Genomic DNA, 57129 nt, shown 5'->3' on the forward strand with positions numbered 1-57129 from the left:
CAGCTTGTGTGGGCTCCGCCGCTGCACTAGCAGTTGGCCGGTGCCATCAAAGACTAAGATTGCCACGGTCAGGTGAAACAGGCCATGCGGCACCGGATCTTTGCGCAGCTGGGCGCCAACGATGTGAAAATGCCGGTCATAAAGATCCCAGGGTTCGTTCAACTTATCGGTTATCATTTGCCGCCTCCCATCACGGAACCCCAAGTATACTCTCCAGTGCCTGTGGGCGCAAAAAGCCCCTGCGCTGGCAGGGGCTGGTCATGCTTATTCGAGCGGTTTCTTGCAAACCTGGTAGGTCAACGTGACGACCTGGTCGTGCTGAATGGTTGTCTCCAACTTCAGTGGCACGTCCTTGAGGTTGGTCGACACGAGGCTGATACCATCGCCCAGCAGTACTGGCGCGATGGTGATGGTCAACTTATCGATCAAGTCGGCTTTGAGCAGCTCGGTGAAAATATCCGCGCCACCGACCAGCCAAATGTCGCCGCCTTTTTTTTGCCTTGAGCTGGCGGACAAATTCAGGGATGTTGCCGGCGACCACCGTGGTGGGGTCGTCTGTGTCGTGCAGCGTGGTCGAAAAGACGTAGGACTCCTTGTCCTGGTACGGATACGTGCCGGCCAGCTTCAGTGCGCGCTGGTAGGTTTTGCGGCCCATGAGCACGGTGTCCACATTTTGGTAGAAGCTTGGTAGGCATCATCGCCCGCGTTAGAGTTTAGCTTGCGGAGCCATTCGGTGCTGCCGTTGGGTTCGGCGATGAAGCCGTCCAAACTTTCGGTAAGGTACAAGATCACATTGCGAGACATCCAACCACCCTCTTCTGTTTGATTAGGTTAATTGTAGCACAAAAGAAAGCGGTTTCTCACTATTTCCAGAACTTACTGGCGGGACCACAGGTCGCAGCTGACTTGCGCCAGGATGTGGCCTTGCATCGCGTGCCGCAGGTCGGACAGCCAGTAGCCGTCCTTCAGGTCGAGCACGGTGTCCAAGGCGAAGACCGTCAGTGTGTAGGCGTGGTCGGCGTTGGGCGGCTGTGGGCCCACGTAGCCGGTGGCGGTGACGGGGTCGGTGCTGCCGATCAGGTGGCCGGACGTTGAGTTGTGGCCCTGAACCATTTTGAGCGTGCTTGGTGGCTGGCGTTGTCTGGAATCAGGGTGGTGCCTTTGGGGATGTTCGCTGCGGTCCAGTGGATCCAGGGAAAACCGGAAACCGGCACGGCATCGAAGTCGATCAATTGCAGGGCAAAAGTTTGAGTGCCGGCAGGGGCATCGCTGATTTCGATGGGGAAACTGCGCGTCGGCGTGCCCTTGTGCATGTCTGCTGGTTCGGCATACTTCCCGTACTGATCGGCGAGGTAACCCTTTATTGTTGGGACTGTGACTTTCATTGTTTTTCGCCTCCTGTTAGCGTTAACTTAAGAGTAACACGAACCGGGAGGACAGGCTTACAATGGAATATGACCAGCATGTTCACACCTACTTTTCGTTTGACTCACAGGCGCAGTTTGAAGATTACCTGCGAAAAACCTCGCAGCCGTTCATCACGACCGAGCACTTGGAACTGAGCAATCCAGATGATAACGGCGGCGATGATGCACCAGACCAAGCCGCCTACACGGCCAAGCTGCAGGAATTAAAACGCCGCTACCCAAACCGGTTGTTGCGGGGGATCGAGTGCGGGTACTTTGCGCCGCGCCAGGCAGACCTGCAGCGCTATCTGCAGGCGCAGGACTTTGACCTGGTGCTGCTGAGCTTTCATCACGACGGCCAGTATGACTATCAGGATCCGCACTTTAAGCAGGTCGACCTGAAACGGCATGTGCAGACTTACTACGACCGCATGCTCGCCGGGCTGAAGGCCGCACCGTTTGGCGATGTGCTGGCACATTTTGACTACGGCCTGCGGATCTTGGACGTGACGCCGGCGCAACTGGAAGCCTGGGCCAAGCCGCAGCTGCAGGCCATTTTGGCCTTGATCGTGAAGCGGCAGCTGGCCTTTGAGGTGAACACGAAGTCCATGTACCAGTGGGGCAACGCCGAGCTGTACGAGCTGGTCCTGCCCTGGTATCGCGAGGCCGGCGGCGCGCTGGTCACGCTGGGCTCTGACGCCCACACGGCGGATAAATTTCTCACTGGGTTCGCTGAGGCCAAAGCCCTTATTCGCTCGGCTGGGTTTTCGCAGTTAGCCATGTACCAGGGCCACCAGCCGCATCTGACCACTTTTTAGGTGGAAACGACATGAACGAACAGACACAGCTATTGCTAGACGACGTCAAAAAGCATTACACCATGCCGGTGGACGTGGTAATCGACGGGCCGACGTCCGGGGTGCTGACGCACACCCAGTCCGCCCAGAAGCTGCTGGCAAATGGGCACCTGGAGCTGAAAGTGAGCGACACCACTAATGTGGATTACACGCTGAGCCATGAACTGCTGCACATGAAGCTGGTCACGACCGGGTTTCCGCCGCTGCAGTACCGCCTGGCGACCGGTGATCCGGACGTCGACCAGCAGTTCTTTGCGGTCGGCACCTCGCTTTACGACTCCGTGATGCACGTGCAAATCCGCGCCGAGCAGGCCAAAATGGGCATTCTCACCGCGGAAATGATGAAGCAGCTGGGGGCCGGGGTCACGGCTTCGCTGCCGGAGGACCCGCGGCCGGATCAGTTGGTGTACTGCGTGATGACGCTGCTCGATGCACTGGTGATGTTTGAAGGCGGCAGCAAGGGCCAACTGAACTACTGGAAGGTCAACTATCCGGATGCGCTGCCGCTGGCGCAGGACCTGTACGCCACGCTGATGTCCAAAAGTGTTGCCACCCCGTTTGATTTTCGCCGGATGGTTGTACGAATCTGGCGCCAATTCGACCAGATCCTGCAAAAGCATGGCTTTCAGGAAACAGCCAACGGTGAGTTTGCCACCCTGCCGCCTATCCTGTCGGAGCGTCAGCTGCGGCTGACCTTGAGCCAAACATACGAGATCTTGCACAGCGAGATGACGGACCGCGCCACCAAGAAGCGGGCGTACGTGGCCATGGGCAAGGGCGATCAGCAGAATGCGTTTGTCCTGCCGCTGGCTGACCTGTCCTCAGAAGGCTTCCAGCAGCTGTACCAGACCCCGCTGAAAACGGTGCTGCTGCAGTATCAGGTGGACTACGCGATCCGCGACTAAAGGAGAGTCAGCATGTTTGATTTGAAACAAGCAATTGATGACGCCCAGTTTGTGACGTTCATGACTGGGGCGGGCGTTTCGACCGCGTCCGGCATTCCGGATTATCGCAGCAAGGGCGGGCTCTACTCGGATCTGGCGAGCCCGGAAGAGGCGCTCTCGGATGAGAACCTGCGAGATCACCATGAAGCCTTTCACGACTGGGTCGTCAAGAAAATGTATTATCCAGACGCCAAACCCAATGTGATCCACGAGAAAATGGCCGCGATCACTAACCGGAAAGGCGCCATCGTGACGCAAAACGTCGATGGCTTGCACCAAAAAGGTGGGGCCAAGCACGTCATCGAGTTTCACGGCAATCTGTACAACATTTTCTGTCAAAAGTGCGGTCAGCATTTTGATTATCAGACTTATTTGAAAGCGGATGTCCACGCGCAAGACGGGGGGATCCTGCGGCCTGGGATCGTGCTTTACGGCGAGCCAATCAATCCGGATGTGGTCGAACGGGCAATCGCGGCGATCAGTCGGGCCGATCTCTTGGTGGTAGTCGGCACCAGTTTTCAGGTCTATCCGTTCGCCGGCCTGATCGGCTATGCCAAACCCGGGGCAGTGCTGGCGGCGGTCAACCGCGAGCCCATTGCGCTGCCGGCTGGCGCCCACATGGTCGTCGGCGACGCGGTGGCGGTGTTCAGCAAATTATAGGAGTGATCGCATGACAAAGCAGTTAACCGTGGGCCTAGTGACCACCAAAACCGGCGTGGTCCTGATCAACCGCGCCAAGCCGCCGTACCGTGGCCTGTGGAACGGGCTGGGCGGCAAGGTGGAACCCGGCGAAACGCCGCGTGAGGGGATGGCTCGAGAGTTTCACGAAGAGTGTGGGCTGGTCCTGCCGGCGGACCTGTTTCAGGCGTGTGGTCTGGTGCACTGGTATGTCGATGGAAAGCTGTTAGGCGACCTGTTTCTGTTTAAGGCGCAAACCGGCCAGGAGTTGACGCTGCCGATGCAAACGCGCGAGGGAATCGTGGCCGCGATGGATCCGGCGTGGCTTAAAGCACCGGACAACCTGGGCTTGGTCCCAGACTTGGGCGCGATGCTGCCGTACTTTGAGGGCGGCGAAAACGTGACGCTGCGGTCGGATTTTGAAGGCGAGCGGTTCCTCGGGCTGAAGGCAGTCAGCGATGATTAGCGTCGGGCTGACGGCGGTGGCAGATCACCCGGATCTGGCTAGTGGCCGCGTCAGCAGTCTGGCCGACCTTTCGACAGCGTTTCCGGTGGTCGAGCTTGATACGACCTATTACCATGTGCCCAGCGAACAAGTCGTGCACCGCTGGCTCAGCCAGGTGCCGGCCACTTTTCGGTTCGTGGTGAAGGCCACCGCAGCGATGTCCGGGCATAAGGTCGATGCGCCGCGCGATGCCGGAGCCGAGTTCATGGCGCTGAAGCGGGCGCTGGCCCCAATGCAGGCTTCGGGCCAGCTGGCGGCGGTGCTGTTTCAATTGCCGCCGTATTTTGGTGTCAGTCCGACCAATATCCGGGTCCTGCACCGCATTCGCCAGCTTTACCCTGACCTGCCTGTTGCCGTTGAATTTCGCAATGCCGGCTGGTATCTGCCGGAGTATCAGGCTGAAACGCTGCTTTTACTGCGGGAATTAAACTTTGTACACGTTGTGGTGGATGAGCCCCAGACGCCTGCCGGCAGCGTGCCACTGGTGGCCGAGCCAACGAACCCGGTACTTACAATTATGCGCCTGCACGGGCGGAACGTCGCCGGTTGGCAGCGCGGCGGGGCGCAGTGGCGCAGCGAGCGTACCAACTACCGCTATTCCCAGGAAGAACTGCAGGCATTGGGCGCGGTCGCGCAGCAGCTGGCCGACCGCTCTAAGCAGGTGATCGTGATTTTCAATAATAATGGCCACCACGACGCTTCGGCCAACGCGCAGCAATTCATCCAACTTTTAGGGCTGCACTACCAGGGCCTGGGGCCGCGCCAGCTGGATTTGTTCTAACGGGATTTTCGCCTAAATGCTATACTGGATGGCATACGAGCATTCGGCGCCATTTCGCCGGGTGACTTTTTCAGGAGGCTCTTTCAATGTCAAAACCCACTTTTTATGTGACCACGCCGATTTACTATCCATCTGGTAAGCTTCACATCGGCAACGCGTACACGACGATCGCGGCCGATGTGCTGGCGCGTTACAAGCGTCTGACCGGCTACGACGTTTTCTTCCTGACCGGCACCGATGAACACGGTCTGAAAATCGAACAAAAGGCTGATGCGTTGGGCATTACCCCGCAGGCTTACGTCGACGGCATGGCGGCCCAAATCAAGCAGCTGTGGAAAATGCTTGAGATCACCAACGACAAATTCATTCGCACCACCGACAAGGAACACGTGGCGGCGGTCCAGAAAATCGTTGAGCGCTTGATCAAGCAGGGTGACGTTTACCTGGGTGAGTATACCGGCTGGTATTCCGTGGAAGACGAGGAGTACTTCACCGAGTCGCAGCTGGCCGAAGTCTACCGCGACAAAGACGGCAAGGTCATCGGCGGCAAGGCGCCATCCGGTCACGAAGTCAAGCTGGTCCACGAGCCCAGCTACTTCTTCAAGATGAGCAAGTACACGGATCGCCTGCTCAAGTACTACGACGAGCACCCTGACTTTATCCAGCCGGCCAGTCGTAAGACCGAAATGATCAACAACTTCATCAAGCCGGGTCTGGAAGACCTGGCGATGAGCCGCACCAGCTTCAACTGGGGCGTCCCGATCCCCAGCGACCCGAAGCACGTGGTATACGTGTGGTCGATGCGCTGCTCAACTACATTACCGCCTTGGGCTACGGCTCGGCGAACCACGACCTGTTTGACAAGTACTGGCCGGCCGATGTCCAGCTGATCGGTAAGGAAATTGTTCGCTTCCATACCATCTATTGGCCAATCATCTGTTTGCGCTTGACCTGCCGCTGCCGAAGAAGATATACGGCCACGGCTGGCTGGTCATGAAGGACGGCAAGATGAGCAAGTCGAAGGGGAATGCCATTTACCCGGAGATGATCGTCAAGCGCTACGGCCTGGACGCCTTGCGCTACTATCTGATGCGCGCCATTCCGTTCGGTAACGACGGGATCTTTACCCCGGAGGACTTTATCGACCGGATCAACTTTGATTTGGCCAACGACTTGGGCAACTTGCTCAACCGGACAGTCGCCATGATCAACAAGTATGAAGACGGGGTTTTGCCGGACCTGACGCAAACCGAGCCGACCAAGTTCGACGCCGATTTGGAAAAAGTGGCCAAGGATGCCATTGCCAAGTATGGAGACTTGATGGACAATCTGCAGTTCTCAGACGCGCTGGATGCGGCCTGGAAGCTGGTGGCCCGCGCCAACAAGTACATCGACGAAACCGAACCCTGGAACTTGGCGAAGACGCCGGCGACCAAGAAGCAGCTTGATTCCGTCATGGGTCACTTGGCCGAAAGCCTGCGGATCATTGCGCTGCTGATTCAGCCCGTTATGACACACGCACCAAAGCAAATGTTTGAGCAGCTGGGGCTGGACCCGGCAATCGATGAGCAGGAGACCCTTGAGTGGGGCCACCTGCCGGCTGGCAACAAGGTCGTTGAACAAGGCACGCCGATTTTCCCGCGGCTTGACGCAGAAAAAGAAGTCGCCTACATCAAGTCTCAGATGCAGCCGCCGAAGAAGGCGGCCACGGTCGACGAAAAGACGCGCAAGGGCGAAATCGAATGGAAGCAGTTCGATAAGTCTGAGATCCGCGTTGCCGAGATTTTGAACGTCGAAAAGGTCAAGAACGCCGATAAGCTCCTCAAGTTCACGCTGGATGCCGGGGATGAAGGCACGCAGCAGATCCTGTCTGGGATCGCCGAATACTACCCAGACTTTAAGCAGTTGGTGGGTAAGAAGGTGCTGGCCGTCGTCAACCTCAAGCCGCGCAAGCTGAAGGGCGAAATGAGCGAGGGCATGCTGCTGTCGTCGGAAGACAACAACGGCAAGGTGACGCTGCTTCAAGTTGACGCAGCCATTGAAAACGGGAGCTTGATCAGTTGAGTTGGTCATTTTGAAACGTCGCCGAATGGGTGGCGTTTTTTTACCTGGCAGCAAAAAAACCGGCACGCGAAGGCGTCCCGGTGATAGTTTTGCTAATCTTCAACTTCAACCTTGGCGGTCCAGGGCGTGGCAACTTTTGAAAGCGGCTTGGCGAGCGCGGTCAGCACGCTTGGTGAGGCAAGCAGGCCATTGACTTCTTCGCCGCTATCATGCGCAAAGTTCAGCACTGCCGCCGCGTCAGCCGCCCGCAGCCCGGTGGCGTCGACCACCAAGGGCAGGTCAGTCGCGGCACTTTGCTGCTTAAAAAGGGCTGCGGCTTGGGCGCGGTCGTAGGTCGCGTGGCCGGTGTTTTGGTGAAGCCGTCAACGTGGCTGAGCGGCACCGGTGTCGGTAGAGTGAGCACTGAGGCGTTGTAGCGGGGATCGCTGAACTCGCGCGTCATGGCGATGACCGCTTCCGGGGCGGGAACGGCAGTTTTGGGAATCGCCAGCGCCAGGACAAGCGGCAGGTGATTCGCCTTGGCCTCAGCACCCACGCGTTCCACCAAGGTCTTTTTGCGGTCGTTGATCACTTCATCGTCATTGGCCAAATAGGTGAGGTGCAGCAGCACCCCGTCGCCACCAGTTTCAGCGATGCGCAGCGCACTAAGATCTGCTTGCAAACTCGGCAGGCCGTCCGCATCGGTGTCGCCGTCGTAGGTGACCAGCCGGCCACTAGTGGCGGTCCGTTCGGTCGTAGCCGTCAGCACGAGCTGCTGGTTGGACAAGGCCTTCAGGTGGTTGAATTGACCCAGCGTAATTTTCACAGACATAATGATCCCCCCAGGGTTGAGTTTAAATTCAGTGTACGCCAGCTGCGCCGTGCCGTTACAAAAAGTTTTCTGGGGCGGTTTGTGGAAACCAGTCGGCCTGCGTATAATGAATTGCGACATCTAAGGAGAAACTATGCAAATTTTTGATACGCACACCCATCTGAACGATACGCCCTACGCGGGCAAAGAGGCCGAATACGTCGAGGCGGCCAAACGGCTTGGCGTCGAGAAAATGGCGATTGTTGGCTCGAATGCGGCGCTGAACGCAGGAACGATGCGACTTTCTGAGCAGTTTGAGCACCTTTACGCCATTGTCGGCTGGCACCCTGATGACAGCAAGGACTACGACCAAGCGGCGGAAAAGCTGCTTGAGGCGCAGCTGGCTGCGCCTAAAACCATTGCGCTTGGTGAAATTGGCCTGGACTATCACTGGGACAACAGCCCGCGCGAGATCCAGCGCCGCGTTTTTCGCCGCCAGCTGGCGATTGCGCGTGAGCTGCATCTACCGGTGTCGATCCACTCGCGCGATGCCTTTGAGGACAGTTATCCAATCTTGAAAGAGGCCCACGTTGGCGATTTCGGTGGCATCATGCACAGCTTCACCGGGGATGCCGAGTGGGCCCGGAGGTTTCTGGACCTTGGCATGTACATCTCGTACTCGGGCATTGTCAGCTTTAAAAATGCGCCGCTGGAGCACGCCAGCGTCCGGGTGGTCCCGGACGACCGGCTGCTGGCGGAAACTGACGCGCCTTACCTGACGCCAACGCCTTACCGCGGCCGTCAGAACCAGCCGGCGTACACCCGCTATGTGGTGGAAGCGAGGCCAAGTACCGCGACGACACGCCGGAACACATTGCCGCTTTGACCTGGGCCAACGCCCACCGAATCTTCGGCTTGAAGGAGACAGAATGACCGCTTTTAAACAAATCATCGTGGTCGAGGGCCGCGACGACACCAAGCGCCTGACTGAGACGTTCGGTCCAATCGATACCATTGAAACGCGCGGCAGTGCCATTGATCAGGCCACGTTAGCCCTCATTAAAAAGGCCCAGGCCACGCGCGGGGTGATCGTGCTGACCGACCCAGATTTTCCGGGCGAAAAAATTCGCAAGACCATCAGTGCTGCAGTGCCAGGCGTGACGCACGCGTTTCTGCCGGTCAAAGAGGCAGTGCCAGACCACAAGGGGTCACTCGGGGTCGAGCACGCCAGTCCTGCCGCACTGAAGGAAGCCCTTGCCCACTTGGTCACTGAAAAGCCCGATGCGACACCGGTGATCTCGCGGGAGATCCTGTTTGCGGCCGGCTTACTTGGCGGGCCCAACGCGCGGGCGCGGCGAGAGCGGCTGGGGGATTTGTTGCACATTGGGTACACCAACGGTAAGCAACTGCAAAAGCGCCTCGCGCTATTTGAAATCAGCGAGTCCGCGTTTGCGACGGCGCTGAAAGAGTTGAACAAGGAGGTACCGCATGCCTGAACACGAGTACATTGCAACGCCCAGCAGGACAAAAGAGATTCTGCAGCGCCACGGTTTTCGGTTTAAGAAGCGCCTTGGCCAGAATTTTCTGACCAACCCCAAGGTGCTGCAGCGGATCGTGGCGGCTGGGGGGACGAGTGCTGCCGATGACGTGATCGAGATCGGTCCCGGCATCGGGGCCTTGACGGAATTCTTGGCTGAAAGCGCGCACCAAGTGCTGGCGCTGGAAATCGACCCGCGGTTGTTGCCGGTGCTTGCCGAGACCATGGCGCCGTACCCGAACGTCAGCGTGGTCGAGGCGGATGTGCTGAAGGCGGACTTGCCAGGCTGATTGCCGAGCACTTTGATGGTCAGCACCAATTGAAGGTAATTGCAAACCTCCCGTACTACATCACGACCCCGATCCTGATGCACCTCATCGAGGCCCCAGTGACGTTTGATGACATTACCGTCATGATGCAAAAAGAGGTCGCGGACCGGTTGACCGCCGCTCCCAGCAGTAAGGACTATGGCAGCCTGACCATCGGCGTTCAGCAGCGCATGAACGTTGAAGTCGCCTTCACGGTCAGCCGGACGGCTTTTGTGCCGGCCCCTAACGTCGATTCTGCCATTGTCAATCTGACCAAGCGCACGACGCCTTTGGTTGAGATTAGCGACCAGGCGGCGTTCGATCGGCTAGTCAAAGGCAGCTTTGCGGCGCGCCGCAAAACGCTGTGGAATAATCTCACCAATTTATTTGGCAAGGATGACGCCACAAAGGCCAAGCTGACTTCTGCACTTGACGCCGTTCAGGTGACCCCCAGTGCACGCGCCGAGACGCTCAGCATCCCACAGTTTGCCGCCTTGGCGGAAGCGCTAAAGGCGAACGGGCTGTAAGCATGACCTAATCGGGAAAATTTGCACGTTTTTCAATATTTGCCGCTTGTCTACACCCTTTTGTAATGGTATAATTGCAAATTTCTTGCAAATCTGCTAAGATGTTCACTAAGGGGTGAAGTGCATGCCAATTACATTAGCAAGCATCAAGCAGCAACTCGACGCAAAAATCGGGGAGAATTTGACCGTTGTCGCACAAGCGGGCCGCAAAAAAGTGATCCGCCGCAAAGGCACGCTGAAGGAAACTTATCCAGTCGTTTTCGTGGTCGCCCTAGACCAGAAGGAAAACTCGTTTGAACGTGTTTCGTACAGTTATGCTGACCTCCTCACCAAATCGATTCAAATCACATTTGATGATGAAGAGCAAGCTTCATAAAAGCAAACCAGCCGCTGCCTGCGGCTTTTTTTTGTTACCGCGATTGATGAGGAATGATCACTGATCAGGAGGACCGTCATGTTCAAATTTCACGCTGTGCGCACGCCGCAAGACCGCCAAACCGCGCTTAAAATTTACCAGAGTAATCCCAGCTACTTTACGCTGACCGGGCAGAAAGCGCCCACGCTACAAATGGTCCGGGAAGATGCTGAGGCGTATCCGGCCGACGTGAGTGAGACCCAGAAACACTACGGGTTGCTGCTGATCAATAGCACGCCAGTTGGGGTGATGGACCGGCTGAACGGCTACCCCGAGCCGCAAACAGTGTACATTGGCCTTTTGATGATCGATGCCGCACACCAGCGCCAAGGGCTGGGCCGGCGAGCGGTTGACGGGTTTGCCAAACAGTTTCAGCGGCAGGGATACGGCCGCATGCGGGTCGCAGTACACACCGCCAACCCGGCGGCGCTGCAGTTCTGGCAGCAAGTCGGGTTTAAGCCGGTGGGTGAAGGGCGCGCGCAGCTCAGTGCCGATCAGTCTCAGCCGGTCGTGATTTTGGACCGCGACTTGGCGGACTAGCGTATGAATTCACGCGGTAAACCGGTATAATTAGGCAAAACATGTAGAGACTGGTGGTTGACCATGGAACTGATCCAGAAGGCCCCAGCCAAGATCAATCTCAGTTTAGACGCCCTTTTTCAGCACCGTGATGGGGCCCACGAGTGGGAAATGGTAATGACGTCGGTTGATCTTGCTGATTACGTGCGCATCAAGCCAAGCCGCACCATCACAGTGGCAACCGACAGCGGGTTTCTTCCTGAAGATCCGCGTAATTTGGCGTACCAGGCCGCCCTGGCGCTGCAGACCGCGGCCGGCATGCGCCAAGGCGCGGCCATTCAGCTGGAAAACATATTCCGGTGGCCGCGGGGCTGGGCGGCGGCTCATCTGATGCCGCCGCGGTGCTGCGCGGGTTGAATGAGCTGTGGGACCTTCACTGGCCGCTGGCGCGCTTGGCGCAGGTGGGGCTTGCGGTGGACTCGGACGTGCCCTACTGCGTTTACTCGCAAACCGCCTTGGTGCAGGGGCGCGGGGATCAGGTCACTCCGCTGAATCAGCGCCCTGACTGCTGGGTCATTTTGGCCAAGCCCAGTATTTCCGTGTCGACCGCCAGCATTTTGCGCGCCATCGATTACACCCGGCCGATGCCAAGGCCGGATACCGCCAAGGTGGTTGAAGGGGTCAAAAGTGGTGATTTTGAGCTGATGACCGCCGGCATGGCCAATTCCTTGGAGGCGGTCACTGCGGCCCGGCACCCGGAAATCTTGGCGCTTCAGCAGCGCCTGCTGCGCTACGGCGCGGCGGTGGCTCAGATGTCCGGCAGTGGGCCGACGGTGTTTGGCTTGTGCCGCAAGCGGAGTCGGGCCCACCGCATTTACAACAGCATGAAGGGCTTTTGCCGGGAGGTGTACCTGGTGCGGCCGCTGCAGTAGACGTCTTGAGACGTCTTTTTTTATCCGTAACGATTCCCGATAAACGCCGGTACGACGGGACTTTGGTTGACTTTGAAAATCCGGAAGCCGACAATGGAGCTAACCGGTTGCACTACTTGGGCCGCGCGCACGGGAGGAATTAGGATGACACAACCGAAACCAAATCACGCGTTTCGCTGGGGAATTTTCTTCAATTCGCTTTACATTATTGCCGAAGTCGGCTTTGGGCTGGCTATTGGGTCGATTGCGCTGGTCGCCGATGCGCTGCATAACTTAAGCGATGTGCTGGGGCTGTGCATCGCCTGGTTTGCCAGCTGGTTGACGCTGCTGAAGCCGACTTCGCAGCGGACATACGGCTACAAAAGCTCGTCGATCATGGCGGCCCTGCTCAACGCGGTGTTTCTTTTGATCGCAATGGGCGCCATCATTGTTGAAGCCCTGCAGCGCCTGGCCACCCCTGAGCCGACCAAAGGTGGCATCGTCATGCTGATTGCCGGCGTGGGAATCCTGGTCAACGGCGCCACGGCGATGTTGTTTCATGCCGGCCAGCAGCGCGATCTCAACATTCGCGGGGCGTTCATGCACATGGCAGCAGACGCCGGAGTTTCTTTAGGCGTCGTGATCGCCGGCGGCATGTACCTCTTGACCGGCTGGGAGTGGCTGGATCCGGTCGTCTCGATCCTCGTGGCGCTGGTGGTCCTGGTTGGGACATGGGGGCTGCTGAAAGACGCCGTCAACTTGGCGATGGCCGCTGTGCCCAAGGCCATCGACACTGAAAAAGTGCGCGCCTTGATCAACGCGTATCCCACAGTGGCCAGCTGTCACGACCTGCACATTTGGGCGCTGAGCACGACTGACGTGGCGCTGACGGTGCACATCACGCGGAAGACCGATGTCAACAACGACCAATTCTTGGAAGAACTCGGCCACAAGCTGCGCCACACGTTTGATATTGCCCACGTGACGATTCAGGTCGAATACGGGGATTATCTGCCGCTCCAGGCTGGGGATAACCCGTACTGAATGGCTAGTGGCAATCGACTGGGGTCAACTTGACGCAAATCAAGTTAAATGACTGGCTGAGCTGGTAGGCTTACCTCAGAGCACCAAAAAGGTACTCATGAGGCTGATCTACACCAGTAGGTCTGTCGGGGATGGCGTCAGGAAACTGAGCGAAGGGGGAAATCAATCATGCATCAGCACGAAGCAGAGGACTGTGTGCGGCTCGTTCCGATTTTTCAAACACTGGCCGAGGGTGACATTACGTCCATCGCCAAGCTGGTCCGTGATCAGACGCTGAAGGCCGGCGACTTTTTGTTCACGGAAGGGACAGCGGCTGACCGGCTGTACATCCTGGCGCACGGGCAGGCGAAGGTCACGCAAAGTACCGCGGCGGGCCGCGAGCAGCTGCTGCGGGTACTGGGCGCAGGAGATTTTGACGGGGAAGGCGTCCTGTTCACCAAGGGCGAGCACACCACCACTGCAACGGCCCTGACACCACTGTCCGTTTGCACCATCAGCCAGCGCGATTTTCAGGCGCTGCTTAAAAGCACCCCGGCCCTGGCGTTGAACGTGCTGAACGCGCTGGGCCGCCGGGTGGTCGCGCTGGAGGCCAAAACCACGGCCCAGGCGGTGGCCAGCGTTTCCGAGCGGTTGGCGAACTATCTGGTCGAAACGGCTGGGGCCATCGGCAAGCCAAGCTTTGACCTGCCGCTCAAGAAAAAGGACCTCGCGCAGTACTTAGGCACCACGCCTGAAACCATCAGTCGCAAGCTGGCGAGCTTTGAGGACGCCGGCCTGATTCGGCAAAGCGGGCGCCAGCACATTGAGGTGCTGGACGCGGACGGCCTAGCGCTGCAGGATTAATTTGGGCCAAAGTAAGCCGCAGTTGCACAATTGCGTGCAGCTGCCGGCTTTTGGCGTGGGCTAGAATTCCCGATAGTAGTAGATGTCCGTGTCCCCTTCTTGCGACGTGAACCGGTAGTCGTTGGTGTTGAGCCCGCCGATGCAAAAGCCAGCGGCCAGGTAAAACCGGTTCGCGCCTAGGTTGGACCTTGCGCGATGGTGCAAAGGCCACGCTTGCCGTGGGCTTTCGCAATGGGCTCAGCGGCTTGCAGCAGCTGCACGGCAATGCCTTGGCGCCGAAAGGCCTGATTCACTTTGAGGTCGGCTAGGTACAGGTACCGGTTAAAGTGAAAGTCGTACTCAAACGTCGCCAGTGCCACGCACTGCCCATCCGTGAACGCGCCCAGGGCGAACCCCACCGCGTCGATGTCTTGCAGCTGATAATTTTCCTCGGGAAAGGTCTGCTCGGCCACTTCGGCGCTGAGCTGCTCCTGGTGCTGCCAGCCGGCTTCCGTATAAGTGACCAGCAGCCTGCCAAAACGCTTGAACGGCTGGTTCGGAAGGCGCAGGGCCGCCTCATTGTCCTCAGTGATGCGCTTAATTTCGATTGCCAATTGTTCTCCTTCTCAAGTCGTGACTGATTGCAGAAAGCCTGGTTACCGCAGCTGCAGGTCCTCATTGAAGAACTGCGGATAGGCGCAGTAGCAGGCGATGACACTGGCCAGACTGGTCGCCGCCAGCAGCATGAAGGTGACCATGATCTGGTACATGATGGCCTTGCTGGGATCGATGCCGGCGAAAATCAGGCCGGACATCATGCCTGGCAGGCTGACCAGCCCCACCGTTTTCGCCGAGTCAATGGTCGGCGCCATGCCTGTTTTGATGGCGTTGCGCACGATGTCGAGCGTGGCCAGTTTGGCGTCGGCGCCTAGCGCCAGGCGCTCCAGCACGGCCTGGCGCTGGTCGTGAAACGACGCGTTCAGGTTGCGGTAGCACAGCCCAATGGCCACCATCGCGTTAGAGGCGATCATGCCGGAAATCGGCACGATCTGGCTCGGCGTGAACTTGACGGCATGGGCCACGACCAGCAGTGCGATTGTCGTAATGGTCGCCACGCTGATCGCCAAAAGGGAGATCCAAAATGCGTAGGGGATGCCGTTGGCCCGCCCGCGCGCGTTCCACGCCGCGTTCAGGATGATGATGGCCACCATGAGCAGCGTCAACGCCGGCCGGTCGACCTTGATGATGTACGTCAACACGTAGCCGACCACGGTAAGCTGGATCACGGCCCGGATCACCCCGACAATCATATCCTTTTCGAGGCCGATGTGCTCCTTGAAATTAACGAGCAAGGCGATGATGACAAGCACGACCGCAAAGGCCAGTGCTGTCGGACTGACAATGAGATTATTCATGTTCGGCCTCCATTCTGCCGGCGGTGATTGTGATCAGCCGGTGGGCAACGGCAATTTCGCTTTCGTCATGGGTCACCGCGAGCACGCTGAGCCCTTGATGCAGGTTCTTGTCTTCAATCAGCTGGTGGACGATGTCCTTGGTGGCGGTGTCCAGGCCTGTCGTCACCTCGTCAAGCAGGATCACCTCTGGGGTGAACAGCAGGTTGCGGATCAGGGCAACGCGCTGCTTTTCGCCGCCGGAGAGTTCCTTGATGGGCTTATCCAGCATGCTGGCCGGCAGGTCGACCTGCTTGAGGGCGGCGGTGGCCCTTGCCGCGTCAAACGGCAGGTCGCGCAGCGTAAACGGGAAGGCCAGATTGTCGCGGACCGAGTCGCCAAACAGGCTTGGCTGCTGGAAGCAGTACGAGACCTTGCGGCGGTACTCGACCTTGGGGGTGCTGCTCTGCGGCTGGTCGCGGTACAAAATGGTCCCACTGGTCGGGGTCAGCAGAGTGGCCAGCAGGCGCAGCAGCGTGCTTTTGCCGGAGCCTGAGGGACCGGAGAAGGTCACGTATTCGCCTTCGTTGACGGTGAAACTGATGTCCTTCAGGATGGCGCGGTTTTCAGTCTTGAACCCGACATGATCTAGTGAGAATAGCAAATGCTCACGTCCTTTCTATCTAATGATCATTCTAATCTAACCCGGAGAGAATTGCATCAAATTCCCGTTTCAACGCCTAATTATTGGAATTAGGCGAACGTTCGGAACTATTTTCTAATAAAGCTAGGAATTTAGGCCAAAATCCCATATAATGTTGAGGATTGGTACCAAATTCGGTGCGATAATCCAAATATTCGGAGTTCAAGGAGATTACTCATGACAAAAGTTCGGCGTAGTGACCGGTTGATCGACATGACCCGGTATCTGTTAGAGCGGCCGCATACTTTAGTGCCGCTCACCTATTTTTCCAAGCGGTACGATTCCGCTAAGTCCTCGATTTCTGAGGATCTGGCAATCGTGCGGCGCGTGTTTGCCAACCGGCAAACGGGGATTCTTGAAACTGTCCCCGGAGCGGCTGGCGGCGTCCGGTTCATTCCCACCATTGGCGAGGAAGAGGCAGAGGCGTTCATCACTGAAATGTCCCACCGGCTGTCCGAAACAGACCGGCTGCTGCCAGGCGGCTACGTTTACCTTTCCGACCTGCTGGGAACGCCGGACGTCCTGCGGCAGATTGGCCGGCTGATCGCGACCCAGTACCTGGACGCGAAGGTTGACGCCGTGATGACAGTGGCCACCAAGGCATTCCAATCGCGCAAAGCGTCAGTCAGTACCTCGACGTGCCGTTCGTGATTGTGCGGCGCGACAGCAAGATCACCGAAGGCTCGACCGTGTCGGTCAACTATGTGTCGGCCAGCTCGGCGCGGATCGAGAAGATGGAGCTGTCCAAGCGCAGCCTGCCTGCCGGCTCGCACGTTTTGATCGTCGACGACTTCATGAAGGGCGGCGGCACCGTCAACGGCATGCGGAGCCTGATCAAGGAGTTCGATGCGGAGCTGGTCGGCATCTCTGTCTTTGCTGAAGGCAACTTCTCCGGCGACCGGATGGTGACGGATTACACCAGCTTGATCCGGGTCGACGAGGTCGACACCAAGGCCAACACGCTGCACGCCATCGCGGGCAACTACCTCGCACAAAATCAAGACCGCCTGCACGCACTGAAAAAAATGAGTGCTTATCTGATTCCCATTAAAAGTGAGGTGATCGCGTTTCCGTTCATCGCACTTTTTGTGTCGTTGCCATTTATGGTCGGACAATATCGCAAGTACGGCAGTTTCCTGTTCTGGCGGGCAGTGGTGCTGTACAGTTTCGTGTTCTACCTGCTGGCGGCGTACTTCATGATCATGCTGCCCCTGCCGAGCCGGGCCAGTGTCGCGGCACTGACCACGCCGCGGTATAACTTGGTCCCTTTCAGCGCGCTGCGAACATTCTTGGCCACGACGGTATTTTCACCGTTTCACCCAGGGACGTGGCTGGTCGCGCTCAGGCAGCCCGGCTTCATTCAACCGGCGTTCAATCTCGTGTTGACGCTGCCGTTTGGGGTTTACCTGCGGTATTATTTCAAGCGCAGTCTGCCGCAGGTGATGGTGATGACGTTTGGCCTTAGCTTGTTCTTTGAGCTGACACAGCTGTCAGGGCTTTACGGGATTTACCCGCGACCGTACCGGTTGTTTGACGTGGACGATCTGATCATTAACACGACCGGCGGGGTGCTTGGTGGTTTGCTCGCCCCAGCGTTGATGCGCGCTTTTCCGACCCGCGAAGAAATGGACCGCAAAAGTTATGCGCAGGGCGCAAGAGTCACGTGGTTACGGCGGTTTGTGGCCTTTGTCATCGATAATGTGGTGGGGGTCGGCCTGACTGTTTTGGTCATGACCCTGCTGGCGAGGCTGTTTGACCTGACCAGTCCGCTGCTAACGTGGTTGATCAACGCGGTGTTCGCCCCACTTGTGGTGTTTGTCCTGAGCCGCTGCTGGCGGGTGGCGCAACGCTGGGCAAGCGCTTGGTCCGCATCCGCGTGGTGTGCGAAGATGGTCGCCCCGTGGGCTTTTGGCGGCTCCTGTACCGCGAGTTTCTACTCTACGGGTTCGCCAAGTATGTCGTGGTCGGCTGAACGCCGTGTTTGCTGAGCTGTTTTCCAAGTTTCATCGCACTGACCTGAACTGGGCGCTGTTTGCGCTGCTCCTTGCGGCCTTTCTTTTCTTGCTGGCCAATTTTATCTGGGAGGTCATCACCCGCGACAATCATTATTTCTACGACGTGTGGGCGAGGACCAAGCAAGTCAGCACTGCTTCGCGCAAGGCGCAGACTAAGGCCACCGATTGACGGCTGCAAGCCAGCGGCGCACCATAGTGTTGACGATGCCTGAATAAAGAAGGAGACCCATCATGGATTATTTCATCACCGACCGGCTGCGGGAGCCGCTTTCCGCCATTGAGCTGGTCATGATCAATCGCGTCAAGCTGTTTGCGCAGGCGGACCGCAAGGCGCGGATCGTCACGCGGGATTACGAACGGCATGTGAGCCGCGTCTTGAAAGGACGGGGGCTGACTGACCGCCAGTACCTCAACATGTACGATTTCTTTCAGCACGTTGCCGATGACGCCGCCCCGCAAAGCAATCCGCGGCTGCAGTTTCCCACGGCCACGCTGGTGCGGGCCGATAATGCCCGACAGGAAAACGTGTTTGTCGAGGAAAGCAGCACGGCCATCGCCACGATCACTTACTTGGACGACGCGTTGACCCAGGTGGACGCAGTGTCGCATTTCAACAGTCTTGGGGCGCTTTACCAGCGCGACCTTTACGACCATGGCAACTGGCTGTCTTTGCGACAGTTCTTTGACGCGGCCGGTCACATCACGACGCAGGAATTTTTGACCCGGCAAGGCACCGTGGTGCTGACGGAGGCGTATGGCCCGGATGCTGCCGGCACTTGGGCAAATCGCGGGATGAAGCTGGTCTCTAAAACTGGCAACACGCGCTTTTTCACCAGTCTTGACGTCCTGTTTGCCTATTTCCTAGACCAAATTGCGGCCCGTGACCACGCCGCGCTGTTCATTGCCGACCGCCACGAAATGGCTGTGTGGCCGCTCAGCCACATGACCGTGCCAGCGCGGCGGGTGCTGCAGATGCACAGCTCGCACACGGTCGACGCTGATGATCCGGAATACAGCCAGATCGCCTACTATGTTCAAATGGCAGTCGATCATGGCTTTGATGCGGTGCTCACGGCGACCAAGCGTCAGCGGGACCTGCTGGCCAAGCGGATCCTCTTGCCGATTTTTGCCGTTCCGATTCGGCCGCTGGCCAGCCTGCCGGCAACCACTAAGCTGGCAGAGCGGCCGGCAAATCATCTGATTGCCATTTCCCGCTTGTCTGCAGAGAAACGGTTGGGCGACACGATTGACGCAATCGACCAAGTGAAGAAGACCCATCCGGCGGTTCAGCTGGATATTTACGGGGCCTCCATGGCAGGGTATGAGGAGGACCACAAGTTGCGGCACCAGGTGGCGGCGCTGAAGCTTGAGGACACCGTGCACTTTCGCGGTTTCGTCAGGGACCTTGGCCCGGTGTATCGCAGCGCGCAAATGCTGATCGTCTCCAGCAAGTATGAGGGGTTCAACATTGGCTTGCAGGACGGACTGGCGTATGGCGTGCCGGCAGTCAGCTACGCGATCGAGTACGGGCCCAAAGAACTCGTGCACGATGGCATTAATGGCCGACTAGTACCCAATGGCGACGTCGCCGCGCTGGCCGCCGCCATCAGTGAGCTGCTGGACAATGATGCGTTGCGCCAGGAGCTCAGCACTGGCGCGCGCGCCAGTGTGGCCCCGTACCTTGAGTCCGCGGCGATCGCAGCATGGGCCCAAGTGTGGACGGCGCTGGGGTGAACGCGCCGCAAACGCCGGCCTTAAGCGGTCTATGCCATTGATATGATTTGCGATGGGTTGGCCGCTGGGCTATGCTTGAGTTATCTTAAAATGAGATAGGAGCATCAACATGACGAAGAAATTCACGCTCATTCTGGCGGCCGGAAAGGGCACCAGAATGAAGTCGAAGCTCTATAAAGTGTTGCACGAAGTCTGCGGCAAACCAATGGTCGACCATGTGCTGACCGAAGTGGAAAAGACGCACCCGGACAAGGTCGTGACCATTGTCGGCCACGGCGCTGAGGCGGTTGAAAAGGCCCTGGGGTCGCGCACTGAGTACGTGGTCCAGGAGCAGCAGCTCGGTACCGGACACGCGGTGTTGCAGGCTGAGCCGCTGATCGGCGATGAAGCCGGGATGACCTTGATTGTGTCCGGTGACACGCCGCTCTTCACGGCAGACACGTTCACCAAGCTTTTTGAGTACCACCAGGACAAGGGTGCCACCGCCACCATTTTGACGGCGCAGGCGCCTGATCCGTTCGGCTACGGCCGAATCATCCGCAGCGACATCGGCACGGTGCAGAAAATTGTCGAACAAAAGGACGCCACCCCGGAAGAGGCCCGGGTTGACGAAATCAACACCGGCGTTTACGTCTTCGACAACCGTGAGCTCTTTGCGGCGCTGCACCAGGTCAAAAACGACAACGCGCAGGGCGAGTACTACCTGCCGGACGTCATTCAGATCATGAAGGCAAAAGGGGACGTCATTGCGGCTTACCGCATGCCTGATTTTTCCGAATCGATGGGGGTCAACGACCGCGTGGCGCTGGCCGCTGCGACCAAGGTCATGCAGGCCCGGATCAACAAGCGGCACATGCAAAACGGCGTCACGCTGATCGACCCGGCCACGACGTACATCGACCGCGACGTCGAGATCGGCCCCGACACCATTGTCGAGCCTGGCGTCTATTTGAAAGGGCACACCAAAATCGGTGCTGGCTGCAAGATCGGCACGCACTCCGAGCTGATCGACGCAACGCTGGAAGACGACGTGACCGTCACCAGCTCAACAATCGAGGACTCGATCATGCGCAAAGGGTCGAACATCGGCCCGAACTCGCACCTGCGGCCGCAATCGGACATCGGCGAAGGCGTCCACCTCGGCAACTTTGTCGAGGTCAAAAAAGCGACGATTGGGCCGCGGACCAAGGTCGGTCACCTGACGTATGTCGGTGACGCGACGCTGGGGTCAGACATCAACGTCGGTTGCGGCGTGGTCTTCGTCAACTACGACGGGGTCAAGAAGTGGCACACCAACGTTGGGAGTCACGCCTTTATCGGTTCCAACTCCAACATTGTGGCACCGGTCGATGTTGCAGATCACAGCTTCATCGCGGCCGGCTCGACCATCACGGATGATGTGCCTTACCACGCGATGGGCATCGCGCGGGCGCGGCAGACCAATAAGGCGGACTTCTGGGACCGCTCGGCGCTCGCCAAAGACGGCGAGTGGAACGCCGACGATGCCCACGAAAAGTGAAAATAGCGGTGAAAACCAGCGGACTGATTCTGAAAGTCGGCTGGTTTTGTTTGGTTAAAATCTGATGACATGTGAGTCGTGCACGCCCTTAACGGGGATGTTCTGGTATAATCGGCTTGTAAAGAACGTATTCAGCTGACTGCGCTGTCGTCATTTTAGTCTGATGGAGGAAAACATGTCTTACTCTGATCCAAAATTGAAGATTTTTGCCCTGAACTCGAACAAACCCCTTGCGGAGAAAATTGCCGCTGAGGTGGGCGTCGAACTTGGGAAGTCCTCGGTGACCCGCTTTTCCGACGGGGAAATCCAGATCAACATCGAAGAAAGTATCCGGGGGGACGATATCTACCTGATCCAATCCACCTCGGCACCGGTCAACGACAACCTGATGGAGCTGCTTATCATGATCGATGCGCTGCGCCGGGCCTCGGCGCACACAATCAACGTCGTCATTCCGTATTACGGTTACGCACGCCAGGACCGGAAGGCGCGTTCTCGTGAGCCTATCACCGCCAAGCTCGTGGCCAACATGCTCGAGCGCGCCGGCGCCAACAGCGTCTTAGCCCTTGACCTGCACGCCGCCCAGATTCAAGGTTTCTTCGATATTCCCGTTGATCACCTGATGGGCGCACCGCTGCTGGCGGATTACTTCATTCGCAACGGCTACACCAACGCCGACACTGTCGTTGTTTCGCCGGATCACGGCGGCGTGACCCGGGCGCGCAAGCTGGCAGAATTTCTCAAGGCGCCGATCGCCATCATCGATAAGCGTCGGCCGCGGCCTAACGTCGCTGAGGTCATGAACATCGTCGGCCACGTGAAGGGCAAGCGCTGCATCATCATTGACGACATGATTGACACGGCCGGCACCATCACGCTGGCCGCCCAGGCGCTGAAAGATGCCGGGGCCATCGAGGTCCAGGTTGCCGCCACGCACGCGGTCTTCTCTGGCCCGGCCATTGAGCGCCTGCAAAACAGCGCCATCGAGCGCGTCGTTGTGACCGACTCGATCAACCTGCCGGAAGCCAAGAAAATTGACAAGTTGACCATCGTTTCGGTCGGCCCGCTCATCGGCCGCGCCATCACGCGGATTCAAGAAAACAAGCCGGTGTCACCACTGTTTGAGAACCGGTTCACCAAGTAAACTGATTGGTGCCTGCAAGTTAACGCCAAAAAGGACCCCACTTCATTTTGAAGTGAGGTCCTTTTTGGTGTACTCGGGCAATCAGTGGGTTTGCGCGCTTAGTCTTGCTTCTGCTTGGCCAGCAGGTCGCGGATCTGCGTTAACAGCTCCTCCTGACTTGGCCCGGCTGGCGCTGGCGCCTTTTTTGGCAGCAACTTGTTGGCCCCGCGGACTAGCAGGAACACAATAAAGGCGATGATCAGAAAGTTGAGGACGTCGTTGATAAACTGGCCGTAGCTGAAGGTGGCACCGGCGACGGTCACACTGAGTTTGGCCAGGCTGGAGCTCTTCAAAAACAGGCCGATCAGTGGGTTGATCAGGTTCTTCGTCAAGCTGGTGATGACTGCGGTGAAGGCACCGCCAATAATGACCCCGACGGCCATATCCAGTACGTTGCCGCGCATGATGAAGGCCTTGAATTCTTTGAGCACAAAGATTCCCCCTTAATGGTTTGTGGTTACCCTCATTGTAGCAAAAGGCCGCTTTGGAAGGCAGAAAAAATCTCCCTGGAAAAGCGCCAGACACGGGGAGGACCTGATCATCGGTTTAGTGAATGAGCCTGCGCTGGCCACCGCGGCCGCCAACAGTGTGATCAAAACGCCGGCGATGATGTGGCGCCGTTTGTGGAGCACCACAAACGCCAAGTACTCGCGAATGACCGCGTTGGGCAGGTAGTAAAACGAGGTGGCGGCACCGACCCCGTTGGCCTTCAGCCCGGCGGCGCGGGCGAAGACCCCGGCACGGAACAGGTGGTAATTGTTCGTGAAGAAGGCGACCTTGACGGCTTTGTTTCCTTCGCGCCGGTCGATCAGCGCCTTGGAAAACTTCATGTTCTGATAGGTGGTCTTGGACTGATCCTCGACCAGCGTGTCCGCCTGCGGCACGCCGTGGGCCACGGCCCATTGCTGCATGGCGCGGCCTTCGGGCAGGGTTTCATCGCTGCCCTGGCCCCCAGAAAAAATGATCTTCGGAGCCGGGCGCCCTTTTTGTTTTTGCTTTTGGTAGAAGTCAATGGCCACCTGAATGCGTGACGCCAGCAGTGGGCTGACGCGGTGTCCTTGCAACAGTCCCGCGCCCAGCACGATCAGGTAGTCGCGATCGTGCCGCGGGCGGTAAAGGTTATACAGCACCAGGATGGTGAGAAAATTGTACAAGGCAACAAGTTCGTAGCCGATCGCCAGGATGAAGAAGGTGCTCAGGCCGGCATACAGCCACGTCGGGACCCAGTTGCGGCCGAAAACAGCGGCCAGTTCTAGAAGTACTAGGCCCATGGCGATGCCCAAGGTCAGCATATTGGCCAGGCTGTGGCCTTCGCGGTGCCAGACCAGCCAGGCATTCCACAGCAGCCACACCAAGTGGAACGCGACAATCAAGGCAATCACCAGCACGAAGATGACAAATAAGGTCAAGGATACGGCAATCAGCAGCCGATTTTTCGAGCCTAAAATGGCCAGCGCAATGGTCAAGAGTGCTGCTAGCGCGAACAGGTTGAACAACATCCCGTTGTACAGGTGACGCGGTTCGTGGATGAAGCTGAAAAGAAAGATGGCGCCCATGATAATGGCCGGTAGGTAAAGCCAAAGGGGCAACGGGGACATTTGATCACATCCTTAGTGGCAGTGAGACAGGGATTCGAGTATAATGAGGAAAAAAATGAGAAAGAGGACGGCAGCGATTATGTCAGAGCCAGTATTTGGCCAGAAGGATCCTAAACTGGATTATCACAAGCGCGTTGGGGTGTACAGGGTGATCCCCGACAAGGACGGGAAGCGCCTGTTGATCCTGCAGGCCCCCAACCACGCGCTGTTTTTGCCAGGTGGTGAGGTGGAGCCCGGTGAAACCGATGAGGAGACCCTGAATCGGGAACTGCTGGAAGAGTTTGGCGTGAGGGTCACCATCGGCGAAAAGCTTGGGACCGCTGCGGAGTATTTTTACTCCCACCATCGCCAGACCGCGTACTATCACCCCGCGACGTTTTACGCCTGTACGGACATTGAGCAGGTCCAAAGCCCGCTGGAGGATTTCAACACACTTATGCTGATGCCGATTGCACTGGCGGCCGCCTCTTTGAAGCGGCCCACGCATCGTTACGGGGTGGCACAGTGGCTCAGGACGCGTTAGCGCGGCTCAATCAGGGAATCGTTGAGGATGTACTGTTGAAATTTAGTGTAGGTGCCGGCGAACAAATCGTCGGCATTTTTGCTCAGCATGACTTTGGGAAAGTAGAAGCGCTTGTCACCGATGGCCTTGCCGGAAATGGCGGCGACCAGCGGCGATAGGGTGGACAGCTCCTCCAAAGTCCCGTCACGCTGGATGATCTCGATCTGGGTCTTCGGGTCGGCAACGCTAGGGTCATACTGATCGTACGGCAAGTCGAAGCTGTCGTTTTCGGCGGTGTAGTACTCAGGATCAAAACCAGCCTCGGCCACGAGGGCTTTGAGCTTCGGCAGCAGGCGCGCCGTTTGGTTCGTAAACGCGACGGACTTCAGCGGGCGCCGGCTCAAAAAGCGGCTGGCGAGGTCCTGCAGCACCAGATCGGGGTAGTCGAGCCAGTAGGTGAAGTACGTGTTCAAGACGCCATCGTCCAGTCGCAGGTAGTCCTGCAGGTTGAACTGGTGCTCAAAAAAAGGGAATGAGCAGCCGGGGGTTGAACCGGGTGTCGAACTTGCCGGCCTCGTACAGCGTCTTGGCACGTTCAAGCAGGTGCGTCAGGATCATTTCCATGCTGCGCGACACTGGGTGGAAGTAGACCTGCTGGTACATCTGGAAGCGGCCGACAATGTAGTCCTCGACGGCGTGCATTCCGTTGGCGTCAAAGCCGATGCCGCCGCGGTACGGCCGTATGACCCGCAGGATGCGCGCCAGGTCGAATTCACCGTACTTGGTGCCGGTGAAGTAGGCGTCTCGCAGGAGGTAATCCATGCGGTCCGCGTCGATCTGGCTGGAAATCATCTGCACCACCTGCGGGTTGGGGTAGGTATGGGCGATGACGCTGGCCACTTTTCCGGAAATCAGGCGCGACGCCCCGCAGCACGGCGTTGACCTTGGTGCTGGGGTCCGTGAGAATACGTCGCGTGATGGCCTCGTGATCGGTGCCAAAAATGTGCTCAAACGTGTGTGAGTACGGGCCGTGGCCGATGTCGTGCAGCAGCGCCGCGCACAGCGCAACGAGCCGCTCGTTGTCATCCCACAGGCCGTCGCCTGGCGTTTGAGTTGGATAGTTGACGGCAAAGTTGTCGCAGATCTGCCGGGTGATCTCGTACACGCCCAGGCTGTGGGTGAAGCGGGTGTGTTCGGCGCCTTGAAACACGTAGTCCGCCACGCCCAGCTGCTTGATGCGGCGCAGGCGCTGGAACTCCGGTGTGTTGATCAGGTCCAAAATGACCTGGTGCTGCACGTGGATGTAATTGTGAACCGGATCGCGGAAGACTTTTTCGCGGGGAAGCAGTTTGATGTTCATCGTTTTCTCCTTCATGAATGGTGGCAAGGCCAAGATTAACGTTAGCCTAATCTTGCTCAATTCCTATTATATGCAAGTTGAAAGCCGGCTGCATCTTTAGTCCCAATTGTGCCCGCCAGTGGTCTTGTAAGTTATAATAGGCAAGAAAGGATGATGGATGCCCATGGATTTAGCACACGGCGTTGACGTAAAAGTGCATCTCGAGACGTTTGTGACCCAGGAAGGCGAAACCGAGCGTCACGTGTTTGACGAACCAGGAACGGTCGTGCAAATGGGGGATACGCTTTATGTGCGTTACCGCGAGATCAATGAAAAAGAACACACCAATTACCCGGTCACGCTGAAATTGCGCGGTGATGGCTCGGTGCAGTTGTCACGCGGTTCCAGCGATGATGACACCCACCTGCGCCTGCATTTTGCCAACAACCGGCGCATCTTGACCCGGTATCGGACCCCGTATGGCGACATTCCGGTGGAGACCATCACACCGCGGCTGGACGTGCGGCTGACGACTGAACCGTTGACCGGTGAAATCTACATCGAATACCAGTTGAACGCAAACGGCCAGCACCTGGGAAATTACCGGTTGCGATTGCTTTTTAGCGCTTGAGCGCGTATGATTCAGAATAGACTGTATTAACCAGAAAGGGCGTGTACCGGTTGAAACTTGATGTATTTGCCGATGCGAACAAGTCGGAATTGTCCATGATCGAGGTGGCGCGCGCCATTCTCGAAGAAAAAGGCGACACGATGGGTTTTGCTGACATTGTCAACGAGATTCAGACCTATCTTGGCAAGAGTGATTCTGAAATTCGCGGGCGCTTGTCGCAGTTCTACACGGATCTGAACGAAGATGGCAGCTTCATCTCGCTTGGGGACAACGTGTGGGGCCTGCGTGCTTGGTATCCGTACGAATCTGTTGACGAAGAGGTCAACCATCCAGAAGACGAAGAGGACGCACCACGCCGCAAGAAGCGTAAGAAGGTCAACGCCTTCCTCGCCGATGCCGGGGATGATGACGACGTGATTGACTACAACGATGACGATCCCGAAGACGATGACTTTGATGCCGATGACAACGAGACCGAAGACACCACAGACGACTTCGACGATACTGACGCTGATGACACCGACGACGAGGACGATTCCTTGCCCGATGGGATCGAGGGCCAGCTGGCCGAATTCTCTGATGATGACACGGATACGGACGATGAAGAGGACGCTGACACACCAGACTTTTCCGGTGACGACGCGGATGCTGACGATTCGGACGAGGATAATTAACGCAAGTGACTAACGCCGGCAGCGGCGTTTTTTTTGTCTCTGGCAAGTCCTTGACACGGACCCCACTTCCCGGTACTATATTGCTTGGGCGCCTGCAGAAATGTCAGGGCCAGACGCTTGCAAGCTCCCTGTTCATCTTGAATAGGGAGCTTGTTTTTGTTATTTCCCGATGTCGCACTCGGCTGCCGCGGTGCAGCCTGCCTCAAAAAAATCATAAAGGAGTCTTCTCATGACCAAGTATATTTTTGTTACCGGTGGGGTCGTTTCGTCGCTGGGTAAAGGGATCGTGGCCGCCAGTTTGGGCCGGCTGCTCAAGAATCGCGGCCTCAAGGTGACGATTCAGAAGTTCGATCCGTACATCAACGTCGATCCGGGAACCATGAACCCATACCAGCACGGGGAAGTGTTCGTCACCGATGACGGCACGGAAACCGACCTTGACCTTGGCCACTACGAACGCTTCATCGACATCAACCTGAACAAGTACAGCAACGTCACCACCGGCAAGATCTACTCGGAAGTGCTCAACCGCGAGCGCCACGGCGAGTACCTCGGGGCGACGGTGCAGGTGATCCCGCACATTACCAACATGATCAAGGAGAAGATCATGCGGGCGGCGACCCACACCGACTCCGACGTGATCATCACGGAAATCGGCGGCACGGTCGGCGACATCGAGTCCCAGCCGTTTCTGGAAGCCATTCGCCAGATGAAGAAGGACGTCGGCCCGGAGAACGTCTACTACATTCACGCAACCCTGGTGCCGTACCTGCGCGCGGCCGGTGAAATGAAGACCAAGCCGACCCAGCACAGTGTGCGGGAACTGCGCAACGTCGGCATTCAGCCCGACATGCTGGTCCTGCGCACCGAAAAGCCGGTCACAGATTCGATGAAGAAGAAGATCGCGCTGTTCACCGACGTGCCGGTTGAATCCATCATTGAATCACGCGACGCCAAGATCCTGTATCAGGTGCCGCTGGCGATGCAGGCCCAGGGCATGGACCAGCGTGTCGTGGACCACTTTGGCTTCGACACGCCGCAGGCCGATATGACCGAATGGCAGGGTCTGGTCAACCGCGTCGAGAACCTGCAGGACACGGTGCGCATCGCGCTGGTCGGCAAGTACGTCGAGCTCAAGGACGCTACATTTCCGTCAGCGAGGCCCTCAAATCGGCCGGCTACTTCTGGAACGCGAAGATCGATCTGGTCAAGTTCCAGGCCGACGACATCACCGAGGACAACGTCAAGGAGAAGCTGGAAGGCTTTGACGGGATCCTGGTCCCGGGCGGCTTCGGCGACCGCGGGCTGGAAGGCATGATCACCAGCATCAAGTATGCCCGTGAAAACGACGTGCCGTTCTTCGGCATCTGCCTGGGTATGCAAATGGCGTCGATCGAGTTTGCCCGTGACATGGCGGGAATCAAGGACGCCTTCACGACCGAGGTCGACAAGGACGTCAAGGATCCCGTGATCGACATCATGGCCGACAAGAAGAACCTCAAGAACCTCGGCGGCACCCTGCGGCTGGGTCTGTACCCGTGCGTCCTGAAGCCGGGTTCCGTGGCGGCCGCGGCCTATGACAACGTGCCGGAAATCCAGAAGCGGCACCGTCACCGCTATGAGTTCAACACCAAGTACCGCCCGGCGCTCGAAGCAAGGGTCTGGTGTTCTCCGGAACCAGCCCGGACGACCGCCTGATGGAGATCATCGAGTACCCGAAGAACAAATTCTTCGTGGCCCCGCAGTACCATCCGGAATTCCAATCCCGTCCGAACAAGCCGGAAGGTCTGTTCAAGGCGTTCATCAAGGCTGCCGGTAATTACTAAGCCGCAAGCCGCAAGTGCCAGCCTGAGCAGGGCTGGCACTTTTTTGCTTTGAGTGCCAGGTTAATTTTCGTGAAAGCCGCGTCAGACTAATGATTTCGGGTTGTGTTTTAGGCGTCAGTTCATTAGAATATAACGGTGAATGCGATTCTTATTTCGCATCATCCTACCAGAGTTCGTGACGTATTGAAGCAATTATTCGAGGCCAGCTTCAGCCTACCTGACCGCCTAAGGGCGCAGTGCTCGTATTAGTGAGGAAAAATCTAAATGAAAAATATGCTGATCCACGGAGGCAAGAAGCTCTCCGGTACCGTTGTGATCGGCGGGGCAAAGAATAGTACCGTGGCGCTTATTCCCGCTGCGATCTTGTCCCGCACCCCGGTCACCTTGGAATCCGTGCCGGTGATCCAAGATGTTTATAATTTAATGGCGATTCTCGACGAAATGAACGTGAAGTCCACCTTCAAGGATTGTGTGCTGCGGATCGACCCGTCGCGCATTCAAAACGTGCCGCTGCCCAGCGGTAAGATCAAAAGCCTGCGGGCGTCGTATTATTTTATGGGTGCGCTGCTTGGCCGCTTCGGCCGTGCCGTTGTCGGCCTGCCTGGCGGCGATGACATTGGACCGCGACCCATCGATCAGCACATCAAGGGCTTTGAGGCGTTAGGGGCGACGGTGACCAACGACCACGGCGCCATTTCCATCACCGCGCCCAAGGAAGGGCTGCACGGCGCACGGATTTTCTTCGACATTTCATCCGTTGGTGCGACCATTAACGTGATCTTGGCGGCGGTGACCGCCCACGGTCACACCGTGATCGAAAATGCGGCCAAGGAGCCGGAGATCATTGACCTGGCGACTTACCTCAACAACATGGGCGCGGTGATCCGTGGTGCCGGGACCGACACAATCCGAATCGAAGGCGTCGATCAACTGGCCGCGCATAATGCACACACCATCATTCCTGACCGCATCGAGGCGGGGACTTACCTCGCGATGGCCGCGGCGGTCGGCGACGGCGTCAACGTGAAGAACATCATTTCGGAACACTTGGACGCTTTTCTGGCGAAGCTGGAGGAAATGGGTGTCGTGATGGACGTCGGCGAGGACAGCATTTTTGTTTACCCGTCAGGCGATCTGAAAATGGTGCAGGTCAAGACCCTGCCTTACCCCGGCTTTGCGACTGATCTGCAGCAGCCCATCACGCCGCTGATGCTCAAGGCCCACGGTGAGGGCATCATCATCGACACGCTGTATCCGAAGCGGGTGCGGCACATTCCGGAACTCGTGCGCATGGGCGCGGACATCACGATCGAAAATGATGTGATCATCGTGCACCACGCCGATCACCTTGAGGCTGCGAAGTGGCGGCCGAGGAAATTCGCGCCGGGGCCTGTCTGATGATCGCCGGGCTCATGGCAGATGGTGAAACCACGATCACAAAGGCGGAAAACATTCTGCGCGGCTACGATCGGGTCATCATGAAGCTGCGCGGGCTCGGCGCAGACGTGCAGTTGGTGGACGCGGCCGCTCCTGAGGAGGAGCCGCTGCGGGCCGAAAACTGATTGCAAGTTTGCCCGCTGCATGATAAAATGCTAGAGTTGTGTATCACAAGTAATCTCTAGGTCAGGCAATGGCTTAGGGCAAAGGAGAAGATATTATGAAGCAAGGCATCCATCCAGATTATCATCCAGTCGTATTCCTGGACTCCTCGACCGGCTACAAGTTCCTGTCCGGCTCAACGAAGAAGTCTTCAGAAACCATCGAATGGGAAGACGGCAACACGTACCCACTGGTTCGCGTTGAAATTTCTTCTGATTCTCACCCGTTCTACACGGGCAAGCAGAAGTTCAGCAAGGCTGACGGCCGAGTTGATCGCTTCAACAAGAAGTACGGTTTCACAACTGAAAAGTAACGTTGATCAATCAAAAGCTTATCTGCGGATGAGCTTTTTTTGTTGCCGAGGTGGCACGTGCGGTTAAGGTCAATGAACACAAAATTTTTGCCGGGCGCGATTGGCGAATAATGGTGTTGTTAAAGGCATTCGGCCGTCTGGTTCAGGATTACAAATTTTATTTATGAAAGTTGAACAGATATCCTAAGTTGACGTTATATAATGAAATCATATTAAGGCGGTTGTGATTTTGCCTTAAGCTTACACATTAACTTACACTCCCAAAAAAGTTCCCCCAAACTTTTCCACCAGCGATGGTGGTTTTTTTTTGCCCACTGGCTGCCTTAGCAGTCGGTGCGCCGCGGGCCACCGCGTGAACAAAGTCGTTCGTGAAGCTGACAATGAGTCAGCCGCCCCTTGCCAAGCGGCGACTGCCTTCAGTAGACTGGGGGCAAAGGAGTGCTTATGACAAAAATAGTGAAGTGGTTGTACGCGGTAAACGTGGTCGGTGCGCTTTTGTACATCGCGGTGTGTTTGCCGAAATTGCTGATGGGTCAGCCGATTTATCCGGGCCAGGCAGGACTGCTGGCCCAGGTGACGGCTGGCATCGTGCTGGCGCTTTTGCCCGCCGGCATCGAGTGGGTGTTTCATTTCCGGTTTCCGCCAATTTTGAAGCTGATTTTTGAACTATTCATTCTGGGTTCCGTGCTGCTCGGCACAGGCATGCAGTTTTACAACATTCCCTACTGGGATAAATTCCTGCATCTGTTCTCGGCGGCGATGCTGGCGGGCCTGGGCATGGCGATTTTCTGCGCACTGACGCCGCAGGACCGGCTGCCGGCGACCTCACCGCTGCTGATTGCGCTGTTTGCCTTCACGTTTGGCGCGACCATCGGTGTGTTTTGGGAGTTCTATGAGTTCACCTTTGACGGTTTGCTGGGGCTGAACATGCAGCGCTACATGGCCCACGGCGTGCTGCTGGCAGGACGCGCGGCGCTGATGGACACGATGGGCGACTTGTTTGCCGACGTGTTTGGCGCGCTGGCGCTGGCCGTGTTTGCCTATTTTCAGGTTAAAAAGGACGTGAAGTGGCTGGCGGCGTTTCAGTTCCAGCGGGATTAAAGCGCCGCGGTAAGCCGGCTTTGCAGTGCCGGTGAAAAGGCCTGCCAGCGGTACTGGTGCGCAAAGGCCAGCTCGCTTTCGGCGGCGTGCCGCAGCAGCGGTTGCTTCAGCCAGAAGGCCAGCCACTCGCCGTAGCGCTCACTGGGAAGCTCGCTGCGGGCGTACTCTGCCAGCTGCGGCAGCGCGGCTTCATCAGCGATGAGCGCGGCGTGCGCAAATTCCTGTTCAGACGGCTTGGGTGACAGCCTCGGAGAAACCCTCTGCAGCCGGGCCAAAAATTGGTCGAAGTCGGTTGCCACTGTCAGCCACTGATCGACCTCCCAGTCAATGTAGCGAATGGCCGGACCTGGCGTTGCCAAATCAAAGCACCAGTAGCGCACGCCATCAGCCGCAAATGGCAGTAGGTGTGCGGGCAGGGGTGTGGCCAGGCGCGGGCCGACTGTCGCGAAGGCGTGAATGGAGGCGCCGGTCAGGCCCTCGCTGGTCGGCTCTTCAGTCGGGCAGAAAAAGCGGGTGGGCCACTGCCCGGTTTGCAGCAAGGCAAAGTAAGCCTCAGGCACTCGCGGATCGTGCGGCAGTGTCGGCAAGGCCGAGAGCGGTTTCAGTGAAACAGGCCATGAAATCATGAAAATCAACCTTTCAAAGCGTCCAGATGCCCGGGCGGGTCAGTCAATAAAGCTGTATAATTGGGCAGGAGAGTGGAGACTACGATGCGGAATAATATTGTCTATGTTCATTACGAGCCGCTAGCGAACATGTTCAAAACGGCGGGACTGTCAGCGAGCGACGTGCTCAACGCCACGCCGACGCCTTTTCGGCACCTGCTGCTGCTGCCGCCGGTGGATGAAGATGAATTCATTGACCCGCACACCGTTGAACGAGGTGTCCGGTGAAGCGGCCGTCACCGATTTTCTGCGCAGCAAGGCCGCTCGGACGCGCAGCTGGCTGGATTACAAGCACGCCAGTTACCTGCGGGACCTCCTGCCAACCGAAATCGCGGAGCTCCTTTACTTGGGGTTTGCGAAAACGCATATCACCCCGCCATTTTACTACAAGCTGCAAAATGAGCTGGTGTTCTTGCCGCTGCAAGATGGTCAAGTGACCATGTACTTCCGGACCCTTGACCGGTTCAGCGCGACGCTCGCGGCCGGCATCGTGCGGCACCTCCGCCTGGCGGCCAACGATCAGCCGTTTTGGCTGCGGCTGCGTGCGCAGCACTTCCCGCCTGTGCCCACGAGCGTGCTGGCAGACTTGTACCCGCTGTTTGAGGATGGGGTGCTGATGGACTTTTCGCGGACCATTTTTTCCCGCACGCAGGTCAAGGTGCCGTTGTACCGCGTGCGCCGGCGCTTTGTATTGGAGCAGCCGCTGGATCAGGATGGCCTTGAAGACATCGGGGCCGTTTCCCTGACCCGGGCCAGCAACCAGTGGCGCCTCCGCCTGAAAACAGTGGCGGATCACTAGCCGTTGCGCTACAATGTTAGCGCTGTGTTTAAAAACAGGTGGGGGACTTTACAATGAAAATGAAATTAAGTGAGATTGCACGGGTCGTCGGTGCGCATTATGCGGTGCCAGATCCGGTTGCGCCCACAGTGACCGGGGTGGCGTTTGATACGCGCAAGCTGCATCCCGGCGATTTGTTTGTGCCCATCACGGGCGAGCGCGACGGCCACGACTTTATCGGTGCCGCTGAGCGCGCCGGGGCGGTGGCGACATTCGTGCAGGCCGGTCACGCGCCGGTCAGCACCGCGTTGCCGCAGCTGGTCGTTCCTGACCCGTTGAAGGCTTTAAACGACTTGGCGCGTTATTACCTGTTGATGAAGGTGAACCCCAAGGTGGTGGCCATCACCGGCAGCAATGGCAAGACCACGACCAAGGACATGACGGCGGCCATTTTGGCCACTCAGTACCACGTGATCAAGACCCAAGACAATTACAACAATGAGATCGGCGTGCCGATGACGATCCTTTCAATGGACACGAACACCGAGGTCTTGGTCGTTGAGATGGGCATGGACCGGCCTGGTCAGCTGGATGCCTTATCCAAGCTGGTCGAACCGGACGTGGCGGTGATCACGATGATCGGTGAGGCGCATATTGAGTTCTTCAAGACGCGTGATAAGATCGCCGACGCCAAAATGGAGATCACCCATGGTCTGAAGGAAGACGGGCTGTTCATCTACAACGGCGACGAGCCGCTGCTGCGTGAGCGGGCGAAGCAGGTCGACCAGGACCAGAAGACGTTTGGGCTGAACCCCGACAACATTTTGTACGCCCGGGACATTGTCGCCGGCGAGACGAAGACTGATTTTTCCCTGTCTCGGTGGCCAGACCTGCGCTTTTCGATCCCGATGATGGGGGAGTGGAACGTTGCCAATGCCTTGGCGGCCATTCTGGTCGGCCGGCGCTTTCACATCAAGCCCGAGGCGATCCAAGCCGCTCTCAAGGATTTTCCGGTGACCAAAAACCGGACCCAGTGGGTGACGGGGGACGCGGGCGAGCCGATTTTGTCGGATGTTTATAACGCCAATCCCACCGCGATGAAGGCGGTGCTGAATGATTTTGCCGAGTTTCCGTGCCGCGGCCGGCGCATCGCCGTGCTTGGCGACATGCTCGAACTAGGGGACGCCTCCGCCGCCTTACACGCCAGCGTGGCTGCCGCGCTAGACCCGCAGAAGATTCAGGAGGTCTACTTGTACGGCGATGAAATTGTCGCGTTGCGCGACGAACTGGCGAAAAAGTACGCCCCGACGCATCTACACTATTTTCCCAAAGGGGAGCAGCGCCATCTGATTGTCGCACTGGAGGATCACATCGTTCATGACGATTTGGTGATGCTGAAGGCCAGTCACGGCTTGCACCTGGAAAAGGTCCTGCAGGCACTGATCGAAGGTGCCGAATAAGCTGACAAAAGCGGCTCACCAGCCGCTTTTTGTGTTTTCTGGCGCGCAAACCGCCACTCAAGCACTGGTTGATAGGCAAACTGGGCCTTGGCGATTAGGCTAAAAGCAGCGTTAAATCAACGCAAACCGCGGCATGACCGCAAGGAGAAAAATCAATGCAAATTTTTGATGCGCACCACATTGGCCAGCAGATTGCTGCCGGCCGTAAGGCGAAGAATATGACTCAGAGTGCTTTGGCTGACCAGCTTGGCGTGTCCTATCAGGCCGTTTCCAACTGGGAGCGTAGCCAGTCGCTGCCGGATATCGATAAGTACGCGCAGCTGGCTGAGGTGCTGGGTTTGAAGCTGGATGACCTGATTGGCGCGGAAGGGGCCCGCACGGTCACCATTGTTGGCGATGATGAGGCGACCGTGGATGCCCGCACCCTGGCCGAGGCGGCACCGGTCATGAAGCCCCAGCAGGTGGAAGAAGAGGCGGCGCGGCTGTCGCCGAACCTGACCACACTGAAGGAAATCGCGCCTTTTTTTTAAGCAGCGCGACGCTAAAGAACAAGGTCATGGACCAGCTCAATCAGCCCGGATTTGCGGCAATGCTCGTGGACATCGCGCCGTTCATGGCGGCGGCTGACTTGGACGCGGTGATTGCTGCCGGTGTCCCTGAAGACGATGAGCATCTGGAAGAGCTGGTCAAGCTGGCCCCGTTTCGCAAGGCGGCTGCCAATGACCAGCTGGCGCGCCAGATGCTAAAAGCCCGCGGCTCGCTGAGCAGGGTCAAAAAGCTGTTACCGTTTTTGTCCCAAGCGGCCACAGACGACCTGTTCAAGACGCGCGCCCAGGCTGACCTCGCCGCCGATGACCTGACTGCACTGGCCCCGTTTGTTTCTGAGGGGGTGCTGGCGGCGCATGTTCAGCAGCTGAGCCGGCAAGGTGACGGTAAAGGCGCCCGCAAGTTCATGCCGTTTCTATCGGAAGCCACCTTGGTGAACCTACTCGCTAATTAAGCGAACTCACCTGGACGTCGGCGCATGCGCGTGCGCTGGCGTCTTTTTCGATTTTTGTGCAAGTTTCACTGCTGCTTTTTGCAAGTCCGGTATGGGTGAGGCTGAATTTTCATGGGTAAGCGGTGGCCGGAGTGCTCAGTGCCGGCGGACTGCGGCGCCCTTGCGCTTGTGCCAGCCACTGATTCGTGGTAAGCTAGTCCAGATGCTTTTCTGAAAAGGCATTTCAAATACAATGAATTTTACAAATGCAGGGCCCTCACACTTCGCTCTGATTTGTAAACGAGCGAAGCAATCGCTTCAAGGAGGAACTGCTTGAAATTTAACGAATTAGGTTTAGATCACGACATGCTCAAGGCCGTCGAACGCTCAGGGTTTGAAGAGGCAACGCCGATTCAGGCTCAGACCATTCCGCTGGTGCTGCAGGGCAAGGACGTGATTGGCCAGGCTCAAACCGGGACCGGTAAAACGGCCGCGTTTGGCCTGCCACTGATCCAAATGATCGACAAGGATGACCGTTCTGTGCAGACGCTGGTGATTTCCCCAACGCGTGAGCTGGCCGTTCAGACCCAAGAGGAAATTTACCGGCTGGGCACTGACAAGCACATCAAAGTGCAGGCCGTGTACGGTGGGGCCGATATGCGCCGGCAGATCCGCGGCCTGGCGGATCACCCGCAGGTCGTTGTCGGGACTCCCGGCCGCCTGCTGGACCACATCAACCGCCACACGCTGAAGTTGGCCAACCTCAAGCATTTGGTGCTTGACGAAGCCGACGAAATGCTGGACATGGGCTTCATCGACGACATTGAAAAAATCGTTGAGCAGGCACCGGCCGGCCGGCAGACGTTGCTGTTTTCCGCGACGATGCCGGCGCAGATCATGCGCCTGACCAGCAAGTTCATGAACGACCCGATCACCGTCAAGATCAAGTCCAAGGAACTGACTGCGGACACGGTTGATCAGTACTACGTGCGCGCGAAGGACTTTGAAAAGTTTGACGTCATGACGCGCCTGTTCGATGTTCAATCCCCTGAAATGACGTTGATCTTCGGCCGGACGAAGCGCCGCGTTGACGAGCTGACACGCGGGCTCAAGGCTCGCGGCTACAAGGCGGAAGGCATTCACGGCGACCTCAGTCAGCAAAAGCGGATGAGTGTGCTTCGGCAGTTTAAGGCCGGCGAGCTGGACTTTCTGGTCGCCACCGACGTTGCGGCGCGTGGCCTGGACATTTCCGGCGTCACGCATGTCTACAACTACGATATTCCGCAGGATCCGGATTCATACGTGCACCGCATCGGCCGGACCGGGCGGGCCGGGCGTAAAGGCGTGTCGGTCACCTTGGTTACCCCCAACGAGGTCGAATACCTGCGCACCATCGAAGCGCTGACCAAGAAGCGGATGACACCGCTCAAGCCGCCGACTGAAAAAGAAGCCTTCATCGGCCAAGTGTCGACCGGGCTTGAAACCATCAAGGCCCAGCTTGCCGACACCGACGATCTGGAAAAGTACCAGCCGATGGCCGAAGGGTTGCTCGAGGAGTACACGCCGCTTGACCTGGTGTCCGCATACATCAAGGCCGTCAGCCCTGACGATGCCAGTGCCGTGCCGGTCAAGATCACCCCTGAACGGCCGCTGCCACATCACGGGCATGCCAGCCACAGTGGTGGTTATCGGGGCAAGGGTGGCCATTCCGGCTACCGCGGTAACAACAACCACAACGGCGGGCGCAACAGCTCGCGGGGCAAGCGTGATTTTGATAAGTCGCACCGCTATGCCGAAAAGCGTTCTGAGCGTCAAGGCGCCAAGCGCACCTTCCGCAGTAAATAAGTCTTTTCAACGAGCCCGGGCCTAGTGCCTGGGCTTTTTGCGTGCGCAGTTTCATCTCAACGTGACCAAGTTTCAGCCGGCGGTGGGGGACAAGCACTGATTGCTAGCTTATAATCAAACCAGAAAGGGTGTGGCGGAATGATACATGGGATCGGCATCGATCTGACTGAGCTCGCACGGATCAAGCAGGCTCAAGCGCGTAATTCAGACTTTGCCAACAAGGTGCTGACCGATGCGGAGCTGGCGGTATACCAGCAGTACAGCGGTCGGCGGGCAATCGAGTACTTGGCCGGGCGCTTTTCAGTGAAGGAGGCTTACGCCAAAGCATACGGGACTGGCATCGGAGCCGTCGCCTTGCACGCCGTAGAAACGCTGGATGATCCGGCCGGCAAGCCGGTGTTGACGAAGCACCCGTATCCAGGAAGAGCGCTGGTGTCCATTTCCCACACCGCGAGTTTAGTGATGACTGAAGTAATTCTTGAGGAGGCCGCACAATGAGTATGGTTACGGCAAAACTGCGCCCCAGCCAGGTGCTGATCAATGAAACGGCGATCGCCCACAATGTCCAACACGCCATTGCCGGCTTGCCACAGGGCACTGAACTGTTCGCGGTGGTCAAGGCCGACGCTTACGGGCACGGCTTGCTGCGGGTGGCTCGCATCGCGCAGGCGGCTGGTGCGACGGGCTTTTGCGTTGCCATCCTCGACGAAGCCTCGCGCTGCGCCGTGCCGGCTTTACGCTGCCGATCCTGGTGCTCGGCATCATCGAGCCGGAGTACGCGCCAATCGCCGCGGCCAATCACATCGTCGTGCCGGTGGGCAGCAGTGAGTGGCTGACCCAGGCGCTGCCAGGCTTGACGAGTGGCCGCGAGCTGCCGCCCCTGCATGTTCACCTCGCGCTGGACACCGGCATGGGTCGCATCGGGTTTCGCCAGGTGACGGCGCTGAATGAGGCGATAGCGGTCATTCGGGCGCACGCGGCGCAGGTCAAAGTCACCGGACTGTTTACTCATTTTTCAACGGCGGATGATCCGGATCCTGCGTACTTCAAGATGCAGGTGACCCGTTTCCACGAATTTCTGGATGCCCTGCCTGAGCGGCCGCGCTACGTTCACGTGGCCAATTCGGCGACCAGCCTGTGGCACGCGGCGTGCGATGGAAATTTGGTGCGCTTCGGCGTGGCCATGTACGGGCTGAACCCCTCGGGGCGCGCGATCGACGCGACCCCATATCCGCTGGAGCCGGCCCTGACTTTGACTTCGACGCTGAGTTTCGTCAAGCAAATCGAAGCGGGCGAGGCGGTGTCTTACGGCGCAACTTACCACGCTGCCAAGCCGGAATGGATCGGCACAGTGCCGCTGGGTTACGCCGATGGCTGGCAGCGGCGCCTGCAGGGCTTCCACGTGCTGGTGAACGGGACTGAATGTGAGATCGTGGGCCGCGTCTGCATGGACCAGTTTATGATTCGGTTGCCCGGCAAGGTGAAGACGGGCACCCCGGTCGTCTTGATCGGGCGCAGCGGGGATCAAGAAATCACGCTACAGGACGTGGCGGATTACGCGCACACGATTCACTACGAAATTGCCTGCGGCCTAACCGAGCGGCTTCCGCGCGTGTCGGTGGCGCCCTTTCCCGCCCAGGCGTAAAAACCTGCGTTCAATAATGATGGATGAGTGAGATTGACATTAGAAAATGGTGTGTTATTCTAAGACACATAAATTAATAGTTGAAACGCAATCGTGTGAGTAACGGCGTTTGGCCTGAACAGAAAACCCGGTGTGATGGAAGCGGGGCAGGCCGACTTCGAGAATATGGCACGAGCTTTGGGCCGCTGGATGTTCACGAAGGCGGCTGGTCGGCACCCATTTTCGTGCTTCCAGTTGATTGACTGGCGAGGATCGTGTATGCGATCGAATTAGAATGGTACCGTGGGTCCGCTCACTTCTAACAGGAAGAGGGCGGATTTTTTTTGCGTTTCACAAGGAGGAAAAGGATGAAAATCAGTAAATGGTTCGGGGTATTCCTGGCGGCAGCGGCGGTGTTGACGCTTTCGGCCTGCGGCAACAGTGCGCAAAAGGAAACAACGGTCAAGCTGGGCATTGTCGGCTCGGATAAAGGCGGGGTCTGGAAGACGGTGGCCGGGAATCTCAAAAAAACAGGGCATCGACTTGAAAATTGTCCAGTTTTCCGATTATAATCAGCCCAACATTGCGCTGCGCGATGGTGACTTGGACCTGAACGCCACCCAACAGCGGTCGTTTCTAGCCACTTGGGATAAGGATCATAAGAGTACCCTGACACCGATCGGCGACACCGTGATCGCGCCGCTGGCGGTGTACTCAAAGAAGCTGACCAGTTTAAAGCAGCTGAAGAAAGGCGCCAGCGTGGCGATCCCGAACGACTCGACCGACGAGACCCGGTCTTTGGAACTGCTGGCGGACGCCAAGCTGATCACATTGGACAATAAGGCGCTGCCGACCCTTCACGACATTAAAAGCAACAAGCTGGGCTGAAGATCAAGGAACTGGATCCGAATCTGATCCCGACGTCGCTGCCGGACGTTGACATTGCAATCATCAACTCCGGAATCGCCGCTGACGCACGGCTTAATCCAGACCAGGCGCTGTATCGAGCAAAGATCACCCAAGCCAGCAAGCCGTGGATCAACGTGGTGGCGGCCCGCAAAGGCGATATTCACAACAAGACTTACCAGAAGGTGGTCAAAGCCTACCAGCAGCCGCAAATCGGCAAGTTGATCAAGAAGGTCAATCATGACACGGTCCTGCCCGCCTGGAACCTGAAGCTTTAGGCAACAAAACACGCCAGTCGCATTGATGTGAACAATGCGGCTGGCGTGTTTGCGTTTCAGTTAGCGTGCGCCGGCGAGCAGCGCCTGGATGTTATTGAGGGCATCCGTGGCGATCTGCATGGCGTCCGGATCAATGCGGAATGGCGGCAGTGATTCGTCTGTGTAGTGCAACAGGGCAGCGGTGCGGGCAAGAATGTCGTACCAGTTCTGGAACGGCATCTTGTTGATGGCGCCTGCCACTGAGCTAGGCGCGATCTGAAGCAGCTGGTTGACCACTAGCTTGGCCTGCGCGAACGTGTCCTCAGGCACATCAGGAATGTCTGCGGCCTTTTCCGCGAGATGCGTCATGCGGTCTGCGGCGTTGAGCAGCGGATTCTTGAACGGTTGCGGCGCCTCGTCCTGGGTTGCGCCATCGTCAAGCAGGTACTTTTGCAGGCCCACCATGGCGAAGAGCTGCAGCTGGTCGCCGAGTTGGGTACCGATTGCTGGCAACTTATGGATGCCGGTGCTTTTGATTTGGTCAGGGCCAAAAATCATGGCCGCGTGTGACACAAAGTCTGAGTACTGAACCCCGATGGTTTGCTTCGAATCCGTGGTGCGGAACATGAAGATCACGTCCCGGCCGGTTTGGGCCTTAACGTACGCGTGAAGCATGCGGGCAGCCATGGCCAGTTGGTCATCAGTGATCTCACTGCGCTGATCCATGGCGACGCGGACCTTGGTCGGTTTGGTCGGCAGTGCGGCCAAAATGCGAATCAAGGCCGCGACATACGGGTACAGGATGCCAAAGCTGAGCGAGAAGTTGCCTGTGTCAGAAAGCGGTGAGTACACCGCGTAAGTGGCGGCGCGGTCGGTGTTGGCGTGCCGCAGCATGGATTCCAGCTGCTCGCGGGCTTTGCCCCGGGCCTTGACCTCATCGCCTGGCTGCCAGCCGAACGGGTAAAGGGTCTGCATAAATGGCTGCAGGGCTTGCTCATCGTCCGGATCCACAACGGTGGCCCCAATCGACATGTTGCGCTGATAGTCCGAACCGCCGCCGAAGGACTCATCTATGTAAATCAAAATGGTGTTGTCTTGGCGAGCAGGCCGATTGTCAGTGTGCTCTGTTGCCTGGGTGTCAGCTGATTTAGTAGGCGCGGTGGTCGGCTTGGTTGCCGGCGCGCTGTTGGCAGTGCTGGTACTTGGTGCAGTGGTTGGCGCCACATGCGAGGCGGTAGCTGCCGTTTCCTGCTTTTGCGCGGCGACAGTGGACTGCTGGCGCGGCTGTTCAACCCGTGTTTTTTGGCGTTGGGTGGCCCGGCCTTGCGCGGTTTGAGCACTGGTCCGGTGCGCCTCACCTTCGGCCTGCTCGGCTTTACGAGAACGGCGACTAGGCCGGTTCTTCTTTTCATCGGGCTGCTGATTCTTTTGGGCGTTGTTTTGCGCCTGCTTGCCCGCTGCGGGCTTAGCCTGATGCTGCTGAGCCTTGGCCTTTGGCTGTTCTTGCCCGCGCTTAGGCTGGTTCGCCTTAACAGCTTGCACTGGTTCTTTTTTCCGCCTGCTGCCGGCGACCGCGGCGCCGGGGCTGAGAAGACGCCTGAGTTTCGGCTTTTGGTTCCTGTTTTGGTTTCGCGCCCTGGTTCGGGTTCTGCTTTGGTTCGTTTCGATTTTGCGGTTTGGCTTCTGCTTTTTGCTCTGTCTGAGGTGCCTGCTTGGCTGCCGAAACTGTTTTCTTCGGGGCCGCTGATTTGGCTTCTTCCTCGGCAGAGTCAAAGATGGTGAAGCTGTTCTTAGCTTGTTGGACCGGGTGCTCTTCGATGAAGCGGTTAATCTTAAACGTGATCGGCCGGCTCATCGGGGTATCTTTCAGCACTTTGCGCATGCTGGAAGCTGAGATCCCGATCTGCTTTGCCGCCTGGGTCAGACTCAGATGTTCTTGAGTCATGATTTGTTTCAGCCGGTAAGCTGTTGCTTCTGTCATCGTATGCCTGCTTTCTTTGAGATGTTTGTGGTGGTTTCCACCACTCTCTTTCAGTGTACGGCATAATATGGTTAATGACCAATCACTTTTCAGAAAAAAAAGGTGAATTCGGTGGACAGCACGCCGCATTCATGGGAAACTGGGGAGTCGTGGTTCGCAATCCATCCCACGTAAAAAAAACTAGGAGGTCTCATTTTATGCAAAATCATACAGGGACGCGGACGCTGGTCATCAACGCGTTGGTGGCCGCACTCTACGTCGTGCTGTCGGTCGTGCCTGGCGTGTTCAACCTTGCCAGCGGGGCGATCCAGTTCCGCATTTCGGAAGCGTTGAACCACTTGGTCGCCTTCAATCGCAAGTATCTGTTCGGCGTCGTCGTTGGGGTCGTGATCTACAACGCACTGTTTTCGCCGATGGGCTGGCTGGACGTGCTGTTTGGTGGGGGCCAGAGCTTGATTGGATTGGGCCTGGTCGCCACGCTGGGCCAAAAGCTGCCCAAGGTTTGGCAACGTCAGCTTCTAGCGGTTTGTTCAATGAGCCTGACGATGTTCCTGATCTGGATCGAAATTGTCTGGACCGGGCACATGGCCTGGTTCGGCGGCGCGTCGATGCTGACCCTAGCGAGCTGGTGTTATCCGAGTTGGTCATTATGGTCATTTCGTGGCCGGTCATGTACCTGATCAACAAGGCCGTGCACTTCTCCAACCGCGTTCAATAGCGCAATCATCCAAAAACCAAAAGACACGCCGCCAACCCCAGCATGACTGAGATTGGCGGCGTGTTTGCGTCCTTTTTAAATCATAGCTCCTCATCGACGAAGGGGTTGGCCGCTTTGCAGGTCGTCGATTTCCGCGACCCGAAAGCCCTTGCGCTCGAGCTTGGCCACGCAGGTGTTCAGCGTGGCCTCATCAATGCCCGCGGCAGGGTGAACAGGGTGCGGCGCACGATTTCTTCCTGCTTGGCGTCCAGCGTCAGGCAACCGGAAATTGAGACATACTTGGCAAGAATCTTGCTCATTGCCGCCAGGTCGCCGCGCTGCCCAGAAGACATCACGGTCAGTACGTAAGAACCAACGTCAATGTTCCAGGATTCGGACAGCATTGCCAGCAGGCGGGAGTGGGTGAGAATCCCGTAAAAGTTGGCGTTTTCGTCGAGCACCGCGATGTAAGGCAGGTCCTTAATGTTGAAGAAGACCTTGAAGAACGGCGCGTCCACGGGAATGGTCTTGGTCGCGTTTTTCAGCAGGTAGGTCACCGGCAGGGACATGTCACCGCCTTGGGACTTATGGCGGTAGATGTGCATTTTATAGATGTTGCCGCGGAAAATCTGCCCGCTTTCATCGAGAATCGGGACGCAGCGAAAACCCGAGTCCTCTAGCGTGGCCAGGGCTTCTTCCAAAGTATCTGTTTCCTTAACTGTCGTCAGATCCGCTTTTTTTTGAACCAGTGACTTGATCAACATACTTATTCCTCCAAGTTCCCCGTTTTGGATCGCATTCTCATTGCTTTATCATACCACAGGTGACCAGATACAGCTGAAACGGCAGCAAAAAAGCGCCACCCGCAGGCGGCGCTTTCCTTTGAATGCTGGTCGGAATTACTGACGAGTCTCGATGTCGTTCTTAGCGAACGCGTCGTCGATGATCTTCTTCAGCTGGGCAGCACTCTTGTTCATGGATTCTTGTTCGTGGTCGGTCAAAGGAATTTCAAGAATGCTTGAGATCCCATTAGCGTTGATCACGGCAGGCGAACCGATGAAGATGTCGTGCTGACCGTACTGGCCGTCCATGTAAACGGACAGTGGCAGAACGGCGTTTTCATCGTCCAGGATGGCCTGAGAGATGCGGGCCAGGGCAGTGGCGATACCATAGAAGGTCGCGCCTTTCAGCTCGATGATCTTGTAAGCGGCGTCGCGGACATCGGTGAACATGTCAACCAGTTTGCTCTCATCGATTTCAGGGTGAGCCTTGACCCATTCAGAAATCTTGATGCCACCGATGTTGGCGTGGCTCCATACAGGGAATTCGGTGTCACCGTGTTCACCCATGATGTAAGCGTGGACCGAACGGGCGTCAACGCCGACCATCTCAGCGATGGACTGACGGAAGCGTGCGGTATCCAAGGAAGTCCCTGAACCGATAACGCGGTTCTTCGGGAAGCCGGAAAGCTTCCAGGTCGCGTAGGTCAGGATGTCAACAGGGTTAGCAGCAACCAGGAAGATCCCGTTGAAGCCACTGTCGACGATTGGGTCAACGATGGACTTCAAAATCTTCAGGTTCTTGTTAACCAGGTCAAGGCGAGTTTCGCCTGGCTTTTGTGGTGCGCCGGCGGTGATAACAACAAGGTCAGCGTCTTTTGCGTCGCTGTACTCAGCAGAGTAAATGTTCTTCGGCTGAGTGTATGGCAGCGCGTTGCTCAAGTCGATCGCGTCACCCTTTGTCTTGTTCTTAACAACATCAACGATCCCAATTTCTTGGGCAATGCCCTGCAATACCATTGCATAGGCGTAACTAGAACCAACGGCACCGTCACCAACAAGAATTACTTTTTGGTGATCTTTTTTTGCGTTTGCCACGGTGATATCATCCTTTCATGTGTGCAGTGTGCAATTCACTTTGAAGTATACCACACTCGCTCATTGATGCACGGATTTCCAGAAAATTAATCGTCCCTTAATGGAACGCTTAAAAACTGGGATAATGGCTGTATACCGCGTTCTCGTGAAACAATTCACCAGGCGGCAGGTTGGGCTTTTAGCCGGGAATGCAGAAAATTCGGGATTTGAAATGAAGCGTTTTCATCACGAACCGGACTTTCATCTCTAGCCTGGTGCACCGGAGCCGACTTGCCGGCTCTGGTATAATGAGTACAGACAGCGGGCCTGGCAAGCGGAGCTCCCGCTTTTTTTTGCGTATCACAGCTGGGCTGAGGAGGCAATTTTTTTTGAAAATGATCGTGGGCCTGGGTAATCCAGGCAGTCAGTATGCAAAAACCAAGCATAACATCGGGTTTATGGCCGTGGACGCGTTAGCCAAGCGCTATGACGCCGCCATCGCTAAGCAGGAATTTAACGCGTTGACAGGCACGGCCTGGGTCGCTGGGGAAAAGGTGTTGCTCGTCAAACCGCAGACTTTCATGAACGATTCCGGGCGTGCGGTCGGCCAGCTCAAGGCGTTTTATCAGTTCCAGCAAGACGAGATTCTGATCATCCAGGATGACATGGACATGGCCATGGGCCGGCTGCGCCTGCGGCAGAAGGGCTCGGCCGGAGGGCACAATGGCATTAAGTCGATCATCAACGTGCTCGGTACGCAGGACTTTTACCGGGCGAAAATCGGCATTCAGCACCCGCAAAAACAAAAAGTGGTGGACTGGGTGCTGACGCCATTTTCGCCGACTGACCAGGTCGAAATCTTGAACGGTTTGGACAAGCTTCAGCTCGCGGCCGATGACTGGATCCACGGGCTGGCGTTTTCTGCGCTGATGAATAAATATAATTAAGCATTAAACTGGGCACCAAGCGCAGGTTAGCCGCCGAGCCGTGCGATACTCACAGCAAAGTGTTTTAGATAGGAGATAACATGGATCTCATCGGGATGATGATGCAGACACCAGAGCTGGCCGCGCTGTGGCCGGGCCTGGATGCCGGAAGACACCTGGTCACAGGTCTGGACGGATCAGCCAAGACGTTATTTCTGGCGGCTGCGCTAAAGAAAACTCAGCGGCAGCTGCTGGTGGTCGAAAATGATCGGTACCACGCAGATGAGCTCACGGCAGACCTGACTGGGCTGCTGGGAGCTGATTTGGTGTGGCCTTTTCCGGTGGAAGACGTGCTGGCGGCGGAAGTTGCCGTCAGTTCGAAGGACACCGTCAACGACCGGATCAATACGCTGAACTGGCTTCAGACCGGCCAGCTTGGCATTGTGGTCACCAGCCTGGCCGGCCTGAAGCGGCAGCTCGTGCCCCAGACGACCTGGCAGCAGGCCAGTCTGACACTCAGCATGGATTCTGAAATTGATCCGGGCACACTGGCTGGTCAACTCGTCGCGATGGGTTATCGGCGCGACGACTTGGTCGCAGCGCCTGGTGAATTTGCCATCCGTGGCGGGATCATCGACATTTATCCGTTGAATCAGGATGACCCGGTGCGGATCGAGTTGTTTGATACCGCGGTGGATTCCCTGCGGCGCTTTGACATGGCCACGCAGCGCAGCATTGAGAACCTGGAGGCAGTGACGATCGCACCGGCGACGGATCTGGTCGCCTCGACCGAAACGTTGAAAGCTGCCGGTGCCAGACTCACGGCCGCTGGCACCAAAGCCAAGGCCAAGGCCAAGACGAAAGAGGCGAAGCAGGCGTTAACGGATGAACTGCTCAGCGTGGCCGATCAGATGAGCCGCGGAGAGCGGCCTGATTCGCTGGCGCTTTACATGCCGGCACTATATCCTGAGTCGGCCCAGATCAGCAGTTACCTGACGAAACAGGCGGTGGTCGTGTATGACGATTACACAAAACTGGCAGACGCCGATGTCTCGCTGCTGCAGGAAACCACTGACTGGTACGCCAGCCTGCAGGAAGGCGGTAAGCTGGCGGAAGCACAACCGAGCCTCACCTTGCAGGAACTGGACCGCACCGAGCGGCGGCCGCACCTTTACCTGAGCCTGTTTCAAAAAGGCATGGGTAATATTCGGCTCAAGTCGTTGACCAACATCGCGACGCGCAACGTCCAGCAGTTTTTCTCGCAGATGCCGCTGCTGAAAACTGAGGCGGACCGCTGGCGGAAACAAAAGCAAACCGTGGTGTACTTAGTGGGCGAGAAGGCCCGGCGGGATAAGCTGAGCGAAACGCTGCGTGATTTTGACATCGACGCGGTGATTTCCGAACCCAGCGCGCTGCTGCCAGGGGTGCAGCAGGTGGTCGCGGGGAGCTGGCCAATGGGTTCGAACTGCCGACTGCGCACTTGGTGGTAGTCACCGAACACGAGCTGTTTAACGCCAAAGTCAAGCGGCGTGCTCGGCATCAAACCTTGGCGAATGCGGAACGGCTGCGGTCATACACGGATCTGCACCCCGGCGATTACGTGGTCCATGTGAACCACGGGATCGGTGAGTACGTGGGCATGCAAACGCTCGAAGTGGACGGGGTCCATCAGGACTACATCACCATCCTGTACCAAAAAGGGGACAAGCTGTTCATTCCGGTCAGCCAGCTGCACTTGGTGCAAAAGTATGTGGCGGCGGATGGCAAGCGGCCCCGCATCAACAAACTTGGCGGCAGCGAGTGGCAGAAGACGAAGCGAAAAGTCGCGGCTAAGATCGAGGACATTGCCGACGACCTGATCAAACTCTACGCCGCGCGCGAAGCCGAGCCAGGGTATGCCTTTCCACCTGATGACGATCTGCAGCGCGAATTTGAGGCTGAGTTCCCGTATCCCGAGACTGACGATCAGCTGAGATCGGCCAAGGAAATTAAGCAGGACATGGAGAAGTCACGGCCGATGGATCGGCTGTTGGTCGGTGATGTTGGTTTTGGCAAGACTGAAGTGGCGCTGCGGGCGGCGTTTAAAGCGGTTGAGGCCGGCAAGCAGGTCGCCTTTTTGGTGCCCACGACCATATTGGCTCAGCAGCACTACGACACGATGATCGACCGCTTCGCTGATTTTCCGGTCGAGGTGGGGATGCTCTCACGCTTTCGCACGCCAGCGCAGGCCAAACAGACACTGGCCGATTTGGCGTCCGGGAAACTGGATATTGTGGTCGGGACTCACCGGCTGCTGTCCAAGGATGTGCACTACCACGACTTGGGGCTGCTGATTATCGATGAGGAGCAGCGCTTCGGTGTGAAGCACAAGGAAAAGCTCAAGCGATGAAGGCCAATGTGGACGTGCTGACCCTGACGGCCACGCCGATCCCGCGGACACTGAACATGTCGATGCTGGGGGTGCGTGATCTGTCGGTGATCGAAACGCCGCCGACCAACCGTTACCCGATCCAGACGTTTGTGATGGAGCAAAACGGGGGCGTTATCAAGTCGGCGATCGAGCGCGAGCTGGAGCGCGGGGGCCAAGTCTTTTACCTGCACAACAAGGTGGCAGACATTGAACGCACGGTGGCTGAGGTCGAGGCGCTGGTCCCTGACGCGACCGTGACCTATGCGCATGGCCAGATGACCGAGACCCAACTGGAAAATGTGATTTACGATTTTGTCCACGGGGATTATGACGTACTCGTCACGACCACCATCATTGAAACTGGGGTGGACATGCCGAATGTCAACACGCTGATCATTGAGGATGCCGACCATTACGGCCTGGCGCAGCTTTACCAGCTGCGCGGCCGGATCGGCCGCTCCAGCCGCGTGGCGTACGCGTACTTCATGTACCGGCAGAATCGGGTGTTATCCGAGGAGGCCGAAAAGCGGCTGAGCGCCATTAAGGACTTCACCGCGCTGGGCTCTGGGTTTAAGATCGCCATGCGCGACTTGTCAATCCGCGGGGCGGGCAACTTGCTGGGCAGCCAGCAGCACGGCTTCATCGATGCAGTCGGCTACGATCTGTACACGCAGATGCTTCAAGACGCCGTCGCCGTCAAGCAAGGCAAGCAGCACCAGGTCAAACTTGACGCGGAGGTCAGTTTGGACATTGAGGCTTACCTGCCAGACAGTTACGTTGCCGATCCCGCCCAGAAGATCGAACTGTACAAGCGCGTGCGCGAATCTGAAAGCGCCGCGCAGGAACAGGAACTGCAAGCCGATTTGATCGACCGGTTTGGCGATTACCCCGAGCCGGTCGCCAACTTGCTGGCAGTGGCGCATTTGAAGCGGTTTGCGGATGCCGCTCAGGTCGAAAAAATCACCCGCGACGAGCGGCAAATCATGGTGCAACTCAGTGCCAAGGCCGCCAGTGCGGTCCAAGGCGAGAAGCTATTTGCCGCGCTGGCCAAGACCAAGCTCAAAGCCCGCGTGACTGCAGACGGGCCGCTGATTGTGACCTTACTGCTGCCCAAGGGGATGGCGACCGCCGACTGGCTCACCGAGCTGACTGCCTTTGTCCAGGCACTGGCCAAGCAGCAACAGGAGGTGGCCGATGGCAAGTAAACGCATGTCCAAGGTGATGCGTGGGGCTTGGATCCTCAGTCTTGGCGGGCTGATTGCCAAGATCCTCAGCGCGGTTTACCGCGTGCCATTTCAAAACATGGTCGGCGATACTGGCTTTTACGCTATCAGCAGATTTATCCGCTGTACGGCATTGGGATGACCTTTGCGTTGTCTGGCTTTCCGGTGTACATCTCAAAGCAGGTGGCGCAAGCACGTGACCCATTGGCGCAAGCGGCGGTGGCACACCGGGCGTTGGTGCTGATGGCCTGGATCGGGTTTGCGATGTTTGCGGTTTTGGAACTGGGGGCGGACCTGATTGCGCGCGCGATGGCGGATGCCGGTTTGGCGCCCATCGTGCGTTCGGTCGGCTTGATGTTTCTGACCATGCCGGTGCTGTCGGCAGCCCGGGGGTACTTTCAGGGCACGTTTGACATGACCAAAACGGCGATCAGCCAAGTCGTCGAACAGTTGCTGCGCGTAGGCGTGATCTTGCTGGCCGCGGGGGTGGCCGTGCAGCACGCCTGGGGGCCATACAAAATGGCGGCCTGGGCGATGACCGGAGCCTTTATTGGTGGTCTGGGCGCGACACTGGTCATTTTACCGGCTTACCTCAAGGCCAGCCGCGGTTTCCCACACGCAGCCACGCCGCTGAGCGAGTATGGTCATTTGTTTGACCGGTTCGTGAAGGAAGGCGGCTCAATCGCGCTTTTTTTCCGCGCTGCTGATCTTGCTTCAACTCGTGGATTCCTTCACGGTCACGCGCGGGCTGATCGCGCGGGGCATGGCCCCGGCTGCGGCGCGGGCTCTGAAGGGGGTGTACGACCGCGGCCAGCCGCTGGTGCAGCTGGGGTTGGTCGTCGCCACTTCACTTTCGACGACCTTACTCCCCAGTCTGAGTCGCTCGGTGGCGCGTGGGCACTGGACGGCGTTTAAGCAAACCGCGCGGCAGCTGATCCGCTTTAACCTGGGGCTTTCTTTGGCCGCTGCGGCAGGCCTGATCGCCCTGATGCCAAGCGTCAACCGGTTGTTGTTTGGCGATACGGTGCTGACCGGCACGCTGCGCGTTTACACCTTATGCATCGTGCTGGTGGCGCTGATCAACGCTTATAACGCTGTGCTGCAAAGTCTGAATCGCTTTCGTTATACCAGCTATGGGCTGCTGGCGGGACTGGTCGTCAAGATGATCGCCAATCCGCTGCTGACGGTGCGGTATGGCGCGGTTGGTGCTGCGGCGGCCACGGTGCTTGCCTTGGCGGTGATCGTGGTGCTGCTCTACATTCAACTACCACGGAGTTTGCAAGGGGCCGATCCGCGCGGGTTTAACGCGCGGCTCATGCTAGTGGTGGGCCCAATGAGTGTGGTTGTTCACCTGGTGGCCGTTCACATGCAGCCTCAAAATCGGGTGGAAACGCTTTGGGTGTTTGTGGTGGCAGTGCCACTAGGCGTCTTATTGTTTGTGGTCCTAGGGGCGATTTTTCGCCTTTACACCGTGCGGGAAGTCCTCGCGATTCCGTACGGGCGCAAGTTCATGAAGTGGTGGCAGCATCGCTTCCGGAAGGAATAGTTATGCGATTAGATAAATTTTTGAAGGTTTCGCGCATCATCAAACGCCGCACGGTGGCTAAAGAAATCGCCGACAAAGGGCGGATCTCGATCAACGGCCGCGTGCCAAATCGAGCAGCGACGTGGCCATCGGTGACACGCTGGTAATCGTTTTTGGCAACAAGACCCTGACGGTCAAGGTTGCGGCCTTAAACGAGCTCACCAAGAAAGAGCAGGCCGGGGAAATGTACACGGTCGTGGATGAAAGCTACAAAGAAAGTTATTAAACTGTAACGCACTGCGTGACGGGGCTTTGTTATACTAGATCTATCAGCATGATTAAGGTGGGTTCTTGATGGCTTCTAATATTCGACAGTTGCGGCCAACGCAAACAGTTAAACAGCCGGTGCACACGAGCCGGTCTCTGCGTGTTCATAAACGCCGACTGGTGACGTTTGCCGCGGCTTTAGTGATGATCTGTGGGGTGGGCGGCTACCAGCTGGTGTCGACCAACAATGCCATCAAGACGCAGTCGACGGCAGTGGCGTCGGCCAAAGCCGATTTAGCGCAGGCCAAGGCGCAGAAGCAATCATTGAAGGTCAAAATCGACCAGTTGAACAATGAACAGTATCTGGGCAAATTGGTCCGCGAACGTTATCTCATGTCTAAACCGGGGGAAGTTGTTTTCTCCCTGCCATCCGTCCAAACCGACACGCAGAACTCGAATTAACCGCGAGCTCGTCTGTTGCGTGGCGGTTTTTGCGTGGTATACTTAGAGTCACAAATCATTCAGGAGGACATCTTTTTATATGGCGATTGAAGTTGGCGAGAAGTTAACAGGTAAGGTCACAGGGATCACGAATTTCGGGGCGTTTGTCGACCTGGGTTCCGGGACGACCGGCCTGGTGCACATCAGCGAGATCTCTGACGCTTACGTCAAAGATATTCACGATGTGCTGAGCGTTGGGGATGAAGTCACCGTTAAGGTCATGACCATCAAGGACGGTAAGATCGGCCTTTCGATTAGAAAAGCGGTCGATAAGCCGGCAGGGGAACACGCTCAAAGCAGCCACGGTGGTCACTTCAATCATGCGCCGCACGCCGAAAGTCACGGGGAGCGCAATTTCAACGGGCCGCGACCGCACAGCAACGGCGGCGGTCGCGGCTTTGGTCACGCTGGCAAGGATGCGCCCAAAGATGACTTTGATTCGATGATGTCCGGATTTCTCAAAGAAAGTGAGTCACGGCTGAGCGACCTGCGGCACAACACCGAGGGTAAGCGCGGCGGCCGTGGCGGCCGGCGGAGTTAAGCCGATGCCGAGGGCTGTCCTCGGCACTTTTTTTTACCGGTGATGTGACACACTGTCAGAAATCAGCCTTTAGTATGACGAAGCCGCAAGCTCCGTGTGCTAGGCTGGTCAACATGCGGAAAGGAGCTAGCCATGCGCTCAGCTGAGCAGTTGATTGCACCATTTCATTTGCCCGTGGGTCAGCGAGTCGTGCTGGCGGTGTCCGGTGGGGTCGATTCAACTGTGTTGATGAACCTGCTGAGCGTTCTGCATCCGCACCGGTTGCAGCTGACGGTGGCCACGTTTGATCACCGGCTGCGCCCGACCAGCGCGGCAGAGCAGGCTCAGGTCGTCCAGGCCGCTGAAGCACTGAAGCTGCCGGTCAAAACCGGGGCGTGGGCGGTGGCAGATCACCCCGCGCACGGGCTGGAGGCAGCGGCCCGCAAGGCGCGATACGCGTTCTTGCGCCAAGTTGCCAAGCGGTCGGGGCAAGCGTTCTGATGACGGCGCACCACGCCGACGATCAGCTGGAAACGCTCCTTTTCCGACTGGCCAGAAGCGGTTCAGTGACCGGCATGACCGGCATTGCGCCGATGCGCCGCTGGGGTGATTTGCTGGTGGTTCGGCCGCTGCTCACGGTCCCTAAAGCGGCCCTGGTTGCCTACGCGGCCGAAGCTAAGTTGGCGTACTGCCAGGACGACAGCAATCTTGACGTGCACTACGCGCGCAACCGGTTGCGGCGAGATGCAGTGCCTGCGATGAAGGCGGTCAACGCAGGGGTCTTGCAGCATGCAGGGCGCTTTAGCCGCGACCTCGAAGCCACAATGCTGCTCGCTCAGCGGCAGGTCAACGAGATGCTCCCGCCCAATGCGGCCGCGCCGCTTGACTGGCATCGCTACGCTGACGAACCTGAGGCGATTCAACAGTTATTGTTGACCAGTGCTTTGACGCGCTGGCACGTGCAAGTCAAACCGCCGGTGCAGGCGGCCTTGCTGGGAGCACTGGCCGCTGGTCGCGGCACCAAGCAGTTTGATGTGGCCGGTGGGCGGAAGGTGGTCGCTGCATACGGTCAGCTCAGCGTGAGGGGGGCAGACGCGCACCCTGGTGCCGTCACGCTGAAAGACTTAAACCGGTGGTATTCAGTTGGGCGGTGTCAGTTCGGGGTGTTTACCCACTTGCCGGCCGGCGCCCGAAAGCTCGCGGCAGTGCCTGTCGCACCGGTCCTCCTGCGCACCCGGCGGCCACACGATGAGGTCCAATTGGCAAATGGTCAGCATCAGCTGCTGCGGCGATTTTTTTTATCAATCAAAAAATTCCGCAACCGGCGCGCAGTCTCAGACTGGTCGCCGCGGCCGGTAATCAGGTCTTCTGGGTCGAAGGAATTGCGCCACGTCAATTGTTTGCTGGTTCTCAAACTGATATACTGCAAACAGTATTGGCAATGAAATCAGACACAAAGGATGAGGCAGCGCATGAATGACGACATACTGAAGGTGCTTTACTCAAAACAGGATATCGATGCGATCATCAAACGGCTTGCTGGCGAGATCTCTCGGGATTACGCGGGCAAGAATCCGCTGGTCGTCTGCATCTTAAAAGGGGCGATTATGTTTATGACCGACCTGGTCCGTGAGCTAGATGAATACGTTGAGCTGGATTTCATGGACGTTTCCAGTTATGGGAACGCGACTGAGAGCTCTGGCGAGGTCAAGGTCATCAAGGATTTGGATACCAGCGTGGCCGGCCGCGACGTACTGATCGTCGAAGACATTGTTGATACTGGCAGGACCTTGTCTTACCTGATCAAAATCTTTAAGACTCGCGATGCCAAGTCCATTAAGGTTTGCACCCTGATGGACAAACCCGACCGCCGCATTAAGACGGTCAAGGCGGATTACGTGGGGACGAAGGTGCCTAACGAATTCGTCGTCGGTTACGGCCTGGATTACGCTGAGCGTTATCGTAACCTGCCGTACATCGGTGTGCTGAAACCGGCAATCTATGAGAACTGAGTGTCAGCATAGCTTGGGTGTATCATGTTACTATAAATATATTATCCACTACGTTGCTGGAGGTTATGCATGAAGAAAAAACAAAATGGGCTATTTGGCAGCACGCTGACCTATGTGGTTCTTTTTTGTCGTGCTGGTCACCGTGTTTGCATGGTACCTGCGCGGCAATAGTGGCAGCACGACCCAGGAGCTGAGCTCTAGTCAGTTCATCTCTGAGCTGCAGAAGGACAAAATCAAGTCCTTCTCGATCCAGCCAAGTGGCGGCGTCTACAAAGTCACAGGGGAATACAAGAACGCGAAGAAGGTCACAAACGACCAGACTGGTCTCGGCTGATGGGGGCAACCTCAAGCACGACCTCTCACTTCTCATCTTATGTTCCGACGAACAACACCTATATGCAGACGATCACCAAGGCAGCCGATAAAAATGACGTTGCCATTAGCACGCAGGAGGAAAGCTCCTCCAGCGTTTGGGTGACACTGCTGATCACAGTACTGCCGCTGGTTATTTTCATGGTGTTCTTCTACATGATGATGAACCAGTCTGGTCAAGGCGGCGGCAACGGTCGAGTGATGAACTTCGGCAAGTCCAAAGCCAAGCCGGCGGATAAGAAGGCCAATAAGGTCCGCTTCTCCGATGTTGCCGGTGAGGAAGAAGAAAAGCAGGAACTGGTCGAGGTCGTTGAGTTCCTGAAGGATCCCCACAAGTTCTCTAAGTTAGGTGCCCGCATCCCAGCCGGGGTGCTGTTGGAGGGCTCCGGGTACTGGTAAAACCTTGCTGGCCAAGGCGGTTGCCGGTGAAGCCGGCGTGCCGTTCTTCTCAATTTCCGGGTCTGACTTCGTTGAAATGTTTGTCGGGGTCGGGGCTTCTCGTGTGCGTGACCTGTTCGATCAGGCCAAGAAGAGCGCACCGTCGATCATCTTTATCGATGAAATTGATGCGGTCGGTCGTCAGCGTGGTGCCGGCATGGGCGGCGGCCACGATGAACGTGAACAGACCTTGAACCAGTTGCTGGTTGAAATGGACGGGTTTACAGGCAACGAAGGTGTCATTGTCATCGCGGCGACTAACCGTTCCGATGTGCTTGATCCAGCGCTGCTGCGGCCAGGCCGGTTTGACCGGAAAATTCTGGTTGGGCAGCCTGACGTTAAGGGCCGTGAAGCGATCCTCAAAGTTCACGCGAAGAATAAGCCTTTGGCCGACGATGTTGACCTGGCTGAGTTGGCACGGCAAACCCCTGGGTTTGTTGGGGCCGATCTTGAAAACGTGCTGAACGAAGCGGCCTTGGTTGCCGCTCGCCGGAGCAAAGACAAGATCGATGCCAGCGATATTGATGAAGCGGAAGACCGCGTCATCGCCGGGCCGGCCAAGAAAAACAAGGTCATTGCGCCAAAGGACCGGGAAATCACGGCTTACCACGAAGCGGGTCACGCTTTGATCGGGTTAGTTCTTTCTGATTCGCGGGTCGTGCGTAAGGTTACCATCATTCCTCGCGGCCGGGCTGGCGGTTACGCCATCACCCTGCCGAAGGAAGATCAGTACATGCTGACTAAGAAGGACCTGAACGAGCAGATCATCGGATTGATGGGTGGCCGGGCTGCTGAAGAGATCATCTTTGGCATTAAAGCCACTGGCGCCTCCAATGACTTTGAGCAGGCCACTCAGCTTGCAAGGAGCATGGTCACAACCTATGGGATGTCCGATCGTCTGGGGCCTGTGACCCTTGAACGTGAAGGTGGCCAGCCGTTCGTCGGCGCTCAGTACGGTCAGTCTGCACCTTACTCGCAGCAGACCGCGACCGCCATTGATGATGAAGTTCGGCGGATCCTTGAGGAAGACCACCAGCGGGCTCACGACATTATCGAGAGCCACCGCGAGCAGCATAAGCTCATCGCCGATGCCTTGCTGAAGTACGAAACTTTGGACGAAAAGCAGATCCTGTCCCTGTTTAAGGACGGCAAGATGCCTGAAGACCAAAGCGAATTCCCGAGTGAAAAAGCGGAGGCGGCAACCTTTGAGGAAGCCAAGAAAGCTTTGGAACAAAAGGACAAGGCAAAGCAGCAGGCAGGCAGTTCCGCCGCTGATACAGACGGCTCGGCTGCCAGCACGGCTGAATCGGCCGCCAGTGCCTCTGAAACTGCTGACAGCGTCGCCGGTAGTGCCAGTGCCGCTGAAAATAACGATGCCAGCGAGTCAACAGCCTCGTCTGCACCTGCCTCAGAAAGCACCAGCCAAGCCTCTGACTCTGAAAGTGCGCAAAGTGATGCGTCGGCTTCACCCGATGACCATCCAGAAGATTAAGCAAAGCTTAGAGCGGTCGCTTCGATTAGCGGCCGTTTTTTTTGCTGCCTGCCAGCGCGTTGGACTGAAGGACCGCTTTCTGAAAAAGTGGCAGGGCTGCGGGTTTTCTGGTATGATACTTTCGTTTAGTTAGCCAAGGAGATGCCAAAATGTCTGATC

The 57129-nt window shown here is 57.4% G+C and carries 48 protein-coding genes, 19 pseudogenes and 1 riboswitch (1 of these 68 only partly in view); of the genes and pseudogenes, 50 read left to right on the plus strand and 17 right to left on the minus strand.

Translation table 11 applies throughout. The features are described from left to right. Positions 1–264 precede the first annotated feature (264 nt). The 4 genes and pseudogenes from JCM13995_RS15425 to JCM13995_RS01835 all read right to left on the minus strand — a co-directional run bounded on the left by JCM13995_RS15425 (position 265) and on the right by JCM13995_RS01835 (position 1385). Positions 265–516 (minus strand): dihydrofolate reductase family protein, encoded by a 252-nt coding sequence (locus tag JCM13995_RS15425; RefSeq protein ID WP_225350642.1) that lies wholly within the window; start codon positions 514–516, stop codon positions 265–267. After that, positions 419–655: a dihydrofolate reductase family protein gene (locus tag JCM13995_RS15430; RefSeq protein WP_225350650.1), complete on the minus strand. Its 237-nt coding sequence runs from the start codon at positions 653–655 to the stop codon at positions 419–421. The genes JCM13995_RS15425 and JCM13995_RS15430 overlap by 98 nt, the downstream gene beginning before the upstream one ends. Further along, on the minus strand, positions 625–804 hold the full coding sequence (locus JCM13995_RS15435) for a hypothetical protein (protein WP_225350643.1): 180 nt from the start codon (positions 802–804) through the stop codon (positions 625–627). Before JCM13995_RS15435 ends, JCM13995_RS15430 begins: the two co-directional genes overlap by 31 nt. Positions 805–876: 72 nt before the next feature. Next, positions 877–1385: pseudogene (locus tag JCM13995_RS01835) on the minus strand (YbhB/YbcL family Raf kinase inhibitor-like protein). Between the two features lie 62 nt (positions 1386–1447). Between JCM13995_RS01835 and JCM13995_RS01840 the strand changes: the two are divergent. The 6 genes and pseudogenes from JCM13995_RS01840 (at position 1448) to metG (ending at position 7235) form a co-directional block, all read left to right on the plus strand. Then, on the plus strand, positions 1448–2224 hold the full coding sequence (locus tag JCM13995_RS01840; RefSeq protein WP_054661880.1) for a PHP domain-containing protein: 777 nt from the start codon (positions 1448–1450) through the stop codon (positions 2222–2224). Between the two features lie 11 nt (positions 2225–2235). Beyond that, positions 2236–3168 carry a hypothetical protein gene (locus JCM13995_RS01845; RefSeq protein ID WP_054661883.1) on the plus strand — a complete coding sequence of 311 codons (933 nt, stop codon included), beginning with the start codon at positions 2236–2238 and terminating at the stop codon, positions 3166–3168. A gap of 12 nt (positions 3169–3180) precedes the next feature. Next, positions 3181–3867 carry an NAD-dependent protein deacylase gene (locus JCM13995_RS01850; RefSeq protein WP_054661886.1) on the plus strand — a complete coding sequence of 229 codons (687 nt, stop codon included), beginning with the start codon at positions 3181–3183 and terminating at the stop codon, positions 3865–3867. A gap of 10 nt (positions 3868–3877) precedes the next feature. After that, complete coding sequence (locus JCM13995_RS01855; RefSeq protein ID WP_054661889.1) at positions 3878–4351, plus strand: NUDIX domain-containing protein; 474 nt, start codon at positions 3878–3880, stop codon at positions 4349–4351. Next, positions 4344–5171 (plus strand): DUF72 domain-containing protein, encoded by an 828-nt coding sequence (locus JCM13995_RS01860; protein ID WP_054661892.1) that lies wholly within the window; start codon positions 4344–4346, stop codon positions 5169–5171. The genes JCM13995_RS01855 and JCM13995_RS01860 overlap by 8 nt, the downstream gene beginning before the upstream one ends. A gap of 86 nt (positions 5172–5257) precedes the next feature. Further along, positions 5258–7235 (plus strand): annotated as a pseudogene (gene metG / locus JCM13995_RS01865) (methionine--tRNA ligase). Between the two features lie 92 nt (positions 7236–7327). On the opposite strand, the gene JCM13995_RS16610 reads toward metG, so the two are convergent. Next, positions 7328–7462 (minus strand): hypothetical protein, encoded by a 135-nt coding sequence (locus JCM13995_RS16610; RefSeq protein WP_263849535.1) that lies wholly within the window; start codon positions 7460–7462, stop codon positions 7328–7330. After that, positions 7456–8046 (minus strand): beta/alpha barrel domain-containing protein, encoded by a 591-nt coding sequence (locus JCM13995_RS01870; protein ID WP_054661895.1) that lies wholly within the window; start codon positions 8044–8046, stop codon positions 7456–7458. The genes JCM13995_RS16610 and JCM13995_RS01870 overlap by 7 nt, the downstream gene beginning before the upstream one ends. 133 nt (positions 8047–8179) lie before the next feature. Between JCM13995_RS01870 and JCM13995_RS01875 the strand changes: the two are divergent. The 8 genes and pseudogenes from JCM13995_RS01875 (at position 8180) to JCM13995_RS01910 (ending at position 14129) form a co-directional block, all read left to right on the plus strand. Next, positions 8180–8958, plus strand: a pseudogene (locus JCM13995_RS01875) (TatD family hydrolase). Continuing rightward, on the plus strand, positions 8955–9521 hold the full coding sequence (gene rnmV, locus JCM13995_RS01880) for a ribonuclease M5 (RefSeq protein ID WP_054661898.1): 567 nt from the start codon (positions 8955–8957) through the stop codon (positions 9519–9521). Before JCM13995_RS01875 ends, rnmV begins: the two are co-directional and overlap by 4 nt. Then, positions 9514–10397, plus strand: a pseudogene (gene rsmA, locus JCM13995_RS01885) (16S rRNA (adenine(1518)-N(6)/adenine(1519)-N(6))-dimethyltransferase RsmA). The gene rnmV and the pseudogene rsmA overlap by 8 nt, the downstream one beginning before the upstream one ends. 124 nt (positions 10398–10521) lie before the next feature. Further along, the gene (locus JCM13995_RS01890; protein WP_054661901.1) at positions 10522–10773 is read left to right on the plus strand and encodes a Veg family protein; all 252 of its coding nucleotides are present in this window, start codon (positions 10522–10524) and stop codon (positions 10771–10773) included. 78 nt (positions 10774–10851) lie between these two features. Continuing rightward, a complete protein-coding gene (locus JCM13995_RS01895) occupies positions 10852–11352 on the plus strand; it encodes a GNAT family N-acetyltransferase (protein ID WP_054661904.1) in 501 nt (166 codons plus the stop codon). Positions 11353–11415: 63 nt separating this feature from the next. After that, positions 11416–12263, plus strand: a pseudogene (ispE, locus tag JCM13995_RS01900) (4-(cytidine 5'-diphospho)-2-C-methyl-D-erythritol kinase). A gap of 144 nt (positions 12264–12407) precedes the next feature. Further along, positions 12408–13286, plus strand: coding sequence for a cation diffusion facilitator family transporter (locus JCM13995_RS01905; RefSeq protein WP_054661907.1), 879 nt, complete (start codon positions 12408–12410; stop codon positions 13284–13286). 168 nt (positions 13287–13454) lie between these two features. After that, the gene (locus JCM13995_RS01910; protein WP_082397669.1) at positions 13455–14129 is read left to right on the plus strand and encodes a Crp/Fnr family transcriptional regulator; all 675 of its coding nucleotides are present in this window, start codon (positions 13455–13457) and stop codon (positions 14127–14129) included. A 176-nt stretch (positions 14130–14305) separates the two neighbouring features. On the opposite strand, the gene JCM13995_RS01915 is transcribed toward JCM13995_RS01910, so the two are convergent. The 3 genes from JCM13995_RS01915 to JCM13995_RS01925 are packed head-to-tail and all read right to left on the minus strand — an operon-like array spanning position 14306 to position 16163. Then, positions 14306–14722 (minus strand): GNAT family N-acetyltransferase, encoded by a 417-nt coding sequence (locus tag JCM13995_RS01915; protein WP_225350644.1) that lies wholly within the window; start codon positions 14720–14722, stop codon positions 14306–14308. A gap of 42 nt (positions 14723–14764) precedes the next feature. Continuing rightward, entirely contained in the window at positions 14765–15523 is a 759-nt protein-coding gene (locus JCM13995_RS01920) for an ABC transporter permease (protein WP_054661913.1), read from the minus strand. Continuing rightward, positions 15516–16163 (minus strand): ABC transporter ATP-binding protein, encoded by a 648-nt coding sequence (locus JCM13995_RS01925; protein WP_054661916.1) that lies wholly within the window; start codon positions 16161–16163, stop codon positions 15516–15518. Before JCM13995_RS01925 ends, JCM13995_RS01920 begins: the two co-directional genes overlap by 8 nt. A 216-nt stretch (positions 16164–16379) precedes the next feature. Between JCM13995_RS01925 and purR the strand changes: the two are divergent. The 6 genes and pseudogenes from purR to JCM13995_RS01955 form a co-directional block, all read left to right on the plus strand. Then, positions 16380–17212, plus strand: a pseudogene (gene purR / locus JCM13995_RS01930) (pur operon repressor); the annotation flags it as partial. 216 nt (positions 17213–17428) lie between these two features. After that, positions 17429–18190 (plus strand): annotated as a pseudogene (locus JCM13995_RS17980) (VanZ family protein); the annotation flags it as partial. Continuing rightward, positions 18180–18386, plus strand: a complete 207-nt coding sequence (locus JCM13995_RS01940; RefSeq protein WP_054661919.1) for a hypothetical protein — start codon at positions 18180–18182, stop codon at positions 18384–18386. The pseudogene JCM13995_RS17980 and the gene JCM13995_RS01940, both read left to right, overlap by 11 nt. A 62-nt stretch (positions 18387–18448) precedes the next feature. Then, positions 18449–19951: a glycosyltransferase gene (locus JCM13995_RS01945; protein ID WP_054661922.1), complete on the plus strand. Its 1503-nt coding sequence runs from the start codon at positions 18449–18451 to the stop codon at positions 19949–19951. Between the two features lie 109 nt (positions 19952–20060). Then, positions 20061–21470, plus strand: coding sequence for a bifunctional UDP-N-acetylglucosamine diphosphorylase/glucosamine-1-phosphate N-acetyltransferase GlmU (gene glmU / locus JCM13995_RS01950; RefSeq protein ID WP_054661925.1), 1410 nt, complete (start codon positions 20061–20063; stop codon positions 21468–21470). A 175-nt stretch (positions 21471–21645) separates the two neighbouring features. Next, positions 21646–22614, plus strand: a complete 969-nt coding sequence (locus JCM13995_RS01955; RefSeq protein WP_156314282.1) for a ribose-phosphate diphosphokinase — start codon at positions 21646–21648, stop codon at positions 22612–22614. 98 nt (positions 22615–22712) lie between these two features. On the opposite strand, the gene mscL is transcribed toward JCM13995_RS01955, so the two are convergent. After that, positions 22713–23084 (minus strand): large-conductance mechanosensitive channel protein MscL, encoded by a 372-nt coding sequence (mscL, locus tag JCM13995_RS01960; protein WP_054661931.1) that lies wholly within the window; start codon positions 23082–23084, stop codon positions 22713–22715. A gap of 141 nt (positions 23085–23225) precedes the next feature. Further along, a pseudogene (locus JCM13995_RS01965) lies at positions 23226–24251 on the minus strand (YdcF family protein); the annotation flags it as partial. Between the two features lie 79 nt (positions 24252–24330). Here JCM13995_RS01965 and JCM13995_RS01970 point away from each other — a divergent pair. After that, positions 24331–24774 (plus strand): NUDIX hydrolase, encoded by a 444-nt coding sequence (locus JCM13995_RS01970; RefSeq protein WP_054661934.1) that lies wholly within the window; start codon positions 24331–24333, stop codon positions 24772–24774. Here the strand turns inward: JCM13995_RS01970 and JCM13995_RS01975 are convergent. Beyond that, positions 24771–26113, minus strand: a pseudogene (locus JCM13995_RS01975) (HD domain-containing protein). The gene JCM13995_RS01970 and the pseudogene JCM13995_RS01975 sit on opposite strands and share 4 nt — an antisense overlap. Before the next feature lie 163 nt (positions 26114–26276). Between JCM13995_RS01975 and JCM13995_RS01980 the strand changes: the two are divergent. The 6 genes and pseudogenes from JCM13995_RS01980 (at position 26277) to JCM13995_RS02010 (ending at position 32236) form a co-directional block, all read left to right on the plus strand. After that, complete coding sequence (locus JCM13995_RS01980; protein WP_054661937.1) at positions 26277–26723, plus strand: YwiB family protein; 447 nt, start codon at positions 26277–26279, stop codon at positions 26721–26723. Between the two features lie 50 nt (positions 26724–26773). After that, on the plus strand, positions 26774–27397 hold the full coding sequence (gene rpoE / locus JCM13995_RS01985; protein WP_305068811.1) for a DNA-directed RNA polymerase subunit delta: 624 nt from the start codon (positions 26774–26776) through the stop codon (positions 27395–27397). 229 nt (positions 27398–27626) lie between these two features. Continuing rightward, positions 27627–29223, plus strand: a pseudogene (gene pyrG, locus JCM13995_RS01995) (CTP synthase). Between the two features lie 264 nt (positions 29224–29487). Further along, positions 29488–30785 (plus strand): annotated as a pseudogene (gene murA, locus JCM13995_RS02000) (UDP-N-acetylglucosamine 1-carboxyvinyltransferase). 95 nt (positions 30786–30880) lie between these two features. Then, positions 30881–31135 (plus strand): type B 50S ribosomal protein L31, encoded by a 255-nt coding sequence (locus JCM13995_RS02005; RefSeq protein WP_054661945.1) that lies wholly within the window; start codon positions 30881–30883, stop codon positions 31133–31135. A 444-nt stretch (positions 31136–31579) separates the two neighbouring features. Beyond that, complete coding sequence (locus JCM13995_RS02010) at positions 31580–32236, plus strand: DUF2238 domain-containing protein (RefSeq protein WP_054661948.1); 657 nt, start codon at positions 31580–31582, stop codon at positions 32234–32236. On the opposite strand, the gene JCM13995_RS02015 is transcribed toward JCM13995_RS02010, so the two are convergent. Further along, on the minus strand, positions 32233–32862 hold the full coding sequence (locus JCM13995_RS02015) for an SMI1/KNR4 family protein (RefSeq protein WP_156314283.1): 630 nt from the start codon (positions 32860–32862) through the stop codon (positions 32233–32235). The genes JCM13995_RS02010 and JCM13995_RS02015 overlap by 4 nt on opposite strands. An 84-nt stretch (positions 32863–32946) precedes the next feature. On the opposite strand from JCM13995_RS02015, the pseudogene JCM13995_RS02020 reads away from it, so the two are divergent. The 10 genes and pseudogenes from JCM13995_RS02020 to JCM13995_RS16625 all read left to right on the plus strand — a co-directional run bounded on the left by JCM13995_RS02020 (position 32947) and on the right by JCM13995_RS16625 (position 40771). After that, positions 32947–33700: pseudogene (locus JCM13995_RS02020) on the plus strand (hypothetical protein). 53 nt (positions 33701–33753) lie between these two features. Next, positions 33754–35139, plus strand: a complete 1386-nt coding sequence (locus JCM13995_RS02025; protein ID WP_054661954.1) for a UDP-N-acetylmuramoyl-tripeptide--D-alanyl-D-alanine ligase — start codon at positions 33754–33756, stop codon at positions 35137–35139. Positions 35140–35294: 155 nt separating this feature from the next. Then, entirely contained in the window at positions 35295–35669 is a 375-nt protein-coding gene (locus JCM13995_RS02030) for a helix-turn-helix domain-containing protein (protein ID WP_054661957.1), read from the plus strand. A 26-nt stretch (positions 35670–35695) separates the two neighbouring features. Further along, positions 35696–36139, plus strand: a complete 444-nt coding sequence (locus tag JCM13995_RS02035; protein ID WP_054661960.1) for a hypothetical protein — start codon at positions 35696–35698, stop codon at positions 36137–36139. 312 nt (positions 36140–36451) lie between these two features. Beyond that, positions 36452–37963 carry a degradosome RNA helicase CshA gene (gene cshA, locus JCM13995_RS02040; protein ID WP_054661963.1) on the plus strand — a complete coding sequence of 504 codons (1512 nt, stop codon included), beginning with the start codon at positions 36452–36454 and terminating at the stop codon, positions 37961–37963. A gap of 138 nt (positions 37964–38101) precedes the next feature. Then, entirely contained in the window at positions 38102–38461 is a 360-nt protein-coding gene (gene acpS, locus JCM13995_RS02045) for a holo-ACP synthase (RefSeq protein ID WP_054661965.1), read from the plus strand. Between the two features lie 2 nt (positions 38462–38463). Continuing rightward, positions 38464–39608: pseudogene (alr, locus tag JCM13995_RS02050) on the plus strand (alanine racemase). A 347-nt stretch (positions 39609–39955) separates the two neighbouring features. Further along, positions 39956–40159: a hypothetical protein gene (locus JCM13995_RS15455; protein WP_225350651.1), complete on the plus strand. Its 204-nt coding sequence runs from the start codon at positions 39956–39958 to the stop codon at positions 40157–40159. Beyond that, positions 40131–40475 (plus strand): MetQ/NlpA family ABC transporter substrate-binding protein, encoded by a 345-nt coding sequence (locus tag JCM13995_RS16620; protein WP_263849536.1) that lies wholly within the window; start codon positions 40131–40133, stop codon positions 40473–40475. The genes JCM13995_RS15455 and JCM13995_RS16620 overlap by 29 nt, the downstream gene beginning before the upstream one ends. A gap of 53 nt (positions 40476–40528) precedes the next feature. Next, positions 40529–40771: a MetQ/NlpA family ABC transporter substrate-binding protein gene (locus JCM13995_RS16625; protein ID WP_263849538.1), complete on the plus strand. Its 243-nt coding sequence runs from the start codon at positions 40529–40531 to the stop codon at positions 40769–40771. A gap of 60 nt (positions 40772–40831) precedes the next feature. On the opposite strand, the gene JCM13995_RS02060 is transcribed toward JCM13995_RS16625, so the two are convergent. Beyond that, positions 40832–42292: a DUF3800 domain-containing protein gene (locus JCM13995_RS02060; protein ID WP_054661968.1), complete on the minus strand. Its 1461-nt coding sequence runs from the start codon at positions 42290–42292 to the stop codon at positions 40832–40834. Continuing rightward, positions 42279–42731, minus strand: a complete 453-nt coding sequence (locus JCM13995_RS14830) for a helix-turn-helix domain-containing protein (protein WP_054661971.1) — start codon at positions 42729–42731, stop codon at positions 42279–42281. The genes JCM13995_RS02060 and JCM13995_RS14830 overlap by 14 nt, the downstream gene beginning before the upstream one ends. A 143-nt stretch (positions 42732–42874) precedes the next feature. Then, positions 42875–42921: riboswitch (PreQ1 riboswitch) on the plus strand. 7 nt (positions 42922–42928) lie between these two features. On the opposite strand from JCM13995_RS14830, the pseudogene JCM13995_RS02070 reads away from it, so the two are divergent. Further along, positions 42929–43449: pseudogene (locus JCM13995_RS02070) on the plus strand (QueT transporter family protein). Between the two features lie 90 nt (positions 43450–43539). On the opposite strand, the pseudogene cbpA reads toward JCM13995_RS02070, so the two are convergent. Together cbpA and JCM13995_RS02080 are read right to left on the minus strand one after the other, a co-directional pair. Beyond that, positions 43540–44192 (minus strand): annotated as a pseudogene (gene cbpA / locus JCM13995_RS02075) (cyclic di-AMP binding protein CbpA). A gap of 135 nt (positions 44193–44327) precedes the next feature. Next, positions 44328–45311, minus strand: a complete 984-nt coding sequence (locus JCM13995_RS02080; RefSeq protein ID WP_054661977.1) for an L-lactate dehydrogenase — start codon at positions 45309–45311, stop codon at positions 44328–44330. 362 nt (positions 45312–45673) lie between these two features. Between JCM13995_RS02080 and pth the strand changes: the two genes are divergently transcribed. The 12 genes and pseudogenes from pth to hslO all read left to right on the plus strand — a co-directional run. Continuing rightward, complete coding sequence (pth, locus tag JCM13995_RS02085) at positions 45674–46231, plus strand: aminoacyl-tRNA hydrolase (protein WP_054661980.1); 558 nt, start codon at positions 45674–45676, stop codon at positions 46229–46231. Positions 46232–46311: 80 nt separating this feature from the next. Then, positions 46312–49825: pseudogene (mfd, locus tag JCM13995_RS02090) on the plus strand (transcription-repair coupling factor). Next, positions 49815–49985, plus strand: coding sequence for a hypothetical protein (locus tag JCM13995_RS17440; RefSeq protein WP_369385579.1), 171 nt, complete (start codon positions 49815–49817; stop codon positions 49983–49985). The pseudogene mfd and the gene JCM13995_RS17440 overlap by 11 nt, the downstream one beginning before the upstream one ends. A gap of 8 nt (positions 49986–49993) precedes the next feature. Next, positions 49994–50758 carry an oligosaccharide flippase family protein gene (locus JCM13995_RS17445; RefSeq protein WP_369385580.1) on the plus strand — a complete coding sequence of 255 codons (765 nt, stop codon included), beginning with the start codon at positions 49994–49996 and terminating at the stop codon, positions 50756–50758. Further along, a complete protein-coding gene (locus JCM13995_RS15465; protein ID WP_500778512.1) occupies positions 50664–51389 on the plus strand; it encodes a lipid II flippase MurJ in 726 nt (241 codons plus the stop codon). The genes JCM13995_RS17445 and JCM13995_RS15465 overlap by 95 nt, the downstream gene beginning before the upstream one ends. A 2-nt stretch (positions 51390–51391) precedes the next feature. Beyond that, positions 51392–51654, plus strand: a pseudogene (locus JCM13995_RS02100) (RNA-binding S4 domain-containing protein). 68 nt (positions 51655–51722) lie between these two features. Further along, positions 51723–52097, plus strand: coding sequence for an FtsB family cell division protein (locus JCM13995_RS02105; RefSeq protein WP_054661983.1), 375 nt, complete (start codon positions 51723–51725; stop codon positions 52095–52097). 79 nt (positions 52098–52176) lie between these two features. Beyond that, complete coding sequence (locus tag JCM13995_RS02110; RefSeq protein WP_054661986.1) at positions 52177–52677, plus strand: S1 domain-containing RNA-binding protein; 501 nt, start codon at positions 52177–52179, stop codon at positions 52675–52677. Between the two features lie 132 nt (positions 52678–52809). Beyond that, positions 52810–54101 (plus strand): annotated as a pseudogene (gene tilS, locus JCM13995_RS02120) (tRNA lysidine(34) synthetase TilS). A gap of 27 nt (positions 54102–54128) precedes the next feature. After that, complete coding sequence (gene hpt / locus JCM13995_RS02125) at positions 54129–54668, plus strand: hypoxanthine phosphoribosyltransferase (protein WP_054661995.1); 540 nt, start codon at positions 54129–54131, stop codon at positions 54666–54668. Between the two features lie 69 nt (positions 54669–54737). Continuing rightward, positions 54738–56970, plus strand: a pseudogene (gene ftsH / locus JCM13995_RS02130) (ATP-dependent zinc metalloprotease FtsH). Between the two features lie 149 nt (positions 56971–57119). After that, a protein-coding gene (gene hslO / locus JCM13995_RS02135; RefSeq protein ID WP_054661998.1) for an Hsp33 family molecular chaperone HslO crosses the window boundary here: on the plus strand, positions 57120–57129 show its start. Its footprint extends 890 nt past the window's final position; the window shows 10 of its 900 coding nt (coding positions 1–10); it begins with the start codon at positions 57120–57122; its stop codon lies off the right edge, out of view.

This window comes from Lacticaseibacillus camelliae DSM 22697 = JCM 13995 (assembly GCF_001311195.1).
GTDB lineage: Bacteria > Bacillota > Bacilli > Lactobacillales > Lactobacillaceae > Lacticaseibacillus > Lacticaseibacillus camelliae.

Excerpts from the sequence above, each read along its gene's own strand:
- JCM13995_RS01970 (WP_054661934.1), top strand. The coding sequence starts at position 24,331 with ATGTCAGAGCCAGTATTTGGCCAGAAGGATCCTAAACTGGATTATCAC.
- JCM13995_RS01850 (WP_054661886.1), top strand. The coding sequence starts at position 3,181 with ATGTTTGATTTGAAACAAGCAATTGATGACGCCCAGTTTGTGACGTTC.
- JCM13995_RS02035 (WP_054661960.1), top strand. The coding sequence starts at position 35,696 with ATGGACCAGCTCAATCAGCCCGGATTTGCGGCAATGCTCGTGGACATC.
- JCM13995_RS01870 (WP_054661895.1), bottom strand. The coding sequence starts at position 8,046 with ATGTCTGTGAAAATTACGCTGGGTCAATTCAACCACCTGAAGGCCTTG.
- JCM13995_RS15455 (WP_225350651.1), top strand. The coding sequence starts at position 39,956 with ATGAAAATCAGTAAATGGTTCGGGGTATTCCTGGCGGCAGCGGCGGTG.
- JCM13995_RS01920 (WP_054661913.1), bottom strand. The coding sequence starts at position 15,523 with ATGAATAATCTCATTGTCAGTCCGACAGCACTGGCCTTTGCGGTCGTG.
- JCM13995_RS02025 (WP_054661954.1), top strand. The coding sequence starts at position 33,754 with ATGAAAATGAAATTAAGTGAGATTGCACGGGTCGTCGGTGCGCATTAT.
- acpS (WP_054661965.1), top strand. The coding sequence starts at position 38,102 with ATGATACATGGGATCGGCATCGATCTGACTGAGCTCGCACGGATCAAG.
- JCM13995_RS01890 (WP_054661901.1), top strand. The coding sequence starts at position 10,522 with ATGCCAATTACATTAGCAAGCATCAAGCAGCAACTCGACGCAAAAATC.
- hpt (WP_054661995.1), top strand. The coding sequence starts at position 54,129 with ATGAATGACGACATACTGAAGGTGCTTTACTCAAAACAGGATATCGAT.
- JCM13995_RS01905 (WP_054661907.1), top strand. The coding sequence starts at position 12,408 with ATGACACAACCGAAACCAAATCACGCGTTTCGCTGGGGAATTTTCTTC.
- JCM13995_RS17440 (WP_369385579.1), top strand. The coding sequence starts at position 49,815 with ATGGCAAGTAAACGCATGTCCAAGGTGATGCGTGGGGCTTGGATCCTC.
- JCM13995_RS15430 (WP_225350650.1), bottom strand. The coding sequence starts at position 655 with ATGGGCCGCAAAACCTACCAGCGCGCACTGAAGCTGGCCGGCACGTAT.
- rnmV (WP_054661898.1), top strand. The coding sequence starts at position 8,955 with ATGACCGCTTTTAAACAAATCATCGTGGTCGAGGGCCGCGACGACACC.
- JCM13995_RS01855 (WP_054661889.1), top strand. The coding sequence starts at position 3,878 with ATGACAAAGCAGTTAACCGTGGGCCTAGTGACCACCAAAACCGGCGTG.
- JCM13995_RS01955 (WP_156314282.1), top strand. The coding sequence starts at position 21,646 with ATGTCTTACTCTGATCCAAAATTGAAGATTTTTGCCCTGAACTCGAAC.
- JCM13995_RS01860 (WP_054661892.1), top strand. The coding sequence starts at position 4,344 with ATGATTAGCGTCGGGCTGACGGCGGTGGCAGATCACCCGGATCTGGCT.
- JCM13995_RS02110 (WP_054661986.1), top strand. The coding sequence starts at position 52,177 with ATGGCGATTGAAGTTGGCGAGAAGTTAACAGGTAAGGTCACAGGGATC.
- JCM13995_RS14830 (WP_054661971.1), bottom strand. The coding sequence starts at position 42,731 with ATGACAGAAGCAACAGCTTACCGGCTGAAACAAATCATGACTCAAGAA.
- JCM13995_RS01840 (WP_054661880.1), top strand. The coding sequence starts at position 1,448 with ATGGAATATGACCAGCATGTTCACACCTACTTTTCGTTTGACTCACAG.
- JCM13995_RS15435 (WP_225350643.1), bottom strand. The coding sequence starts at position 804 with ATGTCTCGCAATGTGATCTTGTACCTTACCGAAAGTTTGGACGGCTTC.
- JCM13995_RS02105 (WP_054661983.1), top strand. The coding sequence starts at position 51,723 with ATGGCTTCTAATATTCGACAGTTGCGGCCAACGCAAACAGTTAAACAG.
- JCM13995_RS01910 (WP_082397669.1), top strand. The coding sequence starts at position 13,455 with ATGCATCAGCACGAAGCAGAGGACTGTGTGCGGCTCGTTCCGATTTTT.
- JCM13995_RS02030 (WP_054661957.1), top strand. The coding sequence starts at position 35,295 with ATGCAAATTTTTGATGCGCACCACATTGGCCAGCAGATTGCTGCCGGC.
- JCM13995_RS01945 (WP_054661922.1), top strand. The coding sequence starts at position 18,449 with ATGGATTATTTCATCACCGACCGGCTGCGGGAGCCGCTTTCCGCCATT.
- JCM13995_RS01895 (WP_054661904.1), top strand. The coding sequence starts at position 10,852 with ATGTTCAAATTTCACGCTGTGCGCACGCCGCAAGACCGCCAAACCGCG.
- JCM13995_RS02005 (WP_054661945.1), top strand. The coding sequence starts at position 30,881 with ATGAAGCAAGGCATCCATCCAGATTATCATCCAGTCGTATTCCTGGAC.
- glmU (WP_054661925.1), top strand. The coding sequence starts at position 20,061 with ATGACGAAGAAATTCACGCTCATTCTGGCGGCCGGAAAGGGCACCAGA.
- JCM13995_RS02015 (WP_156314283.1), bottom strand. The coding sequence starts at position 32,862 with ATGATTTCATGGCCTGTTTCACTGAAACCGCTCTCGGCCTTGCCGACA.
- JCM13995_RS01980 (WP_054661937.1), top strand. The coding sequence starts at position 26,277 with ATGGATTTAGCACACGGCGTTGACGTAAAAGTGCATCTCGAGACGTTT.
- JCM13995_RS02010 (WP_054661948.1), top strand. The coding sequence starts at position 31,580 with ATGACAAAAATAGTGAAGTGGTTGTACGCGGTAAACGTGGTCGGTGCG.
- JCM13995_RS01845 (WP_054661883.1), top strand. The coding sequence starts at position 2,236 with ATGAACGAACAGACACAGCTATTGCTAGACGACGTCAAAAAGCATTAC.